This window comes from Tellurirhabdus bombi (assembly GCF_021484805.1).
Lineage (GTDB): Bacteria > Bacteroidota > Bacteroidia > Cytophagales > Spirosomataceae > Tellurirhabdus > Tellurirhabdus bombi.
The window spans coordinates 1-56615 of record NZ_CP090557.1 but is presented as its reverse complement, the minus strand read 5'-3'; the positions used below and the strand labels follow the sequence as shown (position 1 = coordinate 56615).

The 56615-nt window shown below is 49.9% G+C and carries 56 protein-coding genes, 1 tRNA gene and 3 riboswitches (1 of these 60 running past the window's edge); of the genes, 35 read left to right on the top strand and 22 right to left on the bottom strand.

The features are described 5' to 3' along the window. Window positions 1-209 carry the start of a hydroxyethylthiazole kinase gene (gene thiM, locus L0Y31_RS00285; RefSeq protein ID WP_234735063.1) on the bottom strand. The gene continues 598 nt to the left of window position 1, outside the view, so 209 of the gene's 807 nt are visible here — the first part of the coding sequence; the start codon lies at window positions 207-209; the stop codon falls past the left edge of the window. 59 nt (window positions 210-268) lie between these two features. Next, window positions 269-371, bottom strand: a riboswitch (TPP riboswitch). A 76-nt stretch (window positions 372-447) separates the two neighbouring features. Here thiM and L0Y31_RS00280 point away from each other — a divergent pair. The 12 genes from L0Y31_RS00280 (at window position 448) to cobC (ending at window position 11436) form a co-directional block, all read left to right on the top strand. Next, on the top strand, window positions 448-1932 hold the full coding sequence (locus tag L0Y31_RS00280; RefSeq protein WP_234735062.1) for a cobyric acid synthase: 1485 nt from the start codon (window positions 448-450) through the stop codon (window positions 1930-1932). Window positions 1933-1936: 4 nt separating this feature from the next. Next, a complete protein-coding gene (locus L0Y31_RS00275) occupies window positions 1937-2950 on the top strand; it encodes a pyridoxal phosphate-dependent aminotransferase (protein ID WP_234735061.1) in 1014 nt (337 codons plus the stop codon). Beyond that, window positions 2938-3882: an adenosylcobinamide-phosphate synthase CbiB gene (gene cbiB, locus L0Y31_RS00270; RefSeq protein WP_234735060.1), complete on the top strand. Its 945-nt coding sequence runs from the start codon at window positions 2938-2940 to the stop codon at window positions 3880-3882. The genes L0Y31_RS00275 and cbiB overlap by 13 nt, the downstream gene beginning before the upstream one ends. Next, on the top strand, window positions 3875-4429 hold the full coding sequence (locus L0Y31_RS00265) for an AAA family ATPase (RefSeq protein ID WP_234735059.1): 555 nt from the start codon (window positions 3875-3877) through the stop codon (window positions 4427-4429). The genes cbiB and L0Y31_RS00265 overlap by 8 nt, the downstream gene beginning before the upstream one ends. A gap of 1 nt (window position 4430) precedes the next feature. After that, window positions 4431-4634, top strand: a riboswitch (cobalamin riboswitch). Window positions 4635-4663: 29 nt separating this feature from the next. Then, window positions 4664-5905 carry an ABC transporter substrate-binding protein gene (locus tag L0Y31_RS00260; protein ID WP_234735058.1) on the top strand — a complete coding sequence of 414 codons (1242 nt, stop codon included), beginning with the start codon at window positions 4664-4666 and terminating at the stop codon, window positions 5903-5905. After that, window positions 5905-6981: a FecCD family ABC transporter permease gene (locus tag L0Y31_RS00255; protein WP_234735057.1), complete on the top strand. Its 1077-nt coding sequence runs from the start codon at window positions 5905-5907 to the stop codon at window positions 6979-6981. Before L0Y31_RS00260 ends, L0Y31_RS00255 begins: the two co-directional genes overlap by 1 nt. Further along, window positions 6978-8021 (top strand): ABC transporter ATP-binding protein, encoded by a 1044-nt coding sequence (locus L0Y31_RS00250; RefSeq protein ID WP_234735056.1) that lies wholly within the window; start codon window positions 6978-6980, stop codon window positions 8019-8021. Before L0Y31_RS00255 ends, L0Y31_RS00250 begins: the two co-directional genes overlap by 4 nt. Further along, window positions 8018-8596, top strand: coding sequence for a cob(I)yrinic acid a,c-diamide adenosyltransferase (locus L0Y31_RS00245; protein WP_234735055.1), 579 nt, complete (start codon window positions 8018-8020; stop codon window positions 8594-8596). Before L0Y31_RS00250 ends, L0Y31_RS00245 begins: the two co-directional genes overlap by 4 nt. Continuing rightward, window positions 8593-9099, top strand: a complete 507-nt coding sequence (locus L0Y31_RS00240) for a bifunctional adenosylcobinamide kinase/adenosylcobinamide-phosphate guanylyltransferase (RefSeq protein WP_234735054.1) — start codon at window positions 8593-8595, stop codon at window positions 9097-9099. The genes L0Y31_RS00245 and L0Y31_RS00240 overlap by 4 nt, the downstream gene beginning before the upstream one ends. A gap of 9 nt (window positions 9100-9108) precedes the next feature. Next, complete coding sequence (gene cobT, locus L0Y31_RS00235) at window positions 9109-10137, top strand: nicotinate-nucleotide--dimethylbenzimidazole phosphoribosyltransferase (protein WP_234735053.1); 1029 nt, start codon at window positions 9109-9111, stop codon at window positions 10135-10137. A gap of 1 nt (window position 10138) precedes the next feature. Next, a complete protein-coding gene (locus L0Y31_RS00230; protein ID WP_234735052.1) occupies window positions 10139-10924 on the top strand; it encodes an adenosylcobinamide-GDP ribazoletransferase in 786 nt (261 codons plus the stop codon). Then, window positions 10909-11436 (top strand): alpha-ribazole phosphatase, encoded by a 528-nt coding sequence (gene cobC, locus L0Y31_RS00225; RefSeq protein WP_234735051.1) that lies wholly within the window; start codon window positions 10909-10911, stop codon window positions 11434-11436. The genes L0Y31_RS00230 and cobC overlap by 16 nt, the downstream gene beginning before the upstream one ends. Here the strand turns inward: cobC and L0Y31_RS00220 are convergent, their stop codons facing one another. Together L0Y31_RS00220 and L0Y31_RS00215 are read right to left on the bottom strand one after the other, a co-directional pair. After that, entirely contained in the window at window positions 11437-12015 is a 579-nt protein-coding gene (locus L0Y31_RS00220) for a nitroreductase family protein (RefSeq protein WP_234735050.1), read from the bottom strand. 130 nt (window positions 12016-12145) lie between these two features. Beyond that, window positions 12146-12218: transfer RNA gene (locus L0Y31_RS00215), tRNA-Thr, on the bottom strand. A gap of 126 nt (window positions 12219-12344) precedes the next feature. Between L0Y31_RS00215 and L0Y31_RS00210 the strand changes: the two genes are divergently transcribed. Continuing rightward, the gene (locus tag L0Y31_RS00210) at window positions 12345-14282 is read left to right on the top strand and encodes an ABC-F family ATP-binding cassette domain-containing protein (RefSeq protein WP_234735049.1); all 1938 of its coding nucleotides are present in this window, start codon (window positions 12345-12347) and stop codon (window positions 14280-14282) included. Between the two features lie 45 nt (window positions 14283-14327). Here the strand turns inward: L0Y31_RS00210 and L0Y31_RS00205 are convergent, their stop codons facing one another. Further along, on the bottom strand, window positions 14328-15239 hold the full coding sequence (locus tag L0Y31_RS00205; RefSeq protein ID WP_234735048.1) for a bestrophin family protein: 912 nt from the start codon (window positions 15237-15239) through the stop codon (window positions 14328-14330). Window positions 15240-15338: 99 nt separating this feature from the next. On the opposite strand from L0Y31_RS00205, the gene L0Y31_RS00200 reads away from it, so the two are divergent. After that, complete coding sequence (locus tag L0Y31_RS00200) at window positions 15339-16652, top strand: type IX secretion system plug protein (RefSeq protein WP_234735047.1); 1314 nt, start codon at window positions 15339-15341, stop codon at window positions 16650-16652. 106 nt (window positions 16653-16758) lie between these two features. Here L0Y31_RS00200 and ychF read toward each other — a convergent pair whose 3' ends face one another. Then, on the bottom strand, window positions 16759-17862 hold the full coding sequence (ychF, locus tag L0Y31_RS00195) for a redox-regulated ATPase YchF (RefSeq protein ID WP_234735046.1): 1104 nt from the start codon (window positions 17860-17862) through the stop codon (window positions 16759-16761). Window positions 17863-18076: 214 nt separating this feature from the next. Then, complete coding sequence (locus L0Y31_RS00190) at window positions 18077-18400, bottom strand: DUF3276 family protein (RefSeq protein WP_234735045.1); 324 nt, start codon at window positions 18398-18400, stop codon at window positions 18077-18079. 269 nt (window positions 18401-18669) lie between these two features. Between L0Y31_RS00190 and L0Y31_RS00185 the strand changes: the two genes are divergently transcribed. The 3 genes from L0Y31_RS00185 (at window position 18670) to L0Y31_RS00175 (ending at window position 20873) form a co-directional block, all read left to right on the top strand. Then, on the top strand, window positions 18670-19125 hold the full coding sequence (locus L0Y31_RS00185; protein WP_234735044.1) for a septal ring lytic transglycosylase RlpA family protein: 456 nt from the start codon (window positions 18670-18672) through the stop codon (window positions 19123-19125). Window positions 19126-19176: 51 nt separating this feature from the next. Continuing rightward, window positions 19177-20124 (top strand): DUF58 domain-containing protein, encoded by a 948-nt coding sequence (locus L0Y31_RS00180; RefSeq protein ID WP_407084049.1) that lies wholly within the window; start codon window positions 19177-19179, stop codon window positions 20122-20124. Between the two features lie 134 nt (window positions 20125-20258). Beyond that, the gene (locus L0Y31_RS00175; RefSeq protein WP_234735043.1) at window positions 20259-20873 is read left to right on the top strand and encodes a hypothetical protein; all 615 of its coding nucleotides are present in this window, start codon (window positions 20259-20261) and stop codon (window positions 20871-20873) included. 49 nt (window positions 20874-20922) lie between these two features. Here L0Y31_RS00175 and L0Y31_RS00170 read toward each other — a convergent pair whose 3' ends face one another. Further along, window positions 20923-22377 carry a redoxin domain-containing protein gene (locus tag L0Y31_RS00170; protein ID WP_234735042.1) on the bottom strand — a complete coding sequence of 485 codons (1455 nt, stop codon included), beginning with the start codon at window positions 22375-22377 and terminating at the stop codon, window positions 20923-20925. Between the two features lie 77 nt (window positions 22378-22454). On the opposite strand from L0Y31_RS00170, the gene L0Y31_RS00165 reads away from it, so the two are divergent. After that, window positions 22455-23225, top strand: a complete 771-nt coding sequence (locus tag L0Y31_RS00165) for a YdcF family protein (RefSeq protein ID WP_234735041.1) — start codon at window positions 22455-22457, stop codon at window positions 23223-23225. Between the two features lies 1 nt (window position 23226). Here L0Y31_RS00165 and pfkA read toward each other — a convergent pair whose 3' ends face one another. The 5 genes from pfkA to L0Y31_RS00140 form a co-directional block, all read right to left on the bottom strand. Continuing rightward, entirely contained in the window at window positions 23227-24201 is a 975-nt protein-coding gene (pfkA, locus tag L0Y31_RS00160) for a 6-phosphofructokinase (RefSeq protein ID WP_234735040.1), read from the bottom strand. A gap of 132 nt (window positions 24202-24333) precedes the next feature. Continuing rightward, window positions 24334-25029 (bottom strand): phosphatase PAP2 family protein, encoded by a 696-nt coding sequence (locus L0Y31_RS00155; RefSeq protein ID WP_234735039.1) that lies wholly within the window; start codon window positions 25027-25029, stop codon window positions 24334-24336. Window positions 25030-25049: 20 nt separating this feature from the next. Further along, window positions 25050-25799, bottom strand: coding sequence for a glycosyltransferase family 2 protein (locus L0Y31_RS00150; protein ID WP_234735038.1), 750 nt, complete (start codon window positions 25797-25799; stop codon window positions 25050-25052). A gap of 1 nt (window position 25800) precedes the next feature. Continuing rightward, window positions 25801-27069: a glycosyltransferase family 4 protein gene (locus L0Y31_RS00145; RefSeq protein WP_234735037.1), complete on the bottom strand. Its 1269-nt coding sequence runs from the start codon at window positions 27067-27069 to the stop codon at window positions 25801-25803. Then, on the bottom strand, window positions 27054-27986 hold the full coding sequence (locus tag L0Y31_RS00140; protein ID WP_310587122.1) for an FkbM family methyltransferase: 933 nt from the start codon (window positions 27984-27986) through the stop codon (window positions 27054-27056). The genes L0Y31_RS00145 and L0Y31_RS00140 overlap by 16 nt, the downstream gene beginning before the upstream one ends. A gap of 12 nt (window positions 27987-27998) precedes the next feature. Between L0Y31_RS00140 and L0Y31_RS00135 the strand changes: the two genes are divergently transcribed. The 7 genes from L0Y31_RS00135 to L0Y31_RS00105 all read left to right on the top strand — a co-directional run bounded on the left by L0Y31_RS00135 (window position 27999) and on the right by L0Y31_RS00105 (window position 35404). Beyond that, window positions 27999-28862, top strand: coding sequence for a class I SAM-dependent methyltransferase (locus L0Y31_RS00135; protein WP_234735036.1), 864 nt, complete (start codon window positions 27999-28001; stop codon window positions 28860-28862). Window positions 28863-28961: 99 nt separating this feature from the next. Further along, entirely contained in the window at window positions 28962-30197 is a 1236-nt protein-coding gene (locus L0Y31_RS00130) for a glycosyltransferase family 4 protein (protein WP_234735035.1), read from the top strand. A gap of 1 nt (window position 30198) precedes the next feature. Beyond that, window positions 30199-31305 carry a non-hydrolyzing UDP-N-acetylglucosamine 2-epimerase gene (gene wecB, locus L0Y31_RS00125; RefSeq protein WP_234735034.1) on the top strand — a complete coding sequence of 369 codons (1107 nt, stop codon included), beginning with the start codon at window positions 30199-30201 and terminating at the stop codon, window positions 31303-31305. Beyond that, complete coding sequence (locus tag L0Y31_RS00120) at window positions 31302-32033, top strand: class I SAM-dependent methyltransferase (protein WP_234735033.1); 732 nt, start codon at window positions 31302-31304, stop codon at window positions 32031-32033. The genes wecB and L0Y31_RS00120 overlap by 4 nt, the downstream gene beginning before the upstream one ends. 4 nt (window positions 32034-32037) lie before the next feature. Next, window positions 32038-33135 carry a glycosyltransferase gene (locus tag L0Y31_RS00115; RefSeq protein WP_234735032.1) on the top strand — a complete coding sequence of 366 codons (1098 nt, stop codon included), beginning with the start codon at window positions 32038-32040 and terminating at the stop codon, window positions 33133-33135. Between the two features lie 6 nt (window positions 33136-33141). Beyond that, window positions 33142-33891 carry a TylF/MycF/NovP-related O-methyltransferase gene (locus L0Y31_RS00110; protein ID WP_234735031.1) on the top strand — a complete coding sequence of 250 codons (750 nt, stop codon included), beginning with the start codon at window positions 33142-33144 and terminating at the stop codon, window positions 33889-33891. A gap of 1 nt (window position 33892) precedes the next feature. Continuing rightward, complete coding sequence (locus tag L0Y31_RS00105; RefSeq protein WP_234735030.1) at window positions 33893-35404, top strand: lipopolysaccharide biosynthesis protein; 1512 nt, start codon at window positions 33893-33895, stop codon at window positions 35402-35404. Here the strand turns inward: L0Y31_RS00105 and L0Y31_RS00100 are convergent. Then, on the bottom strand, window positions 35401-36342 hold the full coding sequence (locus L0Y31_RS00100) for a GNAT family N-acetyltransferase (protein WP_234735029.1): 942 nt from the start codon (window positions 36340-36342) through the stop codon (window positions 35401-35403). The two genes, L0Y31_RS00105 and L0Y31_RS00100, sit on opposite strands and share 4 nt — an antisense overlap. A gap of 153 nt (window positions 36343-36495) precedes the next feature. Then, on the bottom strand, window positions 36496-37383 hold the full coding sequence (locus L0Y31_RS00095; protein ID WP_234737083.1) for a Ppx/GppA phosphatase family protein: 888 nt from the start codon (window positions 37381-37383) through the stop codon (window positions 36496-36498). 296 nt (window positions 37384-37679) lie between these two features. Here L0Y31_RS00095 and L0Y31_RS00090 point away from each other — a divergent pair, with 296 nt between their 5' ends. From L0Y31_RS00090 to L0Y31_RS00070, 5 genes are all read left to right on the top strand, one after another. Then, entirely contained in the window at window positions 37680-38780 is a 1101-nt protein-coding gene (locus tag L0Y31_RS00090; RefSeq protein WP_234735028.1) for an SGNH/GDSL hydrolase family protein, read from the top strand. 88 nt (window positions 38781-38868) lie between these two features. Beyond that, window positions 38869-38974, top strand: a riboswitch (SAM riboswitch). Window positions 38975-39084: 110 nt separating this feature from the next. Continuing rightward, window positions 39085-42882 carry a methionine synthase gene (gene metH / locus L0Y31_RS00085; RefSeq protein WP_234735027.1) on the top strand — a complete coding sequence of 1266 codons (3798 nt, stop codon included), beginning with the start codon at window positions 39085-39087 and terminating at the stop codon, window positions 42880-42882. A gap of 155 nt (window positions 42883-43037) precedes the next feature. Continuing rightward, window positions 43038-43691, top strand: a complete 654-nt coding sequence (locus L0Y31_RS00080; protein ID WP_234735026.1) for a response regulator transcription factor — start codon at window positions 43038-43040, stop codon at window positions 43689-43691. A 173-nt stretch (window positions 43692-43864) separates the two neighbouring features. Continuing rightward, complete coding sequence (gene metF, locus L0Y31_RS00075) at window positions 43865-44824, top strand: methylenetetrahydrofolate reductase [NAD(P)H] (RefSeq protein ID WP_234735025.1); 960 nt, start codon at window positions 43865-43867, stop codon at window positions 44822-44824. A 99-nt stretch (window positions 44825-44923) separates the two neighbouring features. After that, window positions 44924-45358 carry a nuclear transport factor 2 family protein gene (locus tag L0Y31_RS00070; RefSeq protein ID WP_234735024.1) on the top strand — a complete coding sequence of 145 codons (435 nt, stop codon included), beginning with the start codon at window positions 44924-44926 and terminating at the stop codon, window positions 45356-45358. On the opposite strand, the gene L0Y31_RS00065 is transcribed toward L0Y31_RS00070, so the two are convergent. Then, window positions 45355-45900 (bottom strand): acyl-CoA thioesterase, encoded by a 546-nt coding sequence (locus L0Y31_RS00065; protein WP_234735023.1) that lies wholly within the window; start codon window positions 45898-45900, stop codon window positions 45355-45357. The two genes, L0Y31_RS00070 and L0Y31_RS00065, sit on opposite strands and share 4 nt — an antisense overlap. A gap of 119 nt (window positions 45901-46019) precedes the next feature. Further along, window positions 46020-46346, bottom strand: a complete 327-nt coding sequence (locus tag L0Y31_RS00060; protein ID WP_234735022.1) for a HesB/IscA family protein — start codon at window positions 46344-46346, stop codon at window positions 46020-46022. Window positions 46347-46492: 146 nt separating this feature from the next. Here L0Y31_RS00060 and mce point away from each other — a divergent pair, with 146 nt between their 5' ends. From mce to L0Y31_RS00045, 3 genes are all read left to right on the top strand, one after another. Continuing rightward, the gene (gene mce / locus L0Y31_RS00055) at window positions 46493-46897 is read left to right on the top strand and encodes a methylmalonyl-CoA epimerase (RefSeq protein ID WP_234735021.1); all 405 of its coding nucleotides are present in this window, start codon (window positions 46493-46495) and stop codon (window positions 46895-46897) included. Between the two features lie 7 nt (window positions 46898-46904). Continuing rightward, window positions 46905-48281: a cystathionine beta-synthase gene (locus tag L0Y31_RS00050; RefSeq protein WP_234735020.1), complete on the top strand. Its 1377-nt coding sequence runs from the start codon at window positions 46905-46907 to the stop codon at window positions 48279-48281. 170 nt (window positions 48282-48451) lie between these two features. Next, window positions 48452-49555, top strand: a complete 1104-nt coding sequence (locus L0Y31_RS00045) for an acyltransferase family protein (RefSeq protein WP_234735019.1) — start codon at window positions 48452-48454, stop codon at window positions 49553-49555. A gap of 9 nt (window positions 49556-49564) precedes the next feature. Here the strand turns inward: L0Y31_RS00045 and rsgA are convergent, their stop codons facing one another. Beyond that, the gene (rsgA, locus tag L0Y31_RS00040) at window positions 49565-50491 is read right to left on the bottom strand and encodes a ribosome small subunit-dependent GTPase A (RefSeq protein WP_234735018.1); all 927 of its coding nucleotides are present in this window, start codon (window positions 50489-50491) and stop codon (window positions 49565-49567) included. Between the two features lie 7 nt (window positions 50492-50498). Continuing rightward, window positions 50499-51764, bottom strand: coding sequence for a 3-deoxy-D-manno-octulosonic acid transferase (locus tag L0Y31_RS00035; RefSeq protein WP_234735017.1), 1266 nt, complete (start codon window positions 51762-51764; stop codon window positions 50499-50501). A gap of 119 nt (window positions 51765-51883) precedes the next feature. On the opposite strand from L0Y31_RS00035, the gene ytxJ reads away from it, so the two are divergent. Further along, the gene (gene ytxJ, locus L0Y31_RS00030) at window positions 51884-52222 is read left to right on the top strand and encodes a bacillithiol system redox-active protein YtxJ (protein WP_234735016.1); all 339 of its coding nucleotides are present in this window, start codon (window positions 51884-51886) and stop codon (window positions 52220-52222) included. A 56-nt stretch (window positions 52223-52278) separates the two neighbouring features. On the opposite strand, the gene folB is transcribed toward ytxJ, so the two are convergent. The 3 genes from folB to L0Y31_RS00015 form a co-directional block, all read right to left on the bottom strand. Further along, window positions 52279-52629 carry a dihydroneopterin aldolase gene (folB, locus tag L0Y31_RS00025; protein ID WP_234735015.1) on the bottom strand — a complete coding sequence of 117 codons (351 nt, stop codon included), beginning with the start codon at window positions 52627-52629 and terminating at the stop codon, window positions 52279-52281. An 86-nt stretch (window positions 52630-52715) separates the two neighbouring features. Then, on the bottom strand, window positions 52716-53645 hold the full coding sequence (locus L0Y31_RS00020) for a DivIVA domain-containing protein (RefSeq protein ID WP_234735014.1): 930 nt from the start codon (window positions 53643-53645) through the stop codon (window positions 52716-52718). Between the two features lie 127 nt (window positions 53646-53772). Continuing rightward, window positions 53773-54690, bottom strand: a complete 918-nt coding sequence (locus L0Y31_RS00015) for a WD40 repeat domain-containing protein (protein ID WP_234735013.1) — start codon at window positions 54688-54690, stop codon at window positions 53773-53775. A gap of 67 nt (window positions 54691-54757) precedes the next feature. Here L0Y31_RS00015 and L0Y31_RS00010 point away from each other — a divergent pair, with 67 nt between their 5' ends. Next, window positions 54758-55390: a 4'-phosphopantetheinyl transferase family protein gene (locus tag L0Y31_RS00010; RefSeq protein WP_234735012.1), complete on the top strand. Its 633-nt coding sequence runs from the start codon at window positions 54758-54760 to the stop codon at window positions 55388-55390. Between the two features lie 55 nt (window positions 55391-55445). On the opposite strand, the gene L0Y31_RS00005 is transcribed toward L0Y31_RS00010, so the two are convergent. Next, window positions 55446-56318, bottom strand: a complete 873-nt coding sequence (locus tag L0Y31_RS00005; RefSeq protein ID WP_234737217.1) for a transglutaminase-like domain-containing protein — start codon at window positions 56316-56318, stop codon at window positions 55446-55448. Between the last annotated feature and the right edge of the window lie 297 nt (window positions 56319-56615).

Sequence of the window (56615 nt, the reverse complement as noted above, 5' to 3'; positions counted from 1 at the left end):
GTGCCAATGTTAACTACCAGAGCGCTGGCAATGGTCACGAACTCTTCAACTTCTTCCGCCGAGTGTACCATTGCCGGGGACGCACCGAGTGCCAGCAAGGCGTTGGCCGTGTTATTCATGACCACGAAGTTGGTAATGCTTTGCACAAGAGGAGCCTGCGAACGGATTTGTTCGAGGTCATTCCATATGGTTTGATCGGATAAAGTCATAATGCTGTTTGACGGGTGAAAACAGCAACTTTAGAAGAGAAGGCCGCTTCTGAACGCGCAGGAGCCAGCTAACTTTTCCCTACGGCCGTACGAACGGCATCAGGTTTTGAGGGTATTATCTCAGTCAGACCAGCCATTGGACCGACACCCCTAAAGTTGTTCGCCAAAGGTAGGGTATTTTGGCAAACATTAAAGTTTTACCTTCGTGCTTTCTTAGTGAGAGATTAATCGAGGATTGATGCGTCTACCAAAACTTCGCCCCATTATGTTTGTCGGCACGGCTTCCGACGTTGGGAAAAGTGTGATTACCGCTGGATTTTGCCGGATTTTCAAGCAGGATGGCTACGAACCCGCGCCGTTCAAAGCGCAGAACATGTCGCTCAACAGCTTTGCCACGCCAGACGGTCTGGAGATTGGGCGGGCACAGGCGGTGCAGGCCGAAGCGGCGGGGATTCCCTGCCATACCGACATGAATCCCGTGCTGCTCAAACCCACCAACGATAAAAGTTCGCAGGTGATTCTGAACGGTAAACCGATTGGTAATCAGTCGGCCTACGATTATTTTATGGGCAATGACCGCAGCGAATTGTTTGCCGCCGTGAAGCAGGCTTTTGACCGGTTATCCAGTCGCTATTCGCCGGTGGTGATGGAAGGGGCGGGTAGTATTTCGGAACTAAACCTGAAACACCGGGACATTACTAACCTGCGCATGGCCCTCCACGCCGGGGCGGCAACCTACCTCATTGGCGACATCGACCGGGGCGGGATTTTCGGCAGCGTGTACGGAAGCATCGCTCTGCTGACACCGGAAGAACGGCAGTGCATCAAAGGTATTTTGGTCAATAAATTTCGGGGCGACAGTCGGCTTTTTGAGGACGGAAGGCGGATGCTGGAAGAACTGACGGGCGTTCCGGTGGTGGGCGTTCTACCTTATTTTCGGGATATTTTTATCGAAGAGGAAGACTCGGTTTCGCTGGAAAACAAGTACCGGTCGGCGGTGAGTGGCAAAGTCAACGTGGCGGTTATTTTGCTGAAGCGTCTGTCTAACTTCACGGATTTCGACCGGCTGGAAAAAGACCCGCGCGTCAATTTATATTACACGAATCAGCCCGACGAAATCGCCAAAGCCGATATTGTAATTTTGCCCGGTAGTAAGAACACAATCGACGATTTACTGACGATCAAAAACAACGGCGTGGCGCAGGCGATTTACACGGCTCATAAAAATGGAAAAACGGTAATTGGTATTTGCGGTGGTTACCAGATGCTGGGCGAAACGATTGAAGATCCCGACCACGTTGAAGGCAGCATTGAGGCGGTTCCGGGTTTGGGCTTACTGCCCGTGCGGACTATTTTGCAGCCTACCAAGACTACGCAGCAGCAGCAGTTTGCTTTTAGAAATAGTTCTGAAACCTGTTTGGGCTACGAAATTCACATGGGCCATACCACCGTCCGGGGCGAAGTGCAGCCACTTGCGTACTTGCCCGATGGCCGAACGGATGGCTATTTTCTGAGTTCGAAATGCTGGGGGACTTACCTGCATGGCATTCTGGACAACAACGCGGTGGTCGATGAGTTGCTGGCTGACTATACCAGTCAATTAAGTGACCAGACGTTTGATTTCCGGCAGTTTAAAGACCAGCAGTACGACCGGCTGGCTGAGGTCATTCGGGCGAATGTGGATATGGATCAGATTTACGCGAGCTTGCAACTTACTGACTAACAGGATGCTTCACGGACACGGAGACGATAGTTACCGTCATTCTTCAACCATAATCGCGGATTTCAGTACCAACGTCTGGTACGGCGGCGAACCCAAAGGGCTGAAAGAGCACCTGTTCAGCCAGTGGGCGACCATTAACCGGTACCCGGAAGTGGTAGCCGAAAGTCTGGTTCAAAAGGTGGCCAGTCACCACGGGATCAAGCCCGAACAGGTGCTGGTCAACAGCGGGACGACGGAAAGTATTTACCTGCTGGCTCAGGCGTTTGCCGGTCGAAAAACGACCATTGTTGTGCCCGCTTTTGCGGAATACGAAGACGCCTGCCGGATGCACAATCACGAGCTGACATTTATGCCCTGGAATGCGTTGGCGGACCTACCACCCCTGATAAGCGATCTGGTTTTTATCTGCAATCCCAACAATCCCACCGGCGCTACCTTCGCGCAACTGGCGGCTTGGATAAGTCAGAATCCCAAGACGCTTTTCGTGGTCGATGAGGCGTTTATTGACTTCACTGTTGGCCTGCCCACCATGATTGCGGAACTGTCCTGGTACGATAATCTGGTCGTAATGCATTCGATGACTAAAGCCTATGCCATACCGGGACTGCGTTTGGGCTACCTCGTCGGCACGCCCGAACTCATAGAGCGCCTGAAAGCCCTGAAACAACCCTGGACGGTAAACACGATGGCGCTGGAAGCAGGAAAGTTTATTTTTGACCAATACGATTCGATTCAGTTGCCAGTCAGGCAGTTGCTTGCCGACAAAGATGACTTTGTGGCCGATCTGCGGGAAAATAAGGCCTTTCGGGTGTACAACAGCGAGACTCATTTTTTTCTGGCCGAAACACGCACCGGCACTGCCGCCGCCCTGAAGCAATTTTTAATTAAACAGCATGGCCTGCTTATCCGGGATGCCAGCAACTTCCGGGGGCTGGGAAAAGGACATTTCCGCGTGGCTACGCTTGCCCCAGAGACGAACCAACGGTTAATCAATGCTTTAGCTGAATGGAAGAGTTAGCGCTGTTGGCCTTGCCTTTAGTGTTGGGATACATCCTTGACTTGCTGCTCGGTGACCCCGAAAATTGGCCGCACCCGATCCGGGTTTTTGGCAACGCCATTGCGCAGGGAACCCGTTTTTTGAATAAAGGAAACGGGCGCTTCTGGAAAGGATTGTGCCTGACAATTGGTCTTTGTGGTGCCGTATTTCTGTTTTTTACGGGTCTGGAAATGGCGTTGCGGCACATTCATCCGGGGCTACTCATTCCAATAAATACCATCTGGGTTTGGTACGGGTTAGCCAACAAAGGGCTGATCACGGAAGGAGAGCGGGTATTTGACGTTTTGGAAAAGGATGGACTCGAAGCCGGGCGGCGGCAGCTTTCTCGCATTGTCGGGCGCGATACGTCGCAGTTGAGTGCGCAGCAGATTCGGATTGCCGTACTGGAAACGATGTCCGAAAACCTGAGTGATGGCGTCATTGCCCCGCTTTTTTTCTGTGCGCTGGCGGGTGTTCCCGGCATGATGCTCTACAAAATGATCAATACGCTGGACTCGATGATTGGCTACCGGAACGAAAAATACGAACAGTTCGGTAAGTTTGCGGCTCGGCTGGACGATGTGGCTAACTTAATTCCCGCGCGGCTGACGGCCTTGCTGATGGTGCTGGTAACGGGTAGTGTGCGCGGTTTCCGATTTGTCTTTCGGTATGGAAATCAGCATAAAAGTCCCAATTCGGGTTACCCGGAAGCTGCCCTGGCTGGCATTCTGGATTGTCGGTTTGGTGGGCCAAACGTCTACCACGGCGTGCTGGTCGAGAAGCCATTTATTGGGGAGCGGGAGCGTATCATCGAACCACGGGAAATTGAGCGCGTGGCCGCCATCAACCACCGAAGCTGTTTGCTGATGGTCGTTGGAATCATCGTTATTTATGTTGGTTTATGGAATGGATAGATTTGTTATTTCCGGCGGACCGGGTTCGGGAAAAAGCACTTTGCTGGAAGCCCTGAAAAAGAGCGGTTTTGCTGGTTCGGAGGAAGTGTCGCGCCAGTTGATTCAGGAGCAGGTGGCCCTCGGAAGTGCCTGCGTTCCCTGGACCGATCTGGACTGTTTCGCCCGTCTGGCGCTGGATCGAATGATGGAAGCCTACGAGCAAGCAAAACAGGACGTTACGTTTTTCGACCGGGGCATTCCCGATATTATTGCTTATCTGCACGTTGGCGGGCGACCCGTTTCCGCACCGTATTGGCAGGCGTTGGAACAGTATCGGTATAGCTCCCCCGTTTTTATGGCCCCGCCCTGGGAAGCCATCTATGTGAACGACAGCGAGCGCTGGCAGACATTTGCCGAAGCGACTGCTTTGTATCAGGCGTTGACAGAATGTTACCAACAAGCCGGTTACAGCGTAGTTGAACTTCCCAAAGCGTCGATTACCAGTCGGGTTGAGTTTGTTCTGAGCACCCTAGAGCAGCACCGCTTTTTTAAAACAGACAATTCTTAGTAGTTTTGACGGCTGTAAAGGTAGCAGTCTGTACTTCTTTCGCAGATTGCTTGAAAAGGGAATGCCGGTGGAAGTCCGGAACAGTCTCCGCTGCTGTAACCCTACTGAACAAAATTACTGGCTTATGATACCACTGTTCCGTTAGAATGGGAAGGTCGCCAGTAACTGGGGAAGTCAGAAGACCTGCCTTTATACCATACTGACACAGCTTTCGGAAGAAAAGCTCGTAGAACCATGACAACCAAAGAAACTACCTTTAGGCAAGGCGGTCGGCAAGTCTATTTCCGGCACCCTTTGCCCTTATTTCGCTTTTTTTTCGGGACCTGGCTGGTTGGCCTTAGCGGGCTGCTACTCAGTTGCAGCTCTGCATCGACGCTAACGGAGCAATCGGAAACGGCGGCCACTTCTAAAGATTACTTCGCGGAAAAAACGGCGGTTCGGTACGCGAAAGGTTTCCGAATCAAGTATTTCAACAATTACAAGCTGGTCGAAATCATGAACCCGTTCGAGCAAAAAGCGGATACAATTCGCTACGTGCTGGTGCAACGGGGAACGCCGCATCCAGACGGTTACGCCAAAAGCCAGATCATTGAAATTCCGCTGCGGAGCTTGGTGGCCATGTCGTCCATGCACGTCGGACTAGTTGGTTTTCTGGAGGCGGAGGATATTCTGGTTGGGTTGGGTAATCTGAAATACGTATCGTCTTCCAAGGTGATTCAGCGGATTGAGGCCAAAAAAGTGGTTGAGGTGGGTAAGGACCAAACCATTGACGAAGAGCGGTTGATTACCATGCACCCCGATTTGCTGATGGCGGTGGGTAGCCCGGTTTCCCGCATGGACCGCTACCGCACGCTGACGGACGCGGGGGTGCCGGTGCTGATCAACTCCGAGTGGGTGGAAACAACGCCGTTGGGTCGGGCCGAGTGGGTGAAGCTGATGGCCGCGCTGCTGAATCAGGAAAAAGCAGTTAATCAAAAGTTTGGTGCCCTTGAAAAAGAGTACAACCGACTGGTCAAACTAACCCGAAATATAGCCCGAAAACCGACCATTATTAGCGGTATGAATTCAAAAGATGCGTGGTTTGTGCCTGATGGCGACAGTTACATGACCCGCTTTTTTCTGGATGCCGGGGCAACCTATCCCTGGAGCGGAACGAAAACAACGGGTAGTTTGCCCCTGAATTTCGAGGCTGTTTACCCCATCGCCCTAACCGCCGATTGCTGGCTGAACGTGGGCATCACCAACATTAATTCCAAGCAGGATATTCTGGCCAAAGATGCTCGTTATGCAGATTTCAAAGCCTTCAAAACGGGTCAGGTTTACGGATACAGCAAGCGGGTCAACGCACGGGGCTCCAACGATTTCTGGGAGTCAGGAGCGGTGAATCCCCAACTAGTGCTGGCCGATATGATCAAAATTTTACATCCCGATCTCCTGCCCAAACACGAGTTGGTGTATTACAAGCAAATACTATAATGGACAACTCGGCGACCGAAATACAGCATTCTTGGTGGCTCCGGCGTCGATTGATGATTGGGGTGCTGGTTGTGCTGGCGGTCTTCTTTTTTCTGCTGGATATTGCCCTGGGCTCCGTTTCCATCCCGCTGGGCGAAGTAACCCGCATCCTGTTTGGTCAGGAATCGGAGCAAGTTGCCTGGCTTTATATCGTTCAAAAAATCCGGCTTCCCAAGGCCATTACGGCGGTGTTGGTTGGTTGTGGGTTGTCGGTCAGTGGTTTACAGATGCAAACCCTTTTTCGGAACCCGTTGGCTGGACCGTCAGAGCTAGGCATTACGGCGGGGGCGGGGCTGGGTGTGGCGGCGGTGATGCTGGGAAGCGGGAGCAGCGCGAGCTTGTACGCCATCCGGCAGTTAGGCGTTTCGGGAAGCTGGTTGCTGGTCGTCATGGCATCGCTGGGGTCGGCGCTGGTTCTGCTGCTGGTTTTGCTCATTGCGGGCCGCTTGCGGGATAACGTCGTTTTGCTGATTGTGGGCGTCATGGTGGGCACCATTACACTGTCGGTTGTCAGCATCTGGCAATATTTTAGCCAGCCCGAACAGCTTCAGGAATATTTGATGTGGACATTTGGGTCGCTGGGTGGGGTCATTGGGTATCATTTGTCTGTATTAAGCGGCGTTGTATTAGTCGGGTTAGTATTGGCTTTTTCCTCGTCTAAAGCCCTAAATGTCTTGCTGTTGGGTGAAAACTACGCCCGGAGTATGGGCCTGACCGTCGGTCGGACGCGCTTGTTGATTCTCGCTAGTACCAGCTTATTAACAGGCAGCATTACGGCCTTCTGCGGACCCATCGGTTTTGTAGGCATTGCGGTGCCACACATTACGCGATCGCTGCTGAATACGTCGGATCATCGTGTGCTGATTCCAACGACCTGTCTGGTTGGGACGATTTTGATGCTGGTTTGCGACAGCATTGCGCAACTGCCGGGGACACAGGCCGTTTTGCCCATCAATATTGTAACGTCGATGCTGGGTGCGCCCGTGGTGATCTGGATTATTGTGAGTCGAAATAATTTACGGTCGTCTTTTTCATGAACCCATCGATGACGCTCCTAACAACCCGTAACCTCAGCATTGGCTATACCGGAAAAGAACCCCGCCTGGTTGCCGAAGGGCTAAATCTAGCGTTAAAAAGGGGCCAGTTGGTATGTCTGCTCGGTTCAAACGGATCAGGAAAATCGACCTTGATGCGAACGCTAGCCTGTATTCAACCCCCTTTATCGGGCGAAATATTCCTTGAAGAGCAACCTCTCGTTTCGCTAAACACAAACGAGTTAGCCCGAAAATTGAGTTTGGTTTTAACCGAACGAATCGAAGCGGGAAATTTATTGGTACACGAGTTGGTCGCGCTGGGTCGGACCCCACACACGGGCTGGCTTGGCACGCTTACGAAACAGGACAAAGACAAGGTGCAGGAGGCGATGGAAGCCACTGATACGCTCATCTACCAGCACCGCCGCTTGCAGCAATTGAGTGATGGCGAACGGCAAAAAGTAATGCTGGCCCGAGCCTTAGCGCAAGATACTGACCTGATTTTACTCGACGAACCAACCGCTCACCTCGATTTACCGAACCGCGTGGAAATGATGCGGCTGTTGCATCGATTGGCGCGGCAAACGGCCAAAGCTATACTGCTTTCCACCCACGAACTGGACTTGGCTTTGCAGGCCGCCGACCAGCTTTGGCTGCTTTCGGCAAAGGGTCAATTGACGGCGGGTGTACCGGAAGATTTAGTACTGAACGGAGCATTTGAAACCGCTTTTGCCAGTGACGGCTTTTACTTCGACCGCGCAACGGGTACCTTCACCATGCAACGGGCTTATACAGGCTCCAATATCTGGCTTACGGGCGAAAGCAGCCTGGTGTTCTGGACGCGCCGAGCCTTGCAGCGCGAAGGCTTCGGCCTGAGCCCAACGGCGGAGGCAAGCTGGACCATCGAAGCGGTCATCCGGCGGGGAGAACCGGTCTGGATCAGCACGCACGCTGGAAAAAAAACAGAACACACGTCCATACAGGCCTTATTGAATACCCTGCAAAACGAAAAATCTCAATCGACGAATCTAGAGGCATTATGAAGATATACACAAAAAAAGGCGATAAAGGCACGACGGGACTGTTTGGTGGTAGCCGGGTCGATAAAGACGATGTGCGCGTGGAATGCATCGGCACCCTGGACGAAGCCAATTCGACCATTGGGCTACTGCGGGTGAAGCTGGGACCGGAGCACGAATGGCAACCCAATCTGCACAAAATTCAGAAAGACCTGATGGACATGATGTCGCATCTGGCCCGACCATCGACGGCCAAGAAAGAGAACAAAAACCCGATGCCCGTTGATGGGGCCGAGTTTTGCGAAACCTGGATCGATGCACTCGAAGCGGCCATGTCGTCGCCGTCGGATTATTTTCTGCTGCCAGGCGGAAACGAGATTTCGGCTTTGTGCCACGTTGCCCGAACGCAGATGCGGCGGGGTGAGCGCCGGTTGGTATCGCTGCGTAAAACCGACGAAGTAGACGAAGCTATTCCGGCTTATATCAACCGCTTATCCGACCTGTTTTTCACGCTGGCCCGCGCTGAAATGGACAAGGCGGGGGTTGCCGAAGAAAAATGGCAATTGTTTCTGTATAAGCGCTTTAAAACAGCAGAATGATTATTTACGTTAGCGGTGGCGTCCGGAGCGGAAAAAGTCGATTTGCGCAGGAACGGGCTTTGCAACTGAGCGAGGAACCGGTTTATGTGGCAACGGCTAAAATCTGGGACGACGATTTTGCCCAGCGGGTGCAGCGCCACCAGCAAGAGCGGGGGCCGGAATGGACGACCTACGAAGCTGAGCGCGATCTGGGCCGGTTGCCGCTGGAAAACCGCGTGGTTGTGATTGACTGCGTGACACTCTGGCTTACCAACCTGTTTATGGCCGGCGAAAGCGATGTCGAGCAGACGCTGGCGGCCTTCAAAGCGGAAATCGATTTGCTTTGTCGGGTCGAGGCTACGTTCATCATAATTTCGAACGAAATAGGCATGGGCATTCACGCCGACACGGCCATCGGACGAAAATTTGCGGATTTGCAAGGCTGGGCCAACCAATACGTGGCCGCTCTGGCCGACGAAGCCATTCTGATGGTTTCCGGGCTTCCTTTGGTATTAAAAAAATAAGCGTATTCTATGTCAATTGCTATTCCAGAGACGCTTCGGCGGCAACTTCAGGACAAGATCAACAACAAAACCAAACCGCTGGGCGCCCTGGGGAAGTTGGAAAAATTGGCGTTGCAAGTGGGCCTGATCCAGCAAACGTTGAGTCCGAAGCTCATACAGCCGCACCTAGTTGTTTTTGCCGCTAGCCACGGAATTGCCCGCGACGGCGTCAGTGCCTATCCGACGGAGGTGACCCACCAGATGGTGCTGAATTTTTTGCAGGGCGGCGCCGCTATTAATGTGTTTACCCGGCAGCACGGAATGGCGCTGCAACTGGTCGATGCCGGAGTAGATCATGATTTTGCTCCTTCCGAAAACCTGATCAACGCGAAGATCAACCACGGCACGAGAAGCTTTTTGAGAGAGCCCGCCATGACCCCCGAGGAATGCCAGACCTGTCTGCAAAAAGGAGCGGAAATTGTGCAGGAAATCGCCAAAACCGGTTGCAACGTCATTGGTTTCGGGGAAATGGGCATTGGTAACACCTCGTCTGCGTCGGCGCTGATGAGTCAGCTGCTGGGTATTCCGGTGGCGGAGTGCGTGGGTCGGGGCACGGGACTTGACGAAGCGCAATTTGCGCATAAAGTGGAGGTGCTGGAACAGGCGCTGGCTTTTCATGCCTCGGCAAGCGCAGACCCGTTGACGGTCTTGCAGACCTTCGGCGGTTTTGAAATCGCGATGATGTGCGGCGCTTTTCTGGCCGCCGCCCAACAGCGGATGATTTTACTGGTCGATGGGTTTATTGCTTCGGTGGCCTTTCTGTGTGCTGGTCAGCTCGATGCTTCGGTGATGGAGTTTGCCGTTTTTTGTCACCAGTCGGACGAGAAAGGACACGCTCGTTTACTATCAGCTCTAAGCGTAGAGCCCCTGCTTCAGCTTAATATGCGGCTGGGCGAAGGAACGGGTTGCGCCGTGGCATATCCGTTGCTGCAAAGTGCCGTGGCGTTTCTAAATGAAATGGCCTCGTTTGACAGCGCGCAGGTGAGTCGCCAAAGCTAATATGAAGCACGAAATCCGGTTATTCTTCACGGCCCTGCAATTCTACACGCGCTTGCCTGTACCGGCCTGGGTGGGTTTTAGCGAGACTGCCCTGAATCAGGCAACGCGCTACTTTCCCCTGATCGGTTGGCTGGTCGCGTTGGCGGCGGGTCTGGTCTGGCTGGCGGGTTCCTACCTGATCGACAACGCTACAGGGCTGATTTTGGCAATGGTTGCGTCGATTGGGATAACCGGTGCTTTCCACGAAGATGGGTTTGCTGACGTATGCGACGGATTCGGTGGTGGCTGGACGAAGGAAAAAATTCTGGAAATCATGAAAGACAGCCGAATTGGGGCGTACGGCGTGGTCGGGCTTATTTTGCTACTGGGTTTGAAGTTTACGCTGCTGCATCACCTGTCCCGTTTTTTTGAGCCTATGGGGTTCACTTTGTTGCTGATAACGGCCCATTCGCTGAGCCGTTTTATCGCGGCAACCTTTTTATTTACGCACCCCTATGCCCGAACAACCGCCGACAGCAAGGCCAGGGCTGCAACGCAGGGTGGAACCGTTCGGACGCTGTGCATCGCGGCTGGTTTTGCGCTGGTTCCGTTGCTGGGTCTGGCGTATAGTCTCGAAAAACCGCTTTTACTTCTCGTTGTGCTGCCTTTATACGGGCTGAAAGTGTATTTGGGGCGCTATTTCACCAAATGGATTGGCGGTTATACGGGCGATTGTCTGGGTGCGACGCAACAACTGACTGAAGTCGGGTTTTATTTTTTGATGGGTGTTCTATGGAAATTTACCTGATCCGGCACACGGCTCCGTTGGTTACTCCCGGATTTATCTACGGTCGGACGGAGGTGGAATTGCGCGCTAGTTTTGATGAAGAAGCCGGAATCATACAGCAAAAATTACCGAAAAATCTGGACGTAGTTTATTCCAGTCCATCGCGACGGTGTACGCAGTTGGCTGCCTTGTTATCCACTGACTACCAAATTGATGATCGGCTTTATGAGTTTCACTTCGGCGACTGGGAAGGCCAGACCTGGGACACCATCGACCCGCGGGAAAGCCAGGCGTGGATGGATGATTTTGTGAATGTGTCTACGCCCAACGGCGAAAATATGCTGCAAATGCAGGCGCGGGTGATGGCGTTCTGGCAGGACATAACCCAGACCAGCGCTGAAAAGCTGGCAATTGTCACGCACGGGGGCGTTATTCGGTTGCTGCTCGCCGCCGACCGAAAACTGCCGCTCCGCTCAGCCTTTGACATTCAAGTGGGGTACGGGGATGTTTTTTTACTTCATCCCCGTGAATGATCAAGCTTCAATCCAGTTGATTTTCTCCTCAATGGGTTTGCGAACCGCTGGCTTTTCTTTGGCCTGGTGGTAGCCCATGTAAAAAAGTCCAAGGCATTTCTGGTTTGGTTCCAGGCCTAAAAACGCGCCCAGCTTTTCCAGATTGCCGGGTGTGCTCCAGTAAGCCCCAATACCCAAAGCCGTAGTGGTCAGCCACATATTCTGAACGGCACAGGAAACCGCCGCTACTTCTTCCCACTCCGGCACTTTCTCAGGATGCAATTCCATGTTGATGGCCAGCACGCAGGACGACTTCAGGACTTTGCTGCGCGCTCCTTCGTATTTGGCTTCGCTAAAGGTTTCGGGCGTGGTTTGCGAGCGATACTGTTCGCCCAAATAATCGGCTAGCTTATTTAATCCATCGCCGCGAAAAATCGTGAAGCGCCAGGGTTGCGTCAGGCGGTGTGTCGGCGCGTAATTGGCGTTTTCGATAATCTGCTCGATTACTTCGCGGGGAATTTCCTTTTCAATATAGTCAGGAGGGAAGATGCTTCGCCGAGTGCGGATGAGTTGGTTAATCGTTTCTACTGCGTTGTCCATAGCTATGGTGCAAAAGTTTTGAGCCACGAAAATACGATTGGCGATTTTGGGAAGCGAATTTTTACAGCAATAAGGACAAGAAAAAAGGGTTAACCAATCGAAGCGATTGATCAACCCTTTTTTGAAAACGAGCCTCCTACGGGATTCGAACCTGCGACCTACGCATTACGAATGCGTCGCTCTACCAGCTGAGCTAAGGAGGCTTCTAATGTTAGTATTTGCAGATGATACTAGATAAAACCAGCACCGTTGGCAAAAATGTGGGTGCAAACTACTGGATTAAAAATTTATAATGCAAGCATCTAACGCATTTTTGGTAATTTTGCACCATGATTTCCATTACAAACTTGTCTTATTATCTCGGCAGCCGTCCCCTGTACGAGAATGCTTCTTTGCATATCAAACCCGGTCAGAAAATTGGCTTGATTGGCTTAAACGGAACCGGAAAATCAACGCTGTTGCGGTTAATTGTAGGGGAGTATCAGCTGGATGGGGGTACCATTTCCAAAGCGGGTGATGTCTCGATTGGCTTTTTGAACCAGGATTTGCTGTCTTACCAAACAGATGATTCCATTCTGTCGGTGGCGATGCAGGCATTCGAGCGACAAAATGTACTGCAAAAAAAGATAGACGAGTTGCTGCACGAAATGGAAGTGAACTATCGGGACGAACTGGTTGACAAGCTGGGACGTGTGCAGGAAGAATTTGAGGCCTTGGATGGATACAGCATTCAGTCGAAAGCCGAGGAAATTCTGGAAGGGTTGGGCTTCCCCACCGAAGACCTGCACAAACCACTGCAAAAGTTTTCCGGGGGATGGCGGATGCGCGTGATGCTGGCAAAACTGCTGTTGCAGAAGCCATCGCTGCTGATGCTTGATGAGCCGACCAACCACTTGGACTTACCCTCAATCCAATGGGTAGAAAAATACATTCAGACCTACGAAGGAGCCGTGATTGTGGTATCGCACGACCGCGAGTTTCTGGACAATGTCATTGATACAACGGTTGAGGTTTCTGGAGCTAAGCTGAATTATTACGCCGGAAATTATTCGTTCTACGTCGAAGAAAAGTCCTTGCGCAACGAAATTCAGCAGGGTGCCTACGAGAATCAGCAGGCTAAAATCCGGCAGGCGGAGCGCTTTATTGAGCGATTCAAGGCCAAGGCAACCAAAGCCAAGCAGGCCCAAAGCCGGGTGAAAATGCTCGAAAAAATGGATGTAATCGATCCGGTGCTGGAAGAAAACGCGCGGGTTAACTTCCGCTTTAACTTCTCGACGCAGCCCGGTCGGCACATTCTGCACCTGGAGGATGTAACCAAAGCCTACGGCGAAAAGAAAATTCTGACGCACACCACGGCGCGGCTGGAACGAGGCGACAAAATTGCGCTGATTGGTGCCAACGGACGCGGAAAGTCCACCTTATTACGGATTATTGCCGGAACGGAGAACATTCAGGGCGAGCGGCGGCTAGGGCATAATGTTTCGTTTAGCTTCTACGCGCAGCACCAGTTAGAATCACTGAATGTGAACGACAACATGCTGGAGGAACTGAAATCGGCTAACCCCACTAAGTCGGAGGCAGAGTTACGCACGGTTCTGGGCTGTTTTCTCTTTTCGGGCGATGATGCATTCAAGAAAATTAAAGTCTTGTCCGGGGGTGAAAAATCGCGGGTTGCTCTAGCCAAAGTACTTCTCTCGCAGGCTAATTTTTTGCTGCTTGATGAGCCGACCAACCACTTGGACATGCAGTCGGTAAACATCCTGATTCAGGCGCTGGACCAGTATGAGGGTACGTACGTGGTTGTTTCCCACGACCGTTATTTTGTTTCGCAGATTGCCAATAAAATTTGGTACATCGAAGACGAGCAGATCAAAGAATATCCGGGCACATACGATGAGTATGAGTGGTGGATGGAAGAACGCCGACAATCGGGCGACTTGAGCACATCGGCGCCGGTTAATGGCAAGAAAAAAGAGGTTGAAAAGCCTAAAGCGCCTGTTACTGACGACGAGCGGAAGGAATGGCAGCGCGCCCTGAAAAAAGCGACGCAACAGGCCGAAGACGTTGAAAAACGCATTTCCGACTTGGAACGGCAAAAGAAGCAACTCGAGGCCGAACTTTCGCGGACAGATGTAATTGCGGATACGAAAAAATTGCAAACCAAAACGGCTGACTACGAACGGATTTCAACCCAACTGAACAAGCTTCAGGAAGAATGGGAAGAGGCCATGATGGAAGCCGAAGAATGGGAAAAAAGACTTGCTTAATAAAAAAAACCGGTGGAGACACCGGTTTTTTTATAGCCTATTGGATTAAATCGAGGTTTTGTCAACCGGCGGTTGGCTAGTTAATAATAGGTTAACGCTTTTGTGGATGTTGTTACAAATATTTTCAGCCGGTAAATCATTCGCATCCGTACCGAAAGGATCTTCAATTTCTTCCGCAATGACTTCCAAACTCGCTAGCACATAAAAGACAAAGACGCACAAGCCAACGGCGAAATACTCCATCACATAGGCGTAACCCAGCGGAATGGTGATGCAGTAAATAAAGATAAACTTCTTAATAAACGAGCTGTAAGAGAAGGGAATAGGGGTGTTGTGAATCCGTTCGCAGGCGCCGCAGATGTCCATAAATCCCTGTAACTCTACGTTGAGAACCAGCATGTGTTCGGGCAGCAGAATACCCTGGCGTTGCAGCTCACTTACCCGACCAAAAATAGCCGACGCAATCTGACCAGGTATGTGTTCTTTGCGATGGAGCTGATTTAGTTTGAATAACCGTGTCTCGGTAAATTCTTTTTCGTGAAAGTCGCCGCGCAGGTGGTTTTTTAACGCAAAGGCGAAATTTGGAATCATAGCGGCGAAGAACTCCCGGGATTCAGCGTGCTCTGGGCCAAGCAACTGATTGACTTTCAGCGCTAGATTTCGGCTGTTATTAACCAGTGATCCCCATAATTTACGGCCTTCCCACCAGCGGTCGTAAGCCGTATTAGTCCTGAATACCAGCAACATCGAAATCACAAAACCCAGCAGTGTATGAACGAGCGAAACGTTTTTTAACGGCGAATTGTCCGGGAGATGAAAGAAATCATCAATTAAGTAGACAATAAAAGCCGCGTAAACACTCAGGGCAAGTATAACAGGCATCAGGGTACGTAATGTATCTGATCGGCGTAAATTGAAGATGTGGAGTAACCACTCCTTGGTATCATGCGGTATCATAAGGTAGCTTATCGGTGGCCAATTTTACGGCTTTTTACACAATCTTCTGGTATATTTCGTTCTATTTGTACGGCCCGATTTTTACGAAATAGACTACGAATGAGAAAATTTGCCTGCCTGTTACCCGCAATCTGGCTGTGCGTACAGTCTTTATACGCGCAGAACATTGCAACGGTTGACAAAGTATACAATCCAAAAATCAAAACTGTTTTACTTGTTCCAGTAATTGGCAACAATCCTTCTGATCCGGCGCTTTCGCTGAATCCGCCCGTTATCAACACCGCCGAAGAAGTCCCACTGCTGCTTTCGTTCGATGATCTGACTGCCGACTACCGGCCTTATCGCGCTAAAGTTATTCACTGCAACTGGGATTGGCAGCGCTCGGTGCTGAATGACATCGAATTTACGTTTGAATACAACGATTATCCGATTCAGGATTATCAGCTTTCCAGCGGGACGAAGGTGCCGTATTACCACTATCGCTTCCCGGTTCCGAAGCTGAAATTGCCGGGCAATTACGTGCTGGTGGTTTATAATGAGCGAAATCCGAACGATATTATCCTGACGCGCCGGTTTAGTACGTACGCTACTCGTGTGCAAGTAGCGCCAAACATTCAGTTTTCGTCGGGTGTGCAAGAGCGGTTTACGGACCAGCAAATTGATTTTAACATCAGTTACCGGGGCTATCCATTGATTTCGCCGCAGGATGACCTGAAAATTGTGATCCGGCAAAATTACCGCGACGACCGTGTTGTGACGGGCTTGCGGCCAACCAATGTCCGGGCGTTTGATAATTTGCTGGAATACCGCCTTTTCGATTTGAAGAATACGTTTCCGGGGGGGAATGAATACCGCTTTTTTGATACCCGAACCGTTATTTCCCAGGCCAACTACATCGGCCGCATCGAACGTCGGGACGAGCGCACGATTGCTTATGTATTGCCTGACGCGGTGCGTAGCGTGGGCGCGTATGTCCTCACCGACGATTTCAACGGGCAGTACGTTATTGACCAGTTGGAAAGCCGAATTGGAGCGACTCAGGCCGATTATATTTCAACCGTTTTTACCCTTAAAGTAGACGAAATTGCGAACGCCGAGATCTATGTCAATGGGGCCTTTAACTTCTGGCAGCTCGATGCGCTCAACAAAATGACGTATTCGCCGCAGGAACGTGCCTACAAAGCGGAAATTCCCCTCAAGCAGGGCGTTTATAATTACGATTATTCCGTCAAAGGACTGGCTCCACCCGTAACCCGCTCCGGCATGACCATCGAAGGAAACGAAGCGCTGATCGAAGGAAATTATTCCGCTACGGAGAACGACTACGAAATTTTTGTCTACCACCGTCCGCCAGCCGCGCGGGCCGATCAGTTGGTAGGGTATCAGAAAGTTGGCATCAACAAGCGGAAGTAAGGTAGGGGAGCGAAAAAGTCCCGTTGAGAGTGGGTACTGGTATAAAAAAGCAAAGGCGGGTGATTAACCCGCCTTTGCTTCAAAAGTAAAAGTATCGTACTGTAGTTTATACGTTGAACCGGAAATGCATGATATCGCCATCCGCCACCACGTATTCTTTGCCTTCAACGCCCATTTTACCGGCTTCCTTAATGGCCGCTTCGGTTTTGTACTGGATATAATCCGGCAACTTGATAACTTCCGCCCGGATGAACCCGCGTTCAAAGTCCGTGTGAATCACGCCGGCTGCCTGCGGGGCTTTCCAACCCCGCTGGATGGTCCAGGCGCGAACTTCCTTCACACCCGCCGTAAAATACGTGATCAGGTTGAGGAGGCGGTAAGACGCTTTGATGAGTTTATCCAGACCTGATTCGTCCAAACCATATTCGCCCAGGAACATCTGGCGTTCTTCGGGATCTTCCATTTCGGCAATCTGGGATTCAATCGCCGCGCAAACGACAATCACCTCAGCGCCTTCGGCTTTGGCGGTCTCTTTTAACTGGTCGGAGAACTGATTTCCGTTGGGCAGGGAATTTTCGTCGACGTTCGCTACGTAAATAACCGGCTTAATGGTGAGCAGGTGCAGTTCACCAACAGCTGCCTGGCGATCTTCAGGCGAAGCCTCCACGCTACGGGCGTTTTGCCCCGCTTCCAAAGCCGTTTTGTATTTCAGCAGCACGTCTAGTTCGGCTTTCGCCTTGGCGTCGCCGCTCGACCGGACAGCTTTCTCGATCCGTTGCAGTTTTTTGTCAACCGATTCAAGATCTTTCAGTTGCAGTTCGGTATCGATGATATCTTTGTCGAAAATCGGGTTCACGCGGCCTTCAACGTGAACAATGTTTTCGTCTTCGAAACACCGGATGACGTGCACCACGGCGTCAACTTCCCGGATATTGGCTAAAAACTTGTTCCCCAGGCCCTGGCCCTGGCTGGCTCCCTTCACCAGACCGGCAATGTCGACAAACTCAATGATGGTTGGAACAACCTTTTGGGGCTTGACCAGGGTTTCGAGGGTATCCAGCCGCTCGTCTGGAACGGTGACCACCCCGACGTTGGGATCTATGGTACAGAACGGGTAGTTGGCCGCTTCGGCTTTCCCGCTCGAGATGGCATTAAATAAAGTGGATTTACCGACGTTTGGCAACCCTACGATTCCACATTGCAGACTCATGAATGGTTAAATTTGAATAAGGGAATGAGCGAATGAGCGATTTTGGCCGGGTTGCTAAGCCGCTGATTGATGGAATCATGCCTGACTTCAACCCTACTAACTATACGCATCGGCTCATTCAGAATTGTTCCGCAAAGTTCGGACATTCAGGGACGAAAAACAAAAAAGCCTCTGATGTTGATCAGAGGCGGACAAAAGAGAGAAGGTTATTGACTTAATCCCACTTAAGTTCACTGCCACCTATATCTTCTAGCTCGTCTTTCACCGTAAATTGGGCGAAGTCAAATTCAGGCATCAGATCAGCTTTGATGTATTGAATTGTCTCCTGAAGAGCATCTGCGAACTTATCGAAATCTTCTTTGTACAAAAACATTTTGTGTTTCTCATACACAAAGCCATCACCCTGCGGGTGGCGGCGGCTTTCGGTAATCGTTAGGTAATAGTCGCTTGCCCGGGTGGATTTAACGTCAAAGAAGTAGGTTCTTTTTCCAGCACGAACGCGCTTGGAAAAGATTTTTTCTTTCTCTTTTTCTTCCACAATCCTGATGGTTTAGAGTGTTTCAAACGCTAAAATAGCGGGATTAGTATAACAAGCAAAAGGAAGCGGGAAAAATATCTTTCAATCATATTTAAGACCGTTGAATGGAAAAACTGAACAAGATCAGTAGGAGAAAAGGGGCGTATACTCTTGTTCCTGAACTTTATCCTGTTATATTTGCAATAAGGGAATTGTGTTTTTCCTATGCGGAGGTGGCGTAAGTGTCTAACGTTCACCTCTTTTTTATTGTTCAACCAAACCAGCCCTGTATGAGTTTAATCATGTCCCTGATGTTGCTTTTCAACAGCATCCAACCGACGGAGATCCACAAGGGTCTCATACAGCGAGGCAAGGCCTCTTTCTACTCCAAGAAGTTCAATGGCCGTAAAACCGCCTATGGTGAGCGCATCAAACCTACCGACTTAACCGCTGCTCACCGCTCTCTACCGCATAATACCATGGTAGAAGTAACCAATCTAGATAATCACAAGTCTGTCGTTGTACGTATTAATGATCGCGGCCCGCATACGAAAGGCCGGATTATTGACTTGGGATATTCAGCCGCTAAAACCCTGGGAATGATCCAGCGCGGTGTTGCAAATGTAGCCATCCGTGTTGTCGGAGCCGACCGTTTTGCCAAGGCAGACTCCGCGCAGCAAGACTCTCTCTATTTGGCTAGTTCTCAATTGATGTTGCAAACAGCAGAGCCTGTTGGCAACAATTAAACGCAGTATGCGTTCTTAACCCAGACATGAGGTGACAGACACTTCAGCCTCATGTCTGATTTTTTTCGCCGGGGCTTTATGAAAAATCAGGTTGATTTACGGAAAATCAGAGAATTTGGTAGCGTCGAATTTCTGGCCCGTCAGTTGGTTGAAGGGTTCATTACCGGGCTGCATAAATCGCCATTCCACGGCTTTTCGGTCGAGTTTGCCGAACACCGGCTGTACAACACGGGCGAAAGTACCCGCCACATCGACTGGAAAGTATACGCCAAGTCGGAAAAAGTATTCGTCAAACGCTACGAAGAAGAAACCAACCTCCGCTGCCACTTATTAATCGACACATCGTCAACGATGTATTACCCCGATCTGGGAAAAGGCACCTACGGCAAAATTACGTTTAGTGTGATGGCTGCTGCCTGTGTGGCTTATTTGCTCCAACGTCAGAAGGATGCCGTTAGCCTTTGCACCTTCTCGGAAGATATCGAGCTTCAAACACCGGTCAAATCGACGCCCTCGCACGTTCACAAAATGTTCATTCAACTGAATGACCTGTTGGAACAGCCACCGCAGCCTAAAAAAACATCAGCCGCGTCGGTGATTCACCAATTAGCCGAAAAAATTAATAAGCGTTCGCTGGTGGTGATTTTTAGCGATATGTTTGAAAATGTCTCAGAGGCTGAGCACCTGTTTTCGGCGCTTCAGCATTTGCGGCACAACCTGCACGAGGTCTTGCTATTTCATGTCACGGATAAAAAAACCGAGCAGGATTTCTCCTTCGACGAGCGCCCGTATGAATTCATCGACCTGGAAACCGGCGAAAAAGTAAAAGTACAGCCTAATCAGGTGCGCGACTCCTACCAGCAGGCCATTCAAAACTTTTACCAGGAACTGAAACTGCGCTGTGGCCAGTACCGCATTGACTTCATTGAGGCCGATATTGCGCAGGGCTTCGATCAGATCCTGTCGGCGTATCTGGTGAAACGAGGCAAAATGAAATAATTTCGTGCCTTTATTGTAACGAGATATGATTCATGCGTCGTTTAGTCGGTTATTTATAAAATAATCAACAATCTTTTCGAAAAGTAGTTTGTGCTAGTGTAAGCTCTCGAGTTCCACTTAAAACTTTTATTAGTATGCACAAATTATTCCAGCGTTATGCACTGGCTTCCACAGTTGTGGTTGCGGCCTTTTTTGCTTCTTGTAGCCGTCCTTATGCCACTTATCAGCGTATGCCAGTTGAGCGGTTCTCCGCGGAAACTCCCAAGCCAGCTACGCAGCCCGTTGTTGCTGAAGCGGTAACGGCTCCCGTCGAAAAAGTAGAAGAGCCTACGCTCGTTGCTGCGGCTGCTCCTGTCGTTAAGACACAGGACATCCAGCAACTGAACGACGCTATTGCCAAAAATAGCGCCGCGTTGGAAGACAAGCGGGTTCAAAAGCGCATGGCTCGTGTGCAAGAGTTACTGACTTCTGCCGCTGCCAAAAGCAACGTAGCCGCTGCTCCGGCTGCTCCTAAAAAAATGAACATGGTTGAGCGGATGATGCTTAAGCGGCTCGACAAAAAGATTCAGAAGCACCTGGCTCCTGAGTCGCCACAAAAGCCAATGCTCAATTCTGGGCTGCTAGCCGCTGGTGCCGTTTTCGTCATTGTCGGTTTATTGTTAACCTTGTTTGCCACAGGAACTGCGGCAACTGTTGGGGTTGTAGGCTTGATTGTCGGGGCAATTATCCTCTTGATAGGCCTTATTTAAAAACATTTTCTCTCTAAAAGCGAGGGCCGGAAAACTCCGGCCCTCGCTTTTATTTTTTAGTACTTGCGGCACTGCCCGCTTTGGCTGTTGGGGTAGGTGCCTTTGGCTTGGCGGGCTGCTGCCGCTGCATAAACTGGAAGTAACTTTCCAGCTCTTCAACGGGTAGACGACGCGCCAGAATTTTTTTGTTTTTGTCCAGAAAATAGACTGTTGGGGTTGAATAAACGTCGTATTTCTGTTCAAAATTGATGCCGGAGCTAGGGCCATACACATGAACCATGCCCTGTAATTTCTGCTCCCGAACAAATTGCCGCCACTTCTCGGGGGTGTTGTTGATCGCTACGGCATATACCTGCATGCCTTTGGCGCGGTGATCTTCAAAAAATTTCTTCAGCTTGGGCGCCGATTCCTTGCAGTGTCCACAATCGGGGTCGTACATAAAAGCAACCACATACTCGCCTTTAACGCTGTGCAGAGCCTGGGGACGGCCCAGGGAATCCTGGGCGCTCATGTTCGGAATGATTTTTCCGGCCAGTAGAGGCTTCAGGATCTGTGCCCGTTTGCGAATGCTGCTCAGCGATGCCGTGTCCGAAAGCGGCATGACACCCGTCAGGTAATATTTCTCCGCCATGTGCACGAAAACGCCGTCCAGTCCAATCACTTTCGACTGCTCGTATTGATTGGTAATGTACCAAATCGTGTACGAAAGCATCTCTTTATTTGCCTTGGCCCGACCAACCAGGTAATCCGCTTCTTTGATCAGTGAATCGACCGTTTGCACGGTTAGTTCTTTCAGGTAACGATCCAGTTTTTGTTGGACAAAGGGAGAGCGGAGCAAGCGTTCGTCCGAGAAATCAAATCCGTCGAAAAAGTGCGATTTGTAGTAATTAAACACAAAAAGCGAGTCGGGGCGGCCATTGGCAAGCTTTGGCGCCGGTGGAACCTCGGGTTCGGCAACCGCTTGCAGCAATTTCACCGTCAGAGACTTGGGGTTTTTCTTAATAAAATCCGTGCGGTAAGTGTTAGACTCTTTCTGAAGGGCGGCAATCTGTGTCTGATTATTTGCTCCGTTCTGATTCCGAATGGCCGTAATTTGCTTATATTGCTTTTGCAGAAATTTCTGATAATCGTAGAAAAGAGCGCTTTCGCCGGGAGCTGCAAACTTGATTGTTCCAACGATGTCGGCTGTGTCGGCTTCAAACGAGAAATTCTGCTCACCAATAACCAACTGCATCACGGGCTTGGCGTCAACCACAATCATGTAAAGACCTTCCGGCAATGTGTTGGCTCCATCGAACAGGAGGCGTCCTTCGGCATCCGACTGGGCCGTGTCGCGTGGGATGTACTGCGTAGGGCCAAAGTAATTCGCCAGGTAAGCGGTCTTATTGGAGAGTCCTTTCAGATGGGCACTAATGCGGTGACTGGCGGCAGGAGCCTGCGCCATCGTCAAGGCGGAGTAACCGATAAAGAAGACTGTTAAACAAATTCGATGAAAGTTTGACATCCTGACTAGTTGATGTAAGATTTTACGTACAAATTTACCCTTTTTAAACGATAGAATTCCCGATTACTGCATTTCTCATGTTCTTCTTTTTGTCTAAAGTTCTGTATTACATCATCATGCCCGCTGGGCTGCTAACCATTACCTTACTGGCTGCGTTGTTGGTGAAGAATCCGCGGTATCGCCGCCGCTGGCTACAGCTTGGGATTGGACTCTGGTTTTTATTGGGGAATGGATTTCTGAGTAATGAAATTGCCCTGTGGTGGGAGGTGCCGCCCACCACGCTGGCGAAGACCACAAAGCCTCGAATTGGTATTGTGCTGACGGGAGGAATTATGCGCTCGGATATTAAACCGTTCAACCGGATTTTTTTAGCCGATCACGCCGATCGGATGGGGCAGGCGCTCTTGTTGTACAAAGCGGGACTAATCCAGAAAATCCTGATTAGCGGCGGCGGAGATCCAATTATTCCGCGTGAGATCGCTAATGAGGGAAAATTAACCGCGCAATTTCTACAGGCAGGCGGCATTCCGGCGAATGCCATTATTCTGGAGAATAAATCCCTGAATACCTACGAAAATGCCCGTTTTACAGCGGCAATTCTCCGTCAAAAGTTCTCTGATAATGAATATGTTCTGATCACGTCCGCCTTTCATATGCAACGAGCGGTGGCTTGTTTTCAGAAACAGCAAATCCAGGTTGTACCTTACTCCGCCGATATAATGGGCCAACAGCGGCTTTATACGCCGGATAACCTTATTCTACCTTCTGAAGGGGCCTTCCGGGACAGCTACCAGCTCTTACGTGAGCTAGTCGGGTACGTCGTTTACAAGCTAATGGGCTACGCCTGAGCTATACGCTCAGGATACGCACCATCCGCAGCATGTCCTCACTGATTGGTTTGGGCAAACGAATGGTATCGCGGAAAGGCGTGTAAACCAACTCGTTGTTGACGACGCCCGCCATTACGTTCTTTTCCCCATTCATCAAGCCTTCCAGCGCGCCCAGACCAAGCCGGCTCGCCAGAATGCGGTCATAGGCCGTAGGAACACCACCCCGCTGGATGTGTCCGAGCGTCGTTACCCGCATATCGACTCCTGAGCCAACGTGCAAACGGATTTTTTCCGCAACCTCGGCGGCGTTTCCTTCTTCGTCGCCTTCGGCCACAATGATGATCGACGAAGACTTGGAGCGGCTCCAGCCTTGTTTGAGCGTTTCAATAACTTCGGGAATGGGAGTTAGTACTTCCGGAACCATCACCATCTCAGCGCCCCCGGCAATACCGGACTGAATTGCGATGTAACCGGAGTCGCGGCCCATTACCTCGATGAAAAATACGCGGTCGTGGGAATCGGCTGTATCCCGAATTTTGTCGATGGCTTCCAGGGCGGTATTGACGGCGGTATCGAAGCCAATGGTGTGATCGGTTCCGTACAGGTCATTGTCAATGGTTCCCGGCGCACCAACGGTTGGAATGCCAAATTCGTCGTAGAAAATGGTGGCACCTGTAAACGTACCGTTTCCACCAATCGCTACCAGCCCTTCAATATTATTTTTTTGCAGTTGTTCAAATGCTTTGCGGCGACCTTCGGGTGTCATAAACTCCTTGCTTCGGGCCGATTTCAGAATCGTACCGCCCCGTTGAACAATGTTGCTAACCGAATGAGAGGTCATCTGGAAAATATCGCCGTTTATCATTCCGTTGTAGCCCCGCCGAACGCCGAACACTTCGATTCCATGGTAAACTGCCCCCCGAACAACTGCCCGGATGCAGGCATTCATACCAGGTGCGTCACCGCCGGAAGTAAAAACAGCTATACGCTTCATGATTTAATTCTATTTTAAGTTCAGGATATACAAAAGAAGAATCGTTGGTTTCTCCTAAATGAGCCGCAAATTTATTTTCATTTTGGTATTAATCGACAAATCTCTTCAAGGAAATGGAAAATTCATCGAAGATTAATCTTTAACACGTTGCTTCCTGTGTCGGCTAAACTGCTTTTTTACGAGTGGATAAGCAAGATAAGTTAGTTTAACAGAAGCAATTCCGATTCCGGCGCCGGCTAATACGTCGCCCCAGTGGTGATGTAGATTGGCTACTCGTAAAACGCTGGTTGCCGTTGCTAAGGTATACCCGGCCACGCTAATCCAGGGACTTTTATGCCGATAAGCCTGGTGCAGCAGCTCCGCACCGGTAAATGAAATGGCAGCGTGGCCAGAAGGAAACGATTTTCGGTCTTCGCCATTCGGGCGGAGGGAGCCAACCGTTCGCTTCAGCCCTTCGGTAACGCCGCCTGCCAGCACGTTTGCCACAATCGTAACGGCAATTTCATCGCCCAGCTTGATATTGGGTTTGACGCCGGCAACCTGCAAACCTACTCGCAAAGCATACGGACTAACAACCAGATAATCGTCGAGGTGGGTGACAACATTCATGGTCTGGAAAGGCTCGCGGGTGCGGCTATCCAGCAAGGCTACACCACCACCAATCAGGACGGAAGGAATAATGAACGCCTTTAATGGAATACGGTGCTGAAGACTATTTCGTTCAAAAGCAGTCGTATCAGTGGCAATGGGTTGGGCAAACGTGCGAAGCAACGTGAGCCAGAACAGAAGAAGAAGCGGAAACTTAAGATGAATGTTTTGTAGGGACATAAATAACGTTGGTAAAAGAATCAGGTATTCAGTCGTTTACGAGCCGCTCTGATCACGATCCGGGCGTGATTCCACAAAGTGGGAACGGTGCCAAAATGCGTGGCCAGTACCTTAAAGCGATCAATGAGCGATTGGCGATGCCGCTGCACCGAGAGTCCGCCGGTCAGGTACTTACAGAGGATGAAAGGTAGATAAACAATTTTATTAGCCGCTTTCAGACAGCGAATTTCCCAGTCAATATCAGCGCTGAGATTATCGATGGGGTATTGGGGTGCTATGATTCGTCGGGCAATAAACGCCTGATGACATACTTTCATACCCATGTCCATGTCCCGCCAGGTTAGGTTTTTAGGCAAGCGATGCGGGGTTATTTCGGAGCGAAGGCCAACGGGCTGTCCTGACTCATTCACGAAAAGGGCGTCGCTGTAATACACGTCGGCCTGCTGCGTATCGATAGCCCGGAGTAGCTGTGGAATAACCTGGCTGTCGTGGACTTCATCGCCCGCGTTCAAAAACCAGACATACTCCCCCGTGGCAGCCTGCAATCCTTTGTTCATGGCATCGTACAAACCCCGGTCAGATTCAGAAATCCAGCGTTGAATGACAACTTCATATTGTCGGATAATCCCTAAGGTTCCGTCTTTCGAGGCCCCGTCGATCACCAGATATTCAACCTCTGGTCTCTGACCATTGGCCAGGATGCTTCGGATGGTCCGTTCCAGATAGCGCTCGGCGTTGTACGTGACGGTGATAATGGAAAGTTTGGGCATATCAGGCTTTAAGCAGGTTTTGGTAAAGCTCCGTAAACTCAGAAGCCATCGCTTCGTAGCTTAACCACGAATGGATGTGGCGCGCCGCATTTTGCCGCATGATGGGCAGATCGGCCTGGGTTAGGAGCCAGTGCAACCCCTGCGCCAAATCCTCGGCAGAGGCAAGCTGCGCCAGATAGCCGGTCTGCCGATGCATAATCTGCTCTGGAATCCCGCCCGTCCGAAATCCCAGAACCGGCGTACCGCAGGCCAGCGATTCGATGATGGTATTTGGAAAATTATCTTCCAACGAGGGAATGAGCAAGACGTCGGCGGCCTGATAGACAGCAATCATTTTTTCTTCCGAAGTAATCGAACCCAGGTTCGTGACGGGCAGCGGCAGGGCATTGACTATTTCTGGATTTGATTTGCCAAAAATAACAATTTCTGTGTCTGGTAATCGATCTTTCTGTAATTGCAGCGCCTCCTGGATGTAACGAAATCCCTTGCGCGGGTCCTGCGTGTTGAAGCTGCCAAACAAAAGTAGTTTTTTGTCGAGGGGCAAACCCAGTTGCCGCCGAACTACCTGCCGATCCTGCGCCGGTTGGAACCGGTTAGAATCAATGGGGTTCGGTAAGACATGCACCGGAAAGGGTTGACCAAGATGGCTAACTTTTAATGACTTAGAAAGCCATTTACTAGGGGTTACAAACGTCAGGGGTGCGTTGTGGTAAAGCTCGACCTTCTTCTCGAAGAGGCGATACGACAAGTCATGCGCTCCCGGATTGCGAAGAAAAGGGCAGTGGTGACAGTGGGTTTGGTAATGCGCACAACCCCGACTATAATGGCAACCGCCCGTAAACGCCCACATATCATGCAAGGTCCAGACAACGGGTTTACCAAGTCGGAAGAGCTTGCTCATGTCTGACAAGCCAAGAAAACCAAACTGTGTCCAGTGCAGGTGCAGAATGTCGGCCTGCTGTACCAGCGGATGGCGGCTAATGTCCGTACCGACCCGCGCTGGCGAAAAGGCAAACCGCTCGGCTTTGCTTTTTTCGTAAGGCCAGAAGCTCAGGCGATCCAGTGCAAAGCGCGCAAAGGCCATTTTTCGTTCTAGCGTTGTTTCGGCCAGTCCGGCCACGTGAGGCTCGGGACGGTCCGTTTGCGGAACCAGCATCCAGGAATTCTGACCCGCCCGCACAAGCGCTTCGTTAAGCCGTCTAGCCGCAATGCCTGCGCCACCCGATGTATGATAGGTGCTTAGTTGCAGGATATTCAGTTTTCGCGCCATGCATGGATATTTAGCTGTAAATCCATCACGGCACTACCCGGATAGCGAAAATCAATGAACGGCGAACGGCGGCGGTGCTGGTTGGTGTCCAGATAATACCGGAAACCCGCTTCCTCCAGAATCGTCATGACGGTCGCCAGCGTTTGCGGATGACCGATGTACGAATGAAATTCCACAAAAAGGTGGTTAACTCGATTGAGCACGTCGCGGCAGTCTTCCAGCACGGCGGTTTCGGCACCTTCAATGTCAATTTTTAATAAATCAATGCGAGATTCGCGGAGCAGGTAATCCCGCAATCGAACTGAAGGAACAATATTTTTGGTTTCGGTCGAAAAAATAGACGAAGAATCAGCCGCTTCGCTACCAAACGAAACGCCTTGATCGTCGGTCCAGACCGCTTTGTTCACGACTTCAACGCCCGAAATGCCGTTCGTTTGCAGGTTTTGTTGCAGGATTTTCCCAATCACCGGGTCCGCCTCAAACGTGATGATGCGGGCTTGTGGGTAACGTTCACGGAAATAAGTCACGCTCATGCCAATGTTAGCTCCGCAGTCGATGATTACAGGCTGGCTGCTGCCCGGCTTGAAATAGTAGAGTTCGTCGGTATAAATTTCTTTGTACTGCCAGACAAAAGACAGCGCGTCAGGCACTTCGAGCTGATAGCGGCTAAAGCGAACAAGCTGGCGGGAGAAGCGTTTACGACCTCCATAAACCAGCAACAGCCAAAGAAAAGTGCGGCCAGTCGGTGAAATGAGTGCCCGGAAAGCATCTTTAAACAAAAAGCGAAATAAGAGCATGGCGCAAAAGTACGGAAACCGCCGCACTTGCCCTACTGGGAAAATAGCGGTGCGGATGGCTAAAAAGTCGGCTGAATCGTAAATACGTCGCAACTCCGTTCTACCTTTGTATCCTTGCACGTTGTGTTGGACATGATTACAAACGATAGTTACAAAGCCCATGAAGACCACATCAAGCGCGTATCGGCGGGTCTGGAAGCGGGCGGTGCCGATTATTCCCTGTTTCAGGAAGGAACGGTAGGACATTTCATTCACCAGCAATTCTGGCAACTGACGCAGCCGCTGATTCAGCCGGGAACGTCGGTGCTAACGGTCGGCGATCTCTACGGCGCCGATGCGGCCTATTTTCTGCGCCAGCGTTGTGAGGCGGTTGCCAGCGACTTGACCGATTCCATTCTGGAGCGGGTGAAAGAGGCGGGGCTAATCCGGCAGTATTCGGTTGAAAACGTGGAAAAGCTGTCGTTTGCGGATAATTCGTTCGATTACGTGTTTTGCAAGGAAGCCTACCATCATTTTCCGCGCCCGGCCATTGGTTTCTACGAAATGTTGCGCGTATGTCGAGAAGCGGTTGTTATCCAGGAACCGGTGGACCCCGTGATTCAGATGCCGATTCTGCTCTTTATACGGAATATTCTGGACCGAATCGATACGGGTTTGCTGCGAAAAATCTGGAAAAACCAGTATTCGTTTGAGGTCGTAGGCAACTACGTGCACAAAATTTCCATCCGGGAATTTGAAAAAATGGCGTGTTCGCTGGGCCTGCCGATGATGGCGTATAAAGGGTTCAATCCCGGCAACGTCGGGGCCGCTGCAACCATTGAGAAACAACAGCGTAAGATCCAAATCAGAAATTTATTAACGGCTACTACGCTTGTTCCGCCGGAGGCGTATTCAGTGGTTATTTTCAAGAAAACGCCAACTTCCGGCGTCCTGCAAAAGCTAGAGGAACAGGGTTATAAGCTGCTGAGATTTCCGCCTAATCCGTATTTGCGCTAAAAGCGCCGTTAGACCTGGGCTGATCGCCCGAAAAAGGAAAAGGCAAGGTGGGGTAAATTTTGTACCTTTGCAAAATTCAATTTTGGGCAACTAGATAAAATGAAAGTTTGCTTCTTAATGGCTGGGTTGCCGCACTACTTCACGCTGGTTTTAAATAAACTGGTGACGGAGTATGGCGTCGAGGTGGCTTTAATCAAACCGGGCCAGCGAAGCGCGAGCCTTGGGTCGGGCGTACACGAAGACACATCGAGCCGCCAATTCCGGTTGTATGAATTGGAAGAATACAAAACTTGGTATAAAAAACCATTTCTGCGCGGGATTCAGGAAGTTCTGGAAAAAGAAAAGCCGGACGTACTAATTGTCAACTGGCCGTATATTCTGCATTTCGCGATGAGTACCGAGTTCTGGGGCTGGTTCAAAGCGACCGGCATCAAGCTGATCAACCGCGATATTCCGTTCAATATTCCGACCTGGGGCAAAGTCAAAGAGTACTACTACGGCGGCCACAACCTGAACGAAGATTTCAGCCTGAGTACCAACATGAGCCTGAAAGGCTACCTTTGGTTTCTGGGCGTAACCGCTGTCCGTCGGGTGTATCTGCGCCGGGCGGCGGCTCATATTTATTACACCGACGAAGCGCGGCAAATCATTGGCAGCTACGGCATTCCGCAGGAAAAAATCTTCATTACGTCAAATTCGCCCGACACCGACGAACTGCTGAAAGCCTACGAGCAGGTTCGATACGAAGACCTGATTCTGCCGCCCAATCCCTATCGGCTGGTCCACGTGGGTCGGCTGGTGAAGTGGAAACGCGTTGATTTGATCATCGACACAGTACAGCGCTTACAGGCCAAATACCCCGGCATCGAACTGGTGGTGGTTGGATACGGACCGGAGGAGGAGAAGCTGAAGCAACACGCGGAAAAGCGGGGCGTAGCTGACCGGGTGAAGTTTGTCGGCGGCGTTTACGATGCCGTGTCGCTGGGTCGTTATCTGCACGCGTCGGCCATTTATGTGCTGGCGGGGATGGGCGGGCTGTCGATCAACGACGCCATGTGTTTTGCCAAACCCGTGGTTTGTTCGGTGGCTGATGGAACCGAAAAACGGCTGGTGCGTGAGGGCCAGAACGGCTATTATTTCCAGAATGGCGACGCTGATAGCTTGACTCAAACCATCGATTCGCTGCTGGCTGATCCAAAAAAAGTGAAGGCGTTCGGCGAACGGTCGTTACAAATTATTCGCGACGAAGTAAATATCCATAAAGTGCTGCAAGAATACGTACGGGCGTTTGAGTACGCCACGGGGCGGAAACACCAGCCTAACGTAACAACCTGAGATGAAAATTTTAAATATTGTGGGTGCGCGGCCCAACTTCATGAAAGTCGCACCGCTGCACCGGGCTTTTCAGCAATACCCGCAAATTCAGTCGAAAATCGTTCATACCGGCCAGCATTACGACGCCAAGATGAGCGATGTGTTTTTCAACCAGCTCGAATTGCCTAAGCCAGACTATTTTCTCGGCATTGGGGGCGGCTCGCACGCGCAGCAAACGGCACGGATCATGCTGGAATTTGAGCAGGTGGTGGAAACGGAAAAACCCGATGTCATTCTGGTGGTGGGCGACGTGACCTCGACGATTGCCTGTGCGTTGGTCGCCGTGAAAATGCACATTCCGGTGGTTCACGTGGAGGCGGGTTTACGCAGTGGTGACCGTCGGATGCCCGAAGAAATCAACCGCATTCTGACCGACAGCATTTCGGATCATCTTTTTGTGACGGAACAGGCCGGACTGGACAATCTGAAACGGGAAGGTGTGAACGATCAGAAAGTACATTTTGTCGGTAACGTCATGATCGATTCGCTCGTGCACTACCGCAAAAAAGCCGCCGAATTGAACACCGTTGGGCAGATGGGTCTGGAGCCGAAAAGCTACGTGGTTATGACCATGCACCGGCCCGCCAACGTAGATGCCGAAGGCGGCTTGCAAAGCATTGTGCAGATTGTGGAAGATACTGCGGTCTACAAAACGGTGCTTTTCCCGATTCACCCACGTACCGAAAACAACCTGAAACGCTTCGAACTTTGGGAGCGCTTAACGGCCATTCCGAACCTGCGTTTGCTGGAACCACAAGGCTACTTGGAATTCCTGAACCTGATGGAAAATGCCGCCATTATCGTGACCGATTCGGGCGGGATTCAGGAAGAAACGACTTACCTGCAAGTGCCTTGTCTGACCTTCCGCGACAGCACCGAACGCCCCGTGACGGTAGAGGTTGGAACAAACCAGTTGCTGGCTGATCTGAATTCAGTAACGGTGCACGAAAAAGTCTTGGAAATCCTGGATGGTAAAGCCAAGCAAGGCCAGATTCCGCAATTGTGGGACGGCCAGGCGGCCGGACGAATTGCGGCCTTTATTAACGAGACTTATCAGGAACCGGCATGAGTGACACCAGCGTTCGCACCGAAGCCCTGCCCGACAATCCGGAAGAACATTACCGGATCAAACCCGGTCTGGCCAATCCCCGGCGGTATTACCTGACAAAACTGCGCGAACTGGTGCAATACGCCAAAACGTCGTTTGTGGACCCATTGACTCGCTCGGGTCGCATTACGCTGGCTGATTTTGGGTGCGGGACGAAGCCGTATGTATCCTTGTTTCCGCCGGAAAATGTCAACTATCTGGGCATTGATCTGGCCTGGAACCCGCACGCCGAAGTACACATTGGCTCCGACAGCCGGATTCAAATGGCCGATAATCAGGTTGATGTGGTGTTGTCGACGCAAGTGTTGGAACACGTTGAAGACCCCGAAGGCTATCTGCGGGAAGCTTGCCGCATTCTGAAACCGGGTGGAACGCTGTTGCTCACAACGCATGGTTACTGGATGTATCATCCCGATCCAACGGATTTTTGGCGCTGGACTTCGGCGGGTTTGCAGAAAATTGTGGCTAGAAATGGGTTTGAGGTGGTTGCTTTTCGGGGAATTATTGGCCGCTCGGCGATGGGTTTGCAACTGTTTCAGGACGGTTTCTTGTTTAAGATACCAAAATGGGCCTGGCCGCCTTTTACGTTTCTGATGCAGTTATTGATTCAGTTATTCGATAAAACGACTTCGCAGGAAACGCGCGATAAAGACGCTTGTACGTACCTGGTTGTTGGAAGGAAAATATAAGCGTATGAAACTTTGCATTGCCTATCCAAACGCGAATAACTACCCGGAGACTTTCATCTATAACCACCTGAAATACCTGGATCCGGCCCTGACGCTGACGGGTGGCTGGCGACCGTATCAAAATAAAGAAGGCGAAAGCATTATTCATATGCCGCTGGCCGAGCCGGTGCGGGTTGGGATAAAACGGGTGATTCCAGCCCTGTATCCCGCTTTTTACACCCGGGCGCTGACGGCATATCTGAACGAGCAGAAACCCGACGTGCTGCTGGCTGAATACGGGCCGACGGGTTGTGGCGTGATGGATGCCTGCCGCAAAGCCAATGTACCTTTGGTGGTTCATTTTCACGGTTTTGATGCTTCGTATCGACCAACAATTGAGGAAAACAAAGACGATTATAAAAAACTGTTCGCGCAGGCCAAAGCGATTATAGCTGTTTCGGGCGATATGGCCGAGCAGTTGATTCAGTTGGGAGCCAGTGCCGAAAAGGTGAAGCTCAATCCATACGGCGTTGACGTTGAGAAATTTTACGGGGCGGCACCCGAAAAAGCCGATAAAATTGTGCTGGCCGTTGGGCGTTTTGCAGGTAAAAAAGCGCCGCATTTAACGATCCAGGCTTTCGATAAAGTACTGGAAACGCACCCCGACGCCCAGCTGGTCATGATTGGCAGCGGCGAACTGCTGGAGACCTGTAAAAAGCTGGTGGACAAATTGCAACTGCGTCATGCCGTGCAGTTTCTGGGCGTGAAGACCGCGGATGAAATTGCCGAATGGCACCGCAAAGCGCGGCTGTTTGTTCAGCACTCGGTCGTCAATCCCGAAAACGGTGATTCAGAAGGGACACCCAACACGGTTCTGGAAGCCTCCGCCGCCGGACTGCCAATTGTCAGTACGCGACACGCTGGAATTAAAGAAGCCGTTGAACACGAAAAAACGGGCTATTTGGTTGAGGAAGGCGATGTTGATGGCATGGCAAAATACATCATTGAGTTGCTTGGTAATCCGAACCGGGCGGCTGAAATGGGGCAGGAGGCCCGCCGAAAAATGGAACGGGACTACGAAATGCACCAGCAGATTGACAAGTTAAAGGCGATTCTTTTTTAAAATAGAATGACAAAAGGTCTTAGAAAAAGCATCATCAGTCTCGCCAACCGCTTCGGCTACGGCGTTACCCGCTTGAAAGATGAGCAGTTGAAACAAGCCGACATGACGGGCGAAAAAGCGTTTATGCGCTTGTATGAGCAGTGTCGCCCCTATACCATGACTTCGCAGGAGCGGCTGTTCGCGCTGCATCAGGCGGTGCAATACGTGCTGAAAGCCAGAATCGAGGGGGATTTTGTCGAATGTGGTGTCTGGCGGGGTGGTAGTTCGATGATGAGTGCCTTGACGCTACTAGCCGAAAAGCAAACCAACCGGAAATTGTATCTGTACGATACGTTCGAGGGCATGAGCGAGCCAACCGAAAATGACGTCAACTTTGTGGGCGACCAGGCGTTCGAAACCTGGGATGGTCGCGATAAATGCCTGGCCGACTTGCCCGACGTGCAGCAGAATATGGGTCGGACGGCTTACCCGGCAGCGCAGATTCAGTACGTCAAAGGGAAAGTGGAGGACACAATTCCGCAGGTATTACCCGAAACAATCGCCTTGCTGCGACTGGACACCGACTGGTACGAATCGACTTATCATGAATTGGTGCACTTGTACCCGCGTTTGGCCAAAGGTGGTGTCTTGATTATTGACGACTACGGCCACTGGCATGGAGCGCGCAAAGCGGTTGATCAGTACTTTGCCGAAAACAACATTCCGTTGCTGCTCAACCGGATCGACTATACGGGCCGCATGGCTGTAAAACTGTAAAATGGGAATCATTATTCGCCAGAGCCTCAAAGCCAGTCTGGGGGCCTACATTGGCGTTGCGATTGGCATTGTAAACCAGCTTCTGGTTTCGCCCGAATTCCTGGAGCCCCACCAGTTGGCTATTTCGCGTATCCTGCTGGAAAACAGCCTGGTTTTTGCAGCTTTTGCGCACTTGGGAACGCCCTTTATCGGCGACCGGTTTTTCAGTTATTTCCGGGATGACAAAACCAAACACAATGGTTTTCTGGGCTTTCTGCTGTCGTTTCCTCTGATTGGCGTTGCCCTGTTTACGCTTGCCTACTTCCTGTTTGAAGAACAAATCCAGAATTATTTCTCCGCCAAATCACCGGAGTTGATTCCGTACCATGCTTTGGTCGTTCCGCTGACTATTTTCTGGATTTATCTGGTCGTGCTGGAAGCCTATTGCCGAAACAATGCCCGCATTGCCATTCCAACTTTTGTGCGGGAGGTGTATTTAAAGCTGGCGAACGTATTTATTGTCCTGCTATTTGGGCTGGGTTGGTACAGTTTTGACCTGATGATCTATCTGCTGGTAGCGTCTTATGGATCAGCGGTTATTATTCTACTATTTTATATTGCGCACCTCGGGCGGTTTTCACTGCGCTTTGACTTCGGCCAGCTACGTAACGGCATGTTTCGGCAAATGGTCTATTACGGCCTATTTATCGTGATGGGCGGGGTTGGAATTAATCTGGTGATGCTGATTGACCGGACTATGCTGTCGCACGGTGAAGGGCTGAAAGAAACGGCTATTTTCATCATTGCGACCTACATCGCCGGGATCATCGAAATTCCCCGTAAATCCATTACCCAGATTTCAACGCCTTTGCTGGCGAACTCCATCCGGGAAGAAAACTGGACGCACGTGCTCGAGTTGTACCGCAAATCATCCTTGAACCAGCTTTTGGTAGGCGGTTTGGCCTTTTTGCTGGTTTTTACCAACATCGACGGCATTCTCGGCGTCTTGCCCAAAGCCGATTTATACAGCCAGGGGAAATGGGTGGTTTTGTTTATTTCGCTCTCGAAGCTGATCGATATGGCGATGGGCCTGAACGCCGAAATGATTACTTATTCCAAGCATTTTCGCTATTCGACCTACCTGGTTATTGTGATGGCGCTGGTAGCCATCGCCGCCAATTCCTACCTGATTCCGCTGTATGGGTTTAACGGCGCGGCCCTGGCGACGGCACTGACCACGTTGCTGTATACTGTAAGCCGGGTGTCACTGGTCTGGGTTTTTTACAAGATGTTGCCATTCACCACGGCGGCGCTGAAAGCTTTATTTGTGCTAATTGTAACGTACCTCGTGTCGCTGATTTTACCGGAGTGGCAGGGCGATTTATTTTTCACGCTAACCAGTATTGTCTTTCGCTCGGCCGTTTTAACGGGCTTGTTTGTGGGCCTCATTTTACTGCTGCGGGTTTCTGAAGACATCAATCACATTGTGGCTTCTTTCTGGGCGATGGTCACGAAGCGAAAGCCAGTCAATTAAAACGCCAGCTCGTAGGCGTATTTAGGACTTTCCAGGCCCCCCAGAAGTCGTTTAAAGAAAGCTAAGCCTTCGTTTCGGACGCCGTAGCTGCTGGCAGTACCCAGATCAAGAAGTGTAATGTTATTTTCCTGGCAATAATTGTATAAAGTTTCGACGAGCAAAACTGTAGGGCTATACGCCAGAAAATCACCGTGATCAGCTCCCATAAAATGGTACAGAATGCCGGGGGCCACGCGAATACCTACGGAAGTTGCAGCCAGCCGATCTTGCTGCCAGACCGCGAATACGTGGCAGACGTCGGGAAAATCCTGGATGAGGCTCCCTAGTTTTTCTTCTGAAATGGTAAGGGGAATGCCCCGCCGCTCACGGGCTTGCCGAATAAATTCAAACAACTGATGAATGTCAGGTTGTTGCCAGATCGCTCCGTGAAATCCCGCCCGTTTACTTTTCCGAAGTGTATTGCGCTTGAAAGACGACAACGATTTCAGCAATGGCTGGCTGGTGACGGGAAGGTGATAATTGAGATCGTCGTAGCTGACGCAATAACCAGACGCCAGAAGTGCTTCGTGCAGGAGCTGCGCGTTTTTGGGCACGTAACAAAACGGATAAGAAAGCAGGCGAATCCCTTTCAACGAGTTGGCCCGGCAGAAGGAAATCATTGCCTGAATGAAATCCGTTAAGACCTTGGTGGGTAAATTGTCCCGAAATTCAATTCCACCGAACGAAGCCGCCGAAGGACTTATCGCCCAACCATTCCGTTCGTATAAAATTCCGTGTAGTTCTGCCAGTCCGGTATGCTGGTTGACAGCGGCAAAATAATGGAGTGGACAGTCCGGTTGATTAAGAAAATGACGGGGCTGAAAAAATAAAAAGTTTTTTTCTATAAATTTTGGAATCTGATCAGCTTGAGGATTAGTCAGTTGTATAATTTTGTGCATTAAATGACGAAAATATTCAGATCAGATGTGACCAAATTTTTTTGTGGGTGTCTAAACCGCACAAGAAACTTAGTAAATAGATAGAGAATATGCTAAAGGAAACCCCAGTAATATTATTTTACTGGGGTTTTTTATTGACTAATCGAAGAAGGATTATTTTTTTGACTGCTTCTTGAGCAAGCGATTATAGACAAGCTGGATAATCCCATCCCGCAATCCTAAGTCTGGAACAATGATGTTGGCGGCCCCCGCCCACTGCATTACCGAGATGTAAATATCAGACGCCGGGATAATCACATCAGCCCGGTCGGCATTCAGACGAAGCTTGTTGATCCGGTCATCCAGACTAAAGCCAGCGATGTAATTTTTCATCCGGATAATCTCGTCCAGCGTGGTGGTATTGTCGGAAAATTTAGTGACCAGATTAAAGATTTTGTTGATGTTTCCGCCGGTACCGACCGCCATGATTTTCTGGCTTTTATCAACATTTTCGTTAATCCAGCTTTCCATTTTTTGCCACGCGCCTTTGGTTTCTTTTCCTTCCAGGAGCCGTACTGAACCAATTTTAAAGGATTTAGAAGCAACTTTCTGGCGATTCAGGTATACGTTTAGTTCGGTGCTGCCACCGCCTACATCGATGTGCAGATACTGCCGCTCGTCCAGCGCCTGGACGACCACGTTGTTGATGATTTCCGCTTCTTTCTGGCCGTCAATAATGTGAATATCGATGCCGGTTGCTTGCTTGATGCGGGCGCTTACCTCGTGTCCGTTCTGGGATTCACGCATGGCCGACGTGGCGCAGGCCATGTAGTCTTCGACTTCGTGTAATTCCATCAAGAGCCGATAAACTTCCATCAGCTTGGTGGTTCGGGCTTCGCTCTCGGGAGTAAGTTTGCCAAATGTAAAAACATCATGCCCCAAACGCAGCGGGAAGCGGACATACTCGACGCGCTTAAAACTAATCACATCGTCGACGTGCAGAACGGTTGAAATCTGCAAACGGGCGGCGTTGGAGCCGATATCAATGGCTGCTAGTTTCAAAATAATGTAAACGAAAAAGTAAATGAAAACGGCCAAATATAGTGTTTTTGCGGTTGAACAGCCTAATAGGCCAACCGCATTCTTCGTAGCAATCCAAAAAATAAAGGTAAAGAATCGTCAGCCTTTCCCTCAAGCAATTGCTCGGTTTCTGAAGACAACATTTGAATAGCGCCACTTTGTTTGTACTTTTCCGGTAATTTATCAAGGCGCCCTAAGAATACCTGCTTTTTCCACCAATTTAAAATACAATGACCTCCAAATTAGTTACTAGCCTGCTGCGACTTGTTTTAATAAGCATGCTGGCAGTTTTGCTGTTTTTTCCCGAGCGACTCAAAATTTCATTTTCCTATCCATTTCATGGCCTGTTCGACAACGCCTACATCCGCTTCGCCAAAGGTGTTGTTTTATTTCTCTTCCTCTACGATTTACTGAGAATTTTTTACTACAACATTGTCAAGAATCCCAAAGCACCGAAATGGCTGATTAACGTGGCCACGCTGTTTGTGCCGCTGCTGGTGTTGCTGGTTTTTCTGGAGATGGTATTTATGACCATTTCGCAGAGCCACGAGGGAAACAGCACGCTGGCCTCAAAAATCTGGTTTGAACGCTATTGGAGCCCGGTTAATGAAAAAGGATACCGGGATGAAGACCATGCCGATTCGCTGGGAAAAACAAAAGTAATGGTCATTGGGGACTCCTTTGCGGCGGGCCACGGAATCAAGAATGTAGAGGATCGCTTTTCCAATGTCCTGGCCCAAAAGCTGGGGGATAAGTACGAAGTCTATAATTTAGGGGTTTCGGGATCAGATACGCGGGATGAATACGAACGCTTTGAAAAATACGGCGTTAAGCCCGATTGGATGGTGTTGCAGTACTTTCCGAATGATATTGAGAAAGCCGCCCGGGACGGAGGCGTTGTCCCCCAGGGCTTTGAGCCTTACTCCGATGTTCCTGGCCCGACCCGGCCTTTATTTGCCCGCTCTTATCTCCTGAACTACATTTACTGGCAACTGCCGCACGGAAACTTCGCGCCTTATCAGGATTACGCCAAACGTGTTTACACCGACACAACGATTCTGAACAGCCACATCCGCGATCTGAGTCGTTTTGTGGATTATAGCAAGAAAAATAACGTTCGTCTGTTCGTGGTTATCTTTCCGTTCTCGCACAATTTCGAGAAAACCAAAATGTATACCCAGCCTGTAGAAACCTATTTTGCGCAGCAGCAGGTACCCATTCTGGAAGTGAGCAGTGTTACCAAAGACCTGGATCCTAAAGATCGGATTGTGGGCCGTAACGACGCGCACGCCAGCCCCCTTGTCAACCAGCGGGTAGGCGACGCACTTTATAAAATGCTTTCGGCCAATGCGACCGCTAAAGCAGATACAATGCGCTAGAAACGAGTTTGTTATTTTAATCAGGGAGGTTTGTTCTGTCCGAAATAATCATTTTGGCAAAACAAGCCTCTTTGTGTATTTTTGCAACAGCTTATCAAGAAAGACGGAGGGATCGGACCCAACGATGTCTTGGCAACCCCTTTTTAGAACGGTGCCACATTCCACCCCGCTCCGCTGGCGGGGAGAGATAAGAGAAATGTCGATCGCTGCGGCGAACTGCCAACTTCCTCTTCTGACGATAAGCCCTTGTCTGTTTTTTGATTGATCATCAACTGTTTAGGTGGGCTTAAAACTATAATTACACTTGGAAAAGATAAAAGACCTTCTGGAGCGTCGGATTCTCATTCTCGACGGAGCAATGGGGACAATGATTCAACGCTATAAACTCGAAGAAGAGGATTACCGGGGGGAACGTTTTCAGAACTGGCCGCATGACGTGAAGGGAAACAACGACTTGCTGTCCATTACCCAACCGCATATTATTCAGGAGATTCATCGGCAATACTTAGCAGCGGGATCGGATATTCTGGAAACCAACACCTTCAGCAGTACATCCATCGCGATGGCCGACTACCACATGGAGGATTTGGCGTATGAGTTGAATTACGAATCGGCGCGGATTGCTAAAGAAACGACCGTGGAGTTCACGCGGCAAAATCCCGCCAAGCCCCGCTTCGTAGCCGGGGCTATGGGACCCACCAACCGCACGGCTTCGCTTTCGCCGGATGTGAACAATCCAGGTTACCGCGCCATCACGTTTGATCAACTGGTGGATTCGTACTACGAGCAGGTGCGGGGACTGGTCGAAGGCGGTTCGGACCTGTTGCTGGTCGAAACGATTTTCGATACGCTCAACGCCAAAGCCGCGCTGTTTGCCATTGACAAATATTTTGTAGACACCAGGCGGGAACCATTGCCTATCATGGTTTCCGGGACGATTACCGATGCGTCGGGTCGGACTTTGTCGGGACAGACGACGGAGGCCTTTTTGTATTCCGTTTCTCATTTGCCGCTCCTGAGTGTGGGGCTAAACTGTGCGCTGGGGGCCGAGCTGATGCGCCCCTACGTGCAGACGCTGGCCAAAGAGTCGCCGTTCTTTACATCGGCCTATCCCAACGCGGGTTTGCCGAATGAGTTTGGCGAGTACGACGAAACGCCGGAGAGCATGGCCGCTCAGATTGAGGACTTTATCAAAGAAGGCTTTGTCAATATTGTCGGGGGATGCTGCGGATCGACGCCGGATCACATCCAGGCCATCGCCCAGGTAGCGGCCAACTACCAGCCCCGCCCTAAGCCACAGCCGGAACCTTACCAGAAACTGTCGGGTCTGGAACCTCTGAAAATTACAGAAACCACCAATTTCGTCAACATCGGGGAGCGGACCAACGTAACCGGTTCGAAAGCCTTTGCCCGACTGATTAAATCCGGTGATTACGATGCTGCTTTGTCGGTCGCCCGGCAACAGGTGGAGAACGGGGCGCAGGTCATCGATATTAACATGGACGAAGGAATGCTGGATTCGGTGGAAGCCATGACCACCTTCCTGAACCTGATTGCGGCTGAACCGGATATTGCCCGGGTGCCCATCATGATCGACTCTTCGAAGTGGGAGGTGATCGAGGCCGGTTTGAAATGCGTCCAGGGCAAAGCCATCGTCAACTCTATTTCGCTCAAAGAAGGCGAAGAAGCGTTTATTCAACGGGCTAAGCTGGTTAATCGATACGGGGCGGCGGTTGTAGTAATGGCTTTTGACGAACAAGGTCAGGCCGATAACTACGAGCGTCGGATTGAAATTTGTGAGCGGGCTTACCGAATTATGGTCGATCAGGTTGGCTTTGCCCCTCAGGACATTATTTTCGACCCGAACATCCTGACGGTTGCGACGGGGATCGAAGAACATAACAATTACGCGGTTGATTTTATCAACGCTACGCGCTGGATCAAGGAAAACCTGCCGTTAGCGAAAGTGTCGGGTGGGGTGTCTAATATCTCGTTCTCGTTCCGGGGCAATGAGGTGGTCCGCGAAGCCATGCACTCGGCTTTTCTCTACCACGCCATCAAAGCGGGTTTGGACATGGGCATCGTCAACGCCGGACAATTGGGCGTGTACGACGAAATTCCGAAAGATCTACTCGAACGCTGCGAAGACGTGCTGCTAAATCGTCGCCAGGATGCGACGGAGCGACTGGTTGAGTTTGCCGAAACCGTGAAGGCGAAAGGCAAAGAAATCGTTCAGGATGAAAGCTGGCGGCTGGAACCGGTCGGTTTACGGTTGAAACACGCCCTGGTGAAAGGCATTACCGACTACATCGACCAGGATGTAGAGGAGGCACGTCAGCAATTCGACCGTCCTTTGCAGGTCATTGAAGGCCCGTTGATGGATGGCATGAACGTCGTTGGCGATCTGTTTGGCGAAGGAAAAATGTTTCTGCCGCAGGTCGTGAAATCGGCGCGGGTGATGAAAAAAGCGGTGGCTTACTTGCTTCCCTACATCGAAGCGGAGAAATCGGAGGGGGCCAGAGCCGTTGGGAAAATCCTGATGGCCACCGTGAAAGGCGATGTGCATGATATTGGAAAAAACATTGTGGGCGTTGTCCTGGGCTGTAACAACTACGAAATCATCGATTTAGGGGTGATGGTGCCGACCCAGAAAATCCTGGAAGAGGCCAAGAAACACAATGTCGATATCATCGGCTTGAGTGGCTTGATTACGCCGTCACTGGATGAAATGGTCGGCGTAGCCAAAGAAATGGAGCGGCAGGGCTTCAAGGTGCCGTTGCTGATTGGCGGGGCAACAACGTCCCGGATTCATACCGCCGTAAAAATTGATCCGCATTATTCGGGACCGGTCATTCACGTGCTGGATGCCAGCCGAAGCGTGCCGGTTGCCGGGCGTTTGACGAGTGAAGCCTCTGAAACGCGCGATCTGATTTTCCAGGAAATTAAAGCCGAGTACGTCAAACTACGCGCCGATCATGCCAAGCGGCAAAAAGATAAAACAACGCTGACGATTGAAAAAGCGCGCGCCAACCGCGTAGCGATCAACTGGGCAGATTTTGAACCAACCAAACCCACTTTCCTGGGTAATCGGTACTTTGACGATTATTCGCTGGCCGACATTGCCAAATACATTGACTGGACTCCGTTTTTCCAGACCTGGCAGCTGCACGGAAAATACCCGAAGATTTTCGAGGATGCCGTGGTAGGAAACGAAGCGAAGAAGCTGTTCGACGATGCGCAGCAGCTTTTGCAGGAAATCATCGATAAAAAGCTCCTGAAAGCCAAGGCAGTGGTTGGGTTCTTTCCCGCTAACTCAACGGAGGACGACGTTTTATTGCATGATTTTGAGGAAGTTGTTAGGCAGATTCCTTGTGAGCGGCACGGGTCGCATACGCATCTGGAATATAAACTGAGCCGCCAGCAAGCGAACGTCAACGGGCAGGGGAAGCTGGATTTAGGGCAGGCCGGGGAGTTAGTATACGACACCAAAGCCGTTTTACACTTTATCCGTCAGCAAAACCAGAAAGCACCGGGGTTGCCTAACTTCTGCCTGTCCGATTTTATTGCGCCTTTGGAAAGTGGGCGGGAAGACTACATCGGTGGCTTTGCCGTTACGGCTGGTATTGGCATCGAAACCTTACTGGAGCAGTATGAGCGTGACCACGACGATTACAACAGCATCATGGTGAAGGCCCTGGCCGACCGGCTGGCCGAAGCTTTTGCGGAGCTGATGCATGAGCGGGTTCGGAAGGAATTTTGGCCCTATGCAACCAATGAGCAACTCTCCAACGAACAGCTGATTAAAGAAGATTACCAAGGAATCCGTCCCGCTCCCGGCTATCCGGCCTGCCCGGATCATACGGAAAAAGCGACGCTTTTTGATTTGCTGGACGCGGGTAAAATCGACATCAAGCTAACCGAAAGTTTTGCCATGTATCCGGCTTCGTCGGTGAGTGGGTTTTACTTTTCGCACCCTGAATCGAAGTATTTTGCTACCGGCAAGATCAATAAAGACCAGGTACATGACTATGCGCAACGGAAAAACATGAGCGTGGAGGATGTGGAACGCTGGTTGGCTCCCGTTTTAAGTTACGACGCCTGAAAATAACTGTCCTAGAGGTGGTTAACACCTCTAGGACAGCTTCTAAAATTGACTATTTCCTAGAAATAATCACGTTCCATAAATAGATGAACAAGTATTTGACTTAAGGGGCTATTTCCCGTAAGTTCCAGACACTTACCTCAAAAGCTATTTATGTGAAAACCTCTATCGCGATTGTTGATGATCATCGGCTATTTGCCTACAGTTTGTCGGATCTGGTGCAAAAATTCGATAATTACGAAGTCACTATTGTAGCTGAACACGGGCGGGACCTGCTAAAATACCTGAATCGGGGCGACCGGCCTCAGCTCGTGTTGCTTGATGTCCATATGCCCGAGATGGACGGCTTCACAACCGCAGCTTATCTAAAGCAGAATTTCCCCGATATCAAGGTCATTGCTTTATCCATGATGGATCAGGAAGATCACGTCGTTCGCATGGTTCAGAGCGGCGCGCGGGGCTATTTGTTAAAAATCTGTCGTCCGGCGGAACTACGGCAGGCGCTGGATGACGTGTGTACCAAAGGCTATCATTACTCGGCTTCGTTAACCGAACGATTGGTGAAAGTTCTGGATCCTGCAAAAAATGATGCGCCGACGGCCTATTTCAAATTCAGCGGTCGGGAGCATGAATTTCTGAAAATGGCGTGCAGCGATTTGACTTACGCCCAGATTGCAGATAAAATGTGCGTCAGCCCCCGCACGGTGGACGGCTACCGGGAATCGCTTTTTGAAAAAATGAACGTAAAAAGTCGGGTAGGGATGGCGATTGCCGCGATTCGCTGGGGCTTTTTTAAGTTGCAAAAGTAAATACGAAGCCTTCAGAGGAGGTCTGCCTGTACTGAAAAAGGACACTGAAATTTTTATCCCGAAAAAACGGGAATCAAGGAGGGAATGCAGCCAGTTATCGCGCATTATCCTCTAAATTTGTCCTGCCCAAAATATAACGCGTAGAAGCGTTTTGGGATCTTTTCTGATCGCAAATGACCAAGATTACTGAACATATTCGCAGAGCGGCTGGTAAAACCATCTTTAGCCTGGAAGTAATTCCGCCTATCAAAGGCGACAATTTGAAAAATCTGCTGGATAATATTGAGCCGTTGATGGAGTTTAAGCCTCCGTTCATCGATGTAACCTACCACCGGGAGGAATACATTGAACGGCCAGAACCAGACGGGACGATCAAAAAAATTGTTACCCGGAAACGCCCCGGCACCGTTGGCATCTGCTCGGCCATCATGCATCGCTTCGGGGTTGATCCCGTGCCGCACGTACTTTGCGGGGGCTTTACAAAAGGTGAAACGGAAGATTTTCTGATTGATTTACAATACCTTGGAATCGATAATGTGCTGGTGCTGCGGGGCGATCCGGCAAAGCCTTACAAGGATTTTAAGCCCAAGGAAAACGGCCATAGCTACGCCAGTGAGTTGGTTGCGCAGGTATGCGACATGAATCGCGGTATTTACCTGCACGAAGGGGAAACGGCGCTGAGCCCGACGGATTTTTGCATCGGGGTAGCGGCCTATCCCGAGAAGCACTTCGAGGCCATCGACTCGGAGACGGATATGCGCTACCTAAAGCAAAAGATCGATAACGGAGCTGAATACATTGTCACGCAAATGTTTTTTGACAATGCGAAATATTTTGCCTTTGTCGATCAATGCCGTGCTGCGGGCATTACCGTTCCCATTATTCCGGGGCTGAAGCCGCTCAGTACGCGCAGGCAACTGGATGTATTGCCGAGTATTTTTTACCTCCACATGCCCGAAGATTTGGTTGGGGCCGTGAAAGCCTGCGAAAATGACCAGCAGGCGCGTCAGGTAGGCATTGAATGGTGCGTTCAGCAGTGCCGTGAGTTGATGGCTAAGGGTGCGCCCGTGCTGCATTTTTATACAATGGGCAAATCAGACAACATCACGAAAATTGCCCGTGAAGTATTTTAAACGAGTTATCGGTTAACGCAGTAAGCAGAAAGGATTCTGTGCTTTATACCCTAAATAATCAGGAATCTAACCAATCAACTCTTTAACGCTTATCAAAGCATGAAGTATTTACTCTTTTTTGGCTTACTAATCACTACTTCACTGGGGTATGCCCAATCGACCAGCGCGGACGAAAAAGCTGTACTGGACGTTGAAAAAGCCCGCTTTGCAGCGCAGGTGAGCAAAGACCTGACGTATCTGGACAAAGTACTGGCCAGCGATTTGGTTTACATCCATTCCAGTGGAAAAACGGATACGAAACAGGCCTTTATTCAATCGATCAAGGATGGTAGTATGCAGTATAATTCGATCGATTCGAAAGAGCTTAAGGCGCGGATATACGGCAAAACGGCCATTCTCAATGGCGTTTGCGAGATAAAAGCCTTCACGAATGGCCAGCCGCTTAACACGAGTTTTCGCTACACGGATGTTTACGTGAAAAACGGCAATCAGTGGCAATTAGTAACCTGGCAGTCGTTGCGTCTACCCAATTAAGCCAGTACGCAGCGTTCGCCTTTGAGCAAATCCAGCCCGCCGTTTTCCATAAACAGGCGGGTTTTTTCATTATCGAAACTTATTCGGTTATTGGCTTTCAGCTCTTTCCGTTTGATGGCTTCCAGAAAGCGCCGGATGTCGTCTTTATTCTCAAGCAGGAGGGGTGGTACTTCGGTAGGGCGGTCGTCATCGTCTTTGGCGACCATCGTAAAATAAGAGGTATTGGTATGCTTAACCGTGCCTTTTTTGACATTTTCGGCAATCACCTTGATGCCGATCACCATCGAGCTGCGCCCCACGTGATTGACCGAAGCCAACAGCGAAACAAGTTCGCCCACTTCGACTGGCTGCTTAAATTCCACCCCTTCGACAGAAACCGTCACGCAGTAAGCACCCGAGTGCTTCGATGCACAGGCAAAGGCAACTTTATCCATCAATGACAGCAAAATACCCCCGTGAATCTTCCCGCCAAAGTTGGCGTAGGAAGGAATCATCAATTCGGTAAGCGTCGTGCGGGAGTGGAAAACGGATTTGGCTTTCATCAGAAACAGAAATTACATTGATTAATGATTAGTCATGATACGTGTTTTTACACAAATACCACACTTAATTCACGAACCAATGTAATTCAAAAAGCGTAAAGCCCGGATATTATTTGAGGCTAGACGGCAAAACTTTCGCCGCAGCCGCACGTGCGAGACGCATTTGGATTCCTGAACTGGAAGCCTTTGCCATTCAAGCCATCGGAGAAATCTAGCTCAGTACCAGCTAGATACAGCAGGCTCTTGCGGTCGACATAAATTTTAATTCCTTTGTCTTCAATAATATGATCGGTGGCTTGCTGCGCCGTATCGAACTGAAGATCATACATCAGGCCAGAGCAGCCTCCGCCCTGAACGGCTACGCGAATGGCGTAATTTTCCGTCAGGCCATCTTTCTGGCGGAGTTCAATAATTTTATCTTTCGCTTTGTCAGTAACAGAAACCATAGCAGTACGTGTCAATTGTGTGCTAAAATAAAAACCCTGCGCCGAAAAGAAAAGTTTCGCGCTGTTCCTGCTAAAAGTCTGGTCAACTTTGGTTAACTCTGCATAAAGAAGCCTTAAAAACGCCAACGAAAAAAAACAGGTTGATTATGCTGACCAACGTAGAACATATTGGCATAGCCGTTAAAAACATAGCGTCTTCTAACGAATTATTTGCCAGGCTTTTGGGCGCGGAGCCTTACAAGTCGGAAGCCGTCGAATCGGAAGGGGTGGCTACGTCGTTTTTCAGGGTGAAGGACACAAAAATCGAACTGCTCGAAGCGACTCGGGAGGATAGCCCGATTGCCAAATTCATCGAAAAACGCGGGGAAGGTGTTCATCACATTGCGTTTGAAGTGGATGATCTGCGCGTTGAAATTGAACGGCTGAGCTTACTGGGCTTTACGTTTCTGAGCGAGACACCGAAAAAAGGAGCGGACAACAAAATGGTCGTTTTTCTGCATCCGAAAAGCACAAATGGCGTATTAGTTGAGTTATGTCAAGAGATAAAGTAACAGGATTATGAAGTACTACAATTCCATTATAGACACGATTGGCAACACGCCGCTGGTGAAACTGAATAAGGTCACAAAAGGCATTAAAGGAACGGTGCTGGCCAAAGTTGAATATTTTAACCCCGGTAATTCGGTCAAAGATCGCATCGCGATTCGGATGATTGAAGACGCCGAAAAAGCGGGCATTCTGAAACCGGGCGGTACCATCATCGAGGGAACCAGCGGCAACACGGGAATGGGTCTGGCGCTGGCGGCTATCGGCAAAGGGTACAAATGTATTTTTACGATGGCCGATAAACAATCGAAGGAGAAAATGGACATTCTCCGGGCGGTTGGGGCCGAAGTAATAGTGTGTCCTACGAATGTAACGCCCGATGATCCACGTTCTTACTACTCTGTGGCGAAGCGGTTAAATCAGGAAATTCCAAACTCCCTATACCCCAATCAGTACGATAACCTTTCCAATACGGCGGCGCATTACGACACGACTGGCCCTGAGATCTGGCGGGATACCGAAGGCGAAATTACGCACTTTGCGGCGGGTGTTGGCACGGGAGGAACCATTTGTGGGACGGCTAAATACCTGAAAGAGCAACAGTCTTCGGTAGTGACCGTTGGGATTGATACGTACGGATCAGTCTTCAAAAAATACAAAGAGACCGGAATTTTCGACGAAGGAGAGGTGTATCCGTATTTAACCGAAGGCATCGGCGAAGATATTCTGCCTCAGAACGTTAACTTTAGTCTAATCGACCATTTTGTAAAAGTGACGGACAAAGATGCGGCGATTATGGCCCGTCGGCTGTCGCGGGAGGAAGGGCTTTTTGTGGGTTGGTCGTGCGGTTCGGCGGTGCACGGCGCACTGGAATGGGCCAAAGAAAACCTCAAAGAAGAAGATGTGATGGTGATTTTGCTGCCCGATCATGGCACCCGTTATCTGGCCAAAATTTACAACGATACCTGGATGAAAGACCATGGATTCCTCGAATCCCGGGAGTTCGCTACTGCGCGTGATATAGTCCGGGGAAAAAATGGCCGCTCCCAACTAACCACCGTTCCCGCCGCAGCGACTGTCAGTGAAGCCATCCGGACGCTAAACAAACAGAGCATTTCGCAGATTCCGGTTACGGACGAAAATGGACACATTGTCGGCAGTCTGACCGATGCCACCATCCTGAATAAGCTCATTGAAGATCCCACTATCAAAGACGTACCCGTTGGTGAGGTGATGGATAAGCCGTTTAAGTTCGTGGGTCTGGACAACACGGTTGATGTGCTTTCTTCGCTGATTGACCGCGAGAACAAGGCGTTGCTGGTCCGGGACGAGCTTGAGCAGGTGCACATCATCACGCAGGCGGATTTGCTGGCCGCGATGACAACATAGATAAATATTTAAGTTTATTAATATATATTTCTTAATCTTGGGTCGCATGCATAAATTAGCAGTAAATTGTCTGTTAATTATTGATTTATAGCCTCCTAAAGTTGAATATATACTCCAAACCGAAGGGAATAGCGTTAGCCAGAAGAGATAGTGAGCCTATTAGGCCGGCGATGGCTGTGAACCAAACGAATTACCTTCCCCAGTTAGACGGCCTGCGTTGTCTGGCCGTTTTATTCGTTTTGCTAGAACATTGGCTTGGCGCTCGTAACATATTGCCGTTGGGCCCTTTAGGCGTAACACTATTTTTTGTCCTGAGTGGCTTTCTTATTACCCGAATCTTGCTGACCAGCAAAGAAAAGCTTGCTGGTCAGCAGGGTGGGTTTAAGCGATACATTAAAACGTTTTATATTCGTCGGACGCTACGCATTTTTCCGCTCTACTACGCGATTCTGATTCTTCTTGCCGTCCTGAATGTGCCACCCGTTCGTGAAACTTTGGTCTGGAGCGCCTTGTATGCGACCAATATTTACATGATTATTCATAGAACCTGGCTTGGGAGCATTGATCATTTCTGGTCGCTGGCGGTGGAGGAGCAAGTGTATCTGGTCGTACCATTCGTACTTTTCTTCTTACCTAAACGCCTGGTACCCTGGCTGGTAATAGGGACCATGTTGGTTAGTTTTGCTGTTCGGTATATGGTTTATCGGTGGCCACTCCCGTTGATGGTATCCTACGTCGCCACGCCGGCCTGTCTGGATTCTTTCGGGTTGGGCGCGCTGCTCGCTTACTGGTATTTATATAAGCCCACGCTTTTTCAGAAAATATTTAGCAATACCTGGTTAATTATCAGCAGTGTAGCTTTATATAGTTGTCTGTTGGCCTTATCTATGAACAATGAGTCATTTCACAAAGTGTATCCGGCTTTGTGGGATCGTTTTTGTGCTTCCGTCATGGGGGCTTTTATCATAGGGGGAGCTGTTATTGGGTATAAAGGAGTGGGAAAATGGCTACTGGAAAACCCATTTAGCCAATATATAGGAAGGATTAGCTACGGTTTGTACCTCATCCATGCTTTTGTTTACAACGCCTTTTATATGAACTATGATTTTGTGTTAATGAGCCCTTGGAATGAATGGGTAGCGGCTATACCTGCCCTGGATAACTGGATTTTGTTGAAACTCGCCTACTGCCTGAGTATAACCGTTGTTCTGGCCAGCTTATCCTGGTATTTACTGGAAAATCCAATCAATCGCCTGAAAGATAAGCTGACGTAAAAGAGCAAGTTATCGCCGGTTATCTTCCCCTTCCACCATGCTCAGGTAGCTCCAGTAGCGGCTCTCGGCAATTTCTCCTTCACCGACCGCATCTTTGATGGCGCAACCGGGTTCGTTGATATGCAGGCAGTTATGGTAGCGACATTGGTTGAGGCGCTCGCGCATTTCTGGAAAATAATGGCTGATTTCTTCTTTTTCTATGTCGGCCAGTCCCAGTTCTTTGATACCGGGCGTATCGATGATAAAGGTGTTCGGAGCCAGTTCAAACATTTCGGCGAACGTGGTGGTATGAACGCCTTTGTTGGCAAAAGTAGATACTTCGTTGGTTTTCAGATGTAAGTCCGGCGAAACAGCGTTGACAAGTGACGATTTTCCGACGCCAGAATGCCCGGAAAGAAGCGTGATTTTCTGGTCTAGCAACGCCCGAAACTCATCAACTCCTCTTTTTTCGGTGGCGGAGGTAGCCAGCGTCGGGTAACCAATTTGCTCGTAGAGTTGCTGGATCTCCTGTTGGTATTCTACACCTTCTTCGCTCAAAATATCCGTTTTGTTGAAAACTAGCGTCGTCGGAATGCGGAACGATTCAGCGGTTACCAGAAAGCGGTCGATAAAACCCAGCGATGTACGGGGAAATGTCAACGTTACAATTAAAACGGCCTGATCAAGATTAGCCGCCAAAATATGGCCATGCGCCGTTTTATGGACAGATTGCCGAATGATGTAATTGTCGCGTGGCTCAATATCAGTGATGATGGCTGTGTTTTCCGCTTCATCCTCAAGCTCGTACCGCACCCGGTCGCCAACGGCTATCGGATTGGTTACCTTCAGCCCTTTAATTTTAAATTTTCCTTTTAAGCGGGCGCGGTACGTATGTCCGTTCTCGCTGCGAACATCATACCACGAACCGGTAGATCGTATAACTAAGCCGATAGCCAAGGGTAAATCAGTCAATGAGTGAGTAATCCTGTATAACTTCCATAACCTTTCCGGTTGCGCCAATGTTCCGCAGCACATACTGACGACTGATTTCAGTTGCCTTCTGATGGGCTGCCTGATCCTGATAAAGCCGCCGAAAAGTAGCTTCCAACTCAGCCGTGTCTGCTACCGGAAAGGCACCGCCTTCCTGCACTAAATCAATGGCTTCCTGAAATTTCTGGTAAGATGGACCAAAAAACAGGGGCATTCCGAAAGTCGCCGCTTCCAGAATGTTGTGCAATCCCTTCCCGAAAGCGCCGCCAACGTACGCATAGTCACCATATTGATACAAAGAAGAAAGCATGCCAATGTTATCAATAATCAGTACGGTGCTTGAGGCTAAAGAGGCTGATTCGAAGCCGGAGGTCTGGGTTTCCGAATACCGGATGCTAGTCCCTCGCAACTGTCCGCGCCAGCGTTCTATCTCGTCGGTATGAATTTCGTGCGGCGCAATAATTACTTTCAGCGGCTGGTCAAATCGGTTTAAAAAAGGAATCAGTACGTCCAGATCGGCCTGCCAGGCGCTACCAATTACTACCAAAGGCTGATTCCCTTTAAAAAGCTGAGCAACCGGTATTTCTTTCTTATTGGCGACAATTTGCGCTACCCGGTCGAAGCGCGTATCGCCCGCCAGGGTAAGGTTCGTAAGGCCAATGCCCTTCAGTAAATCCAGCGACTGTTGATTCTGAACCAGAATGTGGTCGAAATAGGTCAGCAATTTCCGGTAACCGCCCCCATACAGTTTAAAAAATACCTGACCAGGCCGAAAAATAGCCGAAAAGGAAATGGTCGGCACACGGCGCTGGTGCAGCTCCTGAAGGTAATTGAGCCAAAATTCGTATTTAACGAAAAAAGCAATACGCGGTTTGACCAGACCCACAAACTGCTTTGCGTTCTGAGGCATATCCAGTGGCAGGTAAAAGATATAGTCTGCCCCGGCGTAGTTTTTTCTAACTTCATAGCCCGAAGGAGAGAAAAACGTAAGCAGAATTTTATAGCCTGGATAACGCTCTCGGAAGGCTTCGATGACCGGTCGCCCCTGTTCGAACTCGCCCAGAGAAGCCGCATGAAACCAGGCAACCGGTGCCGTATTGCCCGCTAAGCGCGTTTGGATGGAAGCAAGTAAATGACGCTGACCTTCAGCGGATTGTCGTGCTTTGGTATGAAAAGGGGCCGCCAGGCGGATAGCCGCTCCGTATAACCAGATGGACGTATTATAGAGCAGTGAAAACAACGTGTTGGAAAGTGCTGATCAGAACACAAAGCTACAAATTACCACCTTACGCCGCGATAGTCGAAACTTTTCAGAGCCGAAAAAGCTTATCAGTCTGTAGTTATGTGTGTATTTGAGCTATGAACTGGAATAAACTGCAAAGCGAAGACCAATTAGAAACCATCAAGCAGGAATCGGCGCAACAGCCGGTTTTGATTTTTAAACACAGCACGCGCTGTTCCATTAGTTCAATGGCCCTGAGTCGGCTGGAACGCAGCTGGAACGACGCAGCAGGGATCAAACCGTATTACCTGGATTTGATTACTTATCGCTCGGTTTCCAATAAAATTGCGGATACGTTTGACGTGGATCATCAATCGCCGCAGGTACTTTTGATTCAAAATGGTACCTGTGTTTATGATGAATCGCATATGGGCATTTCCTTCGATACCTTGAAAGACCAGGTAGCGTCGGTTTAAACAGCCTGACCAAGTGGCGGTATTTCCCGAAAATTAAGAAATACCGCCGGTTTATGTTAGCCCCGAAGCGTAATTTTTGAGCGGTGGCAAACACCCCCGATGGGCGGATTAAATTTAGAAACGCTCACTTCAACCGATTCGATGGCTGGATACCGATTTCGAATCTCCTCGCAAATCGAGTGAGCAATGTGCTCCAGTAGGCGCGCAGGGCGCTGCATGACCGCTAAAGTGATGCGGTATAATTCTTCGTAATTGACCGTCATGCTCAGGCGATCCTGGCGGGCGGCCTCGGTAAAGTCGGTGGCTACAGTAATATCTACCGAATATTTATTACCGATCTTCTGTTCTTCGTCGGAAAAGCCGTGATAGGCGAAAAATTCAAGTCCTTCCAGTGCAATGGTTCCCATGAGTGGGGTGAGTCTTTAGCCCACCTTTCTTTGTGTCGCAATTTTTGACAAAGAAAAGAAAAAGGCGGGGTTGGCCCGCCTCTGCTTTAAATTTGATCGAAGAAAGATCCGCCACTTTTCGGTTTTTCGGCGGTTGCTTCGTGAGCTGGCTGTGGCTCTTTTTCGTCGGCAGGAACGTCATCATCGGTCGAATCCTGCGGCAACGTATCGTTATCGTTCGTAGACTCTACAAAAGGAAAGCCTGCTTCGCCCGCTTCGTCAGCCTGGGCCGTCACCGGATCACCAATGTCCGTCGAAAGTTTATTTTCCTCTGCCGATAACGATTCGTTTTCTAGGTCGGGTGCTGTTGGGTCAACAACTAGTTCTGATGGGTCCTTCGCTTCATGATCTGCCTCATCGAGCCGGGGCGCGGTTGGGTCAACAAGCAACTCGTCTGAAATCTCCGGTGTTTCCCCTGATACGCTTAATTCCTCAATTTTGGACTGTAAGGATTGCTGGTTAAATTTCTTTTCAAACCGATCCACGCTTTCAACGGCATTGGCTGCCAAGGTGCGGATTTGGGAAATCAGACTTTCTTTATACCGTTCCATTGCCTTGAAGTCATACTCCATGGTTTTCAGGTCGGTTAACACGTTGTCTTTGATGTAGCGAGCCTGATTTTCAGCATCCTGAACCATCAGCGTAGAGCGTTTGCGGGCGTCGGCCAGTTGCTCATCGGCTTTTTGCTTGGCTTCGTTCAGGTATTGTTCTGCTGCCCGTTGCGCCTGTTCGGTGATTTGTGAACTAGTATCTTCCGCCGTTTTGAGCATTTTGAACAGCGTCTGCTGAATCTCCTTAAGCTCATTGCGTTCTTTTTCGGCTAATTCCAACTGCATTTTGAGCATTTTCTGTTCGCTCAGAACGCGCTCCCATTCCTGTGATAACGAAGCCAGAAAAGCCTCCACTTCATCAGTTCGGTAGCCACGCATGGCTTTTTCAAAGGAGTGCTGGCGTATCTCGATGGGCGTAATTTTCATAACAGCTCGGGTTGAAATGACCACATAACTAGTGGTTTTATTGAAAAATAAGAGTGGATGGTCAAAAATATCAATATTTTAATCAGAATAACAGTTGGAATATGCGAAAAAAAGATAAATAGTTTACTTACCGGGAAACCTCCCAGACCGAAATTAATTTATCGTCGCCGCAAGAGACAAGCTGTTGATGAAACGATGACCACCAAAGTTTATTGACCGAGGTGCCGTGTCCAGCGTGGCGCGCCCGGTCGATCACCTTAAGGAGCCTGAACGTCTGCGCATCCCACACCTTGACCGACTTATCCATGCTGCACGTAGCAAATAGAGTGCCGTCTGGATGATAAGCGATGTGATTTATGGCAAAAAGATGCGCCGGAATGGATTCTAGCGGCTTATAATGCTGCGCTACATCCCAGATTTTCAGATGCGCGTCCCGACCAGCCGACAACAAATAACGACTATCCGGAGAGTAACAAACCGTAAAAACTGAGTTTGTGTGCGCCGCAATGAGGTGCTTCAGTTCTAGACTCTGTAAATCAAAAATGCGGATATCATTGTCGCTGTAACCAACGGCAAATTCGTTTTTATCGGGTCGGATGGAGATGGAACGGGCACTTTTGTTTGAGGCTTTCAGGTGCTTCCTGACCACGGGGGGCGCCTCGGGCAGGGGAGACGTATCCAATACAATCACGACCCCATCTGACAGGGCAAGCAGCGCCAGATCATCAATTAGCTGAATGTCAAAAATGGCGGCTGTCGTGAGTTTAACCGAGTGGGTTTCACGTTGCTGGTCAGGCTGAATGAGGTGAAGGCCTTCGTAGTTTTGGCCTACCCACAACAGCTCGTGCGTTTCGTCGTAAGTAATGGCGTACACCGAGGAAGGAATGCGGGCAACCAGCCTTCCCAGATCGGGCTTGTCCAGGCGCCAGCGCACCACCTGTCCATCGGCTCCAGCCGAAAAAAATTGGGCCGGCTCAGAACCAGGTGCCAGGGCATAAACACAATCGCGGTGGCCGGCAAAGGTGTCAACTTTTTTTATGAGCATGGGCGAGATGTTGGCGGCAGACCGGTACTGACTGCTATTTTTACAACAAAATTAATCAGATTCAGGAATGCCCCTGCAACAAACGCTATTACTGCACGATGATTGTGTAGCTGTTTTGTGGAAAATTGAGGAAGAGGAGGCTACGTTGCGGGCCTCATTGCCCTTGACTGCCGTTGAGCTTGCCGAACTGGATTCAATCCGGCATCCGGCCCAGCGTACCGAATGGCTGGCCTGTCGGGCTGCTGTTTGTGAACTCGTGGAAAGCCAGGGAATGATCTATGCTGGAATGGCTAAAGATGAACACGGAAAACCATTTCTGATCGGGCAAGAGGCGCACGTTTCGATTTCGCATACGTTGGGCTGGGCGGCGGCAGTATGGCACCCGGAGCGAGCGGTAGGGATTGATATTGAGCCTTTCCGAAGCCAGTTTGGCCGCGTTGTGCCAAGAGTGCTGTCAGATGATGAAATTGCGGATGCCGGTGGAAATCTGTCCCGCCTGGCCGTCTATTGGTGCGCAAAAGAAGCGCTGTATAAACTGTATGGTAAGCGGCAACTTACTTTCCGGGAGCACCTCCACGTTGAGCCATTTGAAGACGGAGCCGAGTGGTTGGTTGGCCATGTGCGTTTGCCGGACTATGTCGCCAAATTAACCATTCGGTGTTATTTAGCCGGACCCGGTTTGGTTGCCGTGGCTTTGTGAGAATAAAAAAAAAGCCTGAGCCCTATCCTCAACAGACAGAACTCAGGAAAAAAGTTTACTTGTTGGTATAATCGGACAAAGGTGGCTGCGCATCTTCATCCTGAATTGACTCCATGATCTTTTCTACTTCCTTCATCCGATCCGTATCGCCCGTTTTTTCAAAAGCGAGCATCAGGTTTCGGAGCACCCGCCGGATGATGTCCACATTCGGGCAGGGCTGGTAGAACGTATCGGTTGGTTTGAGGTTTAACTGGCCAATGTAATGATCAATGTCAGACTTGGAAAAAACCAAACCCCGGTTAAAAACATTGATGTAAAACTGCGTCGTCCCTTGTTTATAGGTCAACACAAACAAGCTGGGCAGATTTACTCCATAAACCGGCATCCCCAGTTTCTGGGCAATCAGCATGTAGATGGTACAAAGCGAAATCGGATTTCCTCGCCGCGTATCTAACACAATGTTAATCATTGAATTAGAGGGAGAGTGGAAGTGCTTTGTATTCGCTGCAAACTTCAGTTTATTGAAAAAAACATGGTTGAGCGTTTTAATCTGATCAACCGGATGCATGTCTGAACGGGCTTCCAGCCAGACCTCGTAGTAAAGCTGTTCAATATCGCGGCGGAGTTTGTCAAGGGACAAATCCGGGTACTGATAGGTAGCAATAATCCAGAGTCCTTCCAGCAAATCGATGCTGCCGCCTTCTTTCCAGACGCGGATTCGTTCAAGAACGGATTGGTATTGCAAATCATGAATTAGCTCTTCTATTTTTTTCTGAACAACCGGATTAAAACTCCCTTCCCACTCACTTTCGAGGTAAGGAATCATCTGGCCACCCAGCTGGCGAATACGCTGTTCAACGTGTTCGGTTATCTCCTGATCTTCGTCGTCCAATAACGAAATCAACGCCTTAATTTCACTATTATTTATCATGCGCGTTCACGGGAATCGGTTCGGCGTTACAACTTCACAAGGATCGTATGCAGGGACGACCCAGCCCTAAGATAAAAACAATTTTCAGAAGCCTCCTGAATTTTATACTTTTGCCATCAAATAGCAAGAGTCATCCTAGTTTTGTAACAAAATTTTACAAAAAAGATTTTCGCTAGTCAGTACATTTTCGGTCTGGGAGTTGATTGATTCGGCGGTCATGAACAGGCCCAACTCAACGATAGAATTTTTTCAGAAACCTCTAACAAATGAAAATACTAGTTACTGGCGGCGCAG

Excerpts from the sequence above, each read along its gene's own strand:
- L0Y31_RS00220 (WP_234735050.1), bottom strand. The coding sequence starts at position 12,015 with ATGGACAACGCAGTAGAAACGATTAACCAACTCATCCGCACTCGGCGA.
- L0Y31_RS00045 (WP_234735019.1), top strand. The coding sequence starts at position 48,452 with ATGGCTGTGAACCAAACGAATTACCTTCCCCAGTTAGACGGCCTGCGT.
- mce (WP_234735021.1), top strand. The coding sequence starts at position 46,493 with ATGCTGACCAACGTAGAACATATTGGCATAGCCGTTAAAAACATAGCG.
- L0Y31_RS00115 (WP_234735032.1), top strand. The coding sequence starts at position 32,038 with ATGAAACTTTGCATTGCCTATCCAAACGCGAATAACTACCCGGAGACT.
- L0Y31_RS00185 (WP_234735044.1), top strand. The coding sequence starts at position 18,670 with ATGAGTTTAATCATGTCCCTGATGTTGCTTTTCAACAGCATCCAACCG.
- ytxJ (WP_234735016.1), top strand. The coding sequence starts at position 51,884 with ATGAACTGGAATAAACTGCAAAGCGAAGACCAATTAGAAACCATCAAG.
- L0Y31_RS00070 (WP_234735024.1), top strand. The coding sequence starts at position 44,924 with ATGAAGTATTTACTCTTTTTTGGCTTACTAATCACTACTTCACTGGGG.
- L0Y31_RS00050 (WP_234735020.1), top strand. The coding sequence starts at position 46,905 with ATGAAGTACTACAATTCCATTATAGACACGATTGGCAACACGCCGCTG.
- L0Y31_RS00230 (WP_234735052.1), top strand. The coding sequence starts at position 10,139 with ATGAAGCACGAAATCCGGTTATTCTTCACGGCCCTGCAATTCTACACG.
- L0Y31_RS00170 (WP_234735042.1), bottom strand. The coding sequence starts at position 22,377 with ATGTCAAACTTTCATCGAATTTGTTTAACAGTCTTCTTTATCGGTTAC.
- L0Y31_RS00010 (WP_234735012.1), top strand. The coding sequence starts at position 54,758 with ATGCCCCTGCAACAAACGCTATTACTGCACGATGATTGTGTAGCTGTT.
- metF (WP_234735025.1), top strand. The coding sequence starts at position 43,865 with ATGACCAAGATTACTGAACATATTCGCAGAGCGGCTGGTAAAACCATC.
- L0Y31_RS00110 (WP_234735031.1), top strand. The coding sequence starts at position 33,142 with ATGACAAAAGGTCTTAGAAAAAGCATCATCAGTCTCGCCAACCGCTTC.
- cobC (WP_234735051.1), top strand. The coding sequence starts at position 10,909 with ATGGAAATTTACCTGATCCGGCACACGGCTCCGTTGGTTACTCCCGGA.
- L0Y31_RS00015 (WP_234735013.1), bottom strand. The coding sequence starts at position 54,690 with ATGCTCATAAAAAAAGTTGACACCTTTGCCGGCCACCGCGATTGTGTT.
- L0Y31_RS00245 (WP_234735055.1), top strand. The coding sequence starts at position 8,018 with ATGAAGATATACACAAAAAAAGGCGATAAAGGCACGACGGGACTGTTT.
- L0Y31_RS00240 (WP_234735054.1), top strand. The coding sequence starts at position 8,593 with ATGATTATTTACGTTAGCGGTGGCGTCCGGAGCGGAAAAAGTCGATTT.
- L0Y31_RS00105 (WP_234735030.1), top strand. The coding sequence starts at position 33,893 with ATGGGAATCATTATTCGCCAGAGCCTCAAAGCCAGTCTGGGGGCCTAC.
- L0Y31_RS00155 (WP_234735039.1), bottom strand. The coding sequence starts at position 25,029 with ATGTCCCTACAAAACATTCATCTTAAGTTTCCGCTTCTTCTTCTGTTC.
- L0Y31_RS00205 (WP_234735048.1), bottom strand. The coding sequence starts at position 15,239 with ATGATACCGCATGATACCAAGGAGTGGTTACTCCACATCTTCAATTTA.
- L0Y31_RS00090 (WP_234735028.1), top strand. The coding sequence starts at position 37,680 with ATGCTGGCAGTTTTGCTGTTTTTTCCCGAGCGACTCAAAATTTCATTT.
- L0Y31_RS00275 (WP_234735061.1), top strand. The coding sequence starts at position 1,937 with ATGCTTCACGGACACGGAGACGATAGTTACCGTCATTCTTCAACCATA.
- L0Y31_RS00180 (WP_407084049.1), top strand. The coding sequence starts at position 19,177 with ATGTCTGATTTTTTTCGCCGGGGCTTTATGAAAAATCAGGTTGATTTA.
- cobT (WP_234735053.1), top strand. The coding sequence starts at position 9,109 with ATGTCAATTGCTATTCCAGAGACGCTTCGGCGGCAACTTCAGGACAAG.
- L0Y31_RS00210 (WP_234735049.1), top strand. The coding sequence starts at position 12,345 with ATGATTTCCATTACAAACTTGTCTTATTATCTCGGCAGCCGTCCCCTG.
- L0Y31_RS00200 (WP_234735047.1), top strand. The coding sequence starts at position 15,339 with ATGAGAAAATTTGCCTGCCTGTTACCCGCAATCTGGCTGTGCGTACAG.
- pfkA (WP_234735040.1), bottom strand. The coding sequence starts at position 24,201 with ATGAAGCGTATAGCTGTTTTTACTTCCGGCGGTGACGCACCTGGTATG.
- cbiB (WP_234735060.1), top strand. The coding sequence starts at position 2,938 with ATGGAAGAGTTAGCGCTGTTGGCCTTGCCTTTAGTGTTGGGATACATC.
- L0Y31_RS00280 (WP_234735062.1), top strand. The coding sequence starts at position 448 with ATGCGTCTACCAAAACTTCGCCCCATTATGTTTGTCGGCACGGCTTCC.
- wecB (WP_234735034.1), top strand. The coding sequence starts at position 30,199 with ATGAAAATTTTAAATATTGTGGGTGCGCGGCCCAACTTCATGAAAGTC.
- L0Y31_RS00145 (WP_234735037.1), bottom strand. The coding sequence starts at position 27,069 with ATGGCGCGAAAACTGAATATCCTGCAACTAAGCACCTATCATACATCG.
- ychF (WP_234735046.1), bottom strand. The coding sequence starts at position 17,862 with ATGAGTCTGCAATGTGGAATCGTAGGGTTGCCAAACGTCGGTAAATCC.
- L0Y31_RS00120 (WP_234735033.1), top strand. The coding sequence starts at position 31,302 with ATGAGTGACACCAGCGTTCGCACCGAAGCCCTGCCCGACAATCCGGAA.
- L0Y31_RS00150 (WP_234735038.1), bottom strand. The coding sequence starts at position 25,799 with ATGCCCAAACTTTCCATTATCACCGTCACGTACAACGCCGAGCGCTAT.
- L0Y31_RS00130 (WP_234735035.1), top strand. The coding sequence starts at position 28,962 with ATGAAAGTTTGCTTCTTAATGGCTGGGTTGCCGCACTACTTCACGCTG.
- folB (WP_234735015.1), bottom strand. The coding sequence starts at position 52,629 with ATGGGAACCATTGCACTGGAAGGACTTGAATTTTTCGCCTATCACGGC.
- L0Y31_RS00020 (WP_234735014.1), bottom strand. The coding sequence starts at position 53,645 with ATGAAAATTACGCCCATCGAGATACGCCAGCACTCCTTTGAAAAAGCC.
- L0Y31_RS00165 (WP_234735041.1), top strand. The coding sequence starts at position 22,455 with ATGTTCTTCTTTTTGTCTAAAGTTCTGTATTACATCATCATGCCCGCT.
- L0Y31_RS00065 (WP_234735023.1), bottom strand. The coding sequence starts at position 45,900 with ATGAAAGCCAAATCCGTTTTCCACTCCCGCACGACGCTTACCGAATTG.
- L0Y31_RS00100 (WP_234735029.1), bottom strand. The coding sequence starts at position 36,342 with ATGCACAAAATTATACAACTGACTAATCCTCAAGCTGATCAGATTCCA.
- L0Y31_RS00135 (WP_234735036.1), top strand. The coding sequence starts at position 27,999 with ATGATTACAAACGATAGTTACAAAGCCCATGAAGACCACATCAAGCGC.
- L0Y31_RS00060 (WP_234735022.1), bottom strand. The coding sequence starts at position 46,346 with ATGGTTTCTGTTACTGACAAAGCGAAAGATAAAATTATTGAACTCCGC.
- L0Y31_RS00175 (WP_234735043.1), top strand. The coding sequence starts at position 20,259 with ATGCACAAATTATTCCAGCGTTATGCACTGGCTTCCACAGTTGTGGTT.
- L0Y31_RS00260 (WP_234735058.1), top strand. The coding sequence starts at position 4,664 with ATGACAACCAAAGAAACTACCTTTAGGCAAGGCGGTCGGCAAGTCTAT.
- L0Y31_RS00250 (WP_234735056.1), top strand. The coding sequence starts at position 6,978 with ATGAACCCATCGATGACGCTCCTAACAACCCGTAACCTCAGCATTGGC.
- L0Y31_RS00255 (WP_234735057.1), top strand. The coding sequence starts at position 5,905 with ATGGACAACTCGGCGACCGAAATACAGCATTCTTGGTGGCTCCGGCGT.
- L0Y31_RS00265 (WP_234735059.1), top strand. The coding sequence starts at position 3,875 with ATGGATAGATTTGTTATTTCCGGCGGACCGGGTTCGGGAAAAAGCACT.